Origin of the sequence: Sphingomonas populi (genome assembly GCF_004208535.1) — a bacterium.
Taxonomy (GTDB): Bacteria; Pseudomonadota; Alphaproteobacteria; order Sphingomonadales; family Sphingomonadaceae; genus Sphingomonas; species Sphingomonas populi.
Window position 1 is genome coordinate 1 of the sequence record NZ_SGIS01000024.1, and the last position, 56,346, is coordinate 56,346.

The 56,346-nt window shown below is 64.9% G+C and carries 53 protein-coding genes and 2 tRNA genes; 22 read left to right on the forward strand and 33 right to left on the reverse strand.

Annotated features, from left to right (window positions below; translation table 11 throughout):
• Window positions 1-169: 169 nt before the first annotated feature.
• Complete coding sequence (locus tag EWE75_RS15230; protein WP_130158977.1) at window positions 170-1,078, reverse strand: prephenate/arogenate dehydrogenase family protein; 909 nt, start codon at window positions 1,076-1,078, stop codon at window positions 170-172.
• 74 nt (window positions 1,079-1,152) lie between these two features.
• On the opposite strand from EWE75_RS15230, the gene EWE75_RS15235 reads away from it, so the two are divergent.
• Window positions 1,153-1,590, forward strand: a complete 438-nt coding sequence (locus EWE75_RS15235; RefSeq protein ID WP_130158978.1) for a GNAT family N-acetyltransferase — start codon at window positions 1,153-1,155, stop codon at window positions 1,588-1,590.
• Between the two features lie 200 nt (window positions 1,591-1,790).
• Here the strand turns inward: EWE75_RS15235 and EWE75_RS15245 are convergent, their stop codons facing one another.
• From EWE75_RS15245 to rpsU, 7 genes are all read right to left on the reverse strand, one after another.
• The gene (locus tag EWE75_RS15245; protein ID WP_130158979.1) at window positions 1,791-3,521 is read right to left on the reverse strand and encodes a glycoside hydrolase family 32 protein; all 1,731 of its coding nucleotides are present in this window, start codon (window positions 3,519-3,521) and stop codon (window positions 1,791-1,793) included.
• Between the two features lie 75 nt (window positions 3,522-3,596).
• Entirely contained in the window at window positions 3,597-6,434 is a 2,838-nt protein-coding gene (locus EWE75_RS15250; RefSeq protein WP_130158980.1) for a TonB-dependent receptor, read from the reverse strand.
• 120 nt (window positions 6,435-6,554) lie between these two features.
• A complete protein-coding gene (locus EWE75_RS15255; protein ID WP_231708371.1) occupies window positions 6,555-8,075 on the reverse strand; it encodes a glycoside hydrolase family 32 protein in 1,521 nt (506 codons plus the stop codon).
• Window positions 8,072-9,448, reverse strand: a complete 1,377-nt coding sequence (locus tag EWE75_RS15260; protein ID WP_165388407.1) for a sugar porter family MFS transporter — start codon at window positions 9,446-9,448, stop codon at window positions 8,072-8,074. Before EWE75_RS15260 ends, EWE75_RS15255 begins: the two co-directional genes overlap by 4 nt.
• On the reverse strand, window positions 9,441-10,391 hold the full coding sequence (locus EWE75_RS15265; protein WP_231708372.1) for an ROK family protein: 951 nt from the start codon (window positions 10,389-10,391) through the stop codon (window positions 9,441-9,443). The genes EWE75_RS15260 and EWE75_RS15265 overlap by 8 nt, the downstream gene beginning before the upstream one ends.
• 193 nt (window positions 10,392-10,584) lie before the next feature.
• Complete coding sequence (locus EWE75_RS15270; protein WP_130158982.1) at window positions 10,585-11,673, reverse strand: ROK family transcriptional regulator; 1,089 nt, start codon at window positions 11,671-11,673, stop codon at window positions 10,585-10,587.
• 265 nt (window positions 11,674-11,938) lie between these two features.
• On the reverse strand, window positions 11,939-12,139 hold the full coding sequence (rpsU, locus tag EWE75_RS15275) for a 30S ribosomal protein S21 (RefSeq protein WP_130159038.1): 201 nt from the start codon (window positions 12,137-12,139) through the stop codon (window positions 11,939-11,941).
• 653 nt (window positions 12,140-12,792) lie between these two features.
• On the opposite strand from rpsU, the gene EWE75_RS15280 reads away from it, so the two are divergent.
• Together EWE75_RS15280 and EWE75_RS15285 are read left to right on the forward strand one after the other, a co-directional pair.
• Window positions 12,793-15,462, forward strand: coding sequence for a TonB-dependent receptor (locus EWE75_RS15280; protein WP_130158983.1), 2,670 nt, complete (start codon window positions 12,793-12,795; stop codon window positions 15,460-15,462).
• A gap of 54 nt (window positions 15,463-15,516) precedes the next feature.
• Window positions 15,517-16,536: an arabinan endo-1,5-alpha-L-arabinosidase gene (locus tag EWE75_RS15285; protein WP_130158984.1), complete on the forward strand. Its 1,020-nt coding sequence runs from the start codon at window positions 15,517-15,519 to the stop codon at window positions 16,534-16,536.
• Between the two features lie 343 nt (window positions 16,537-16,879).
• Here the strand turns inward: EWE75_RS15285 and ssb are convergent, their stop codons facing one another.
• From ssb to EWE75_RS15310, 5 genes are all read right to left on the reverse strand, one after another.
• A complete protein-coding gene (ssb, locus tag EWE75_RS15290) occupies window positions 16,880-17,446 on the reverse strand; it encodes a single-stranded DNA-binding protein (RefSeq protein WP_130158985.1) in 567 nt (188 codons plus the stop codon).
• Window positions 17,447-17,455: 9 nt separating this feature from the next.
• On the reverse strand, window positions 17,456-19,312 hold the full coding sequence (gene feoB, locus EWE75_RS15295; protein WP_130158986.1) for a ferrous iron transporter B: 1,857 nt from the start codon (window positions 19,310-19,312) through the stop codon (window positions 17,456-17,458).
• Between the two features lie 15 nt (window positions 19,313-19,327).
• Window positions 19,328-19,594: a FeoA family protein gene (locus EWE75_RS15300; RefSeq protein WP_427915787.1), complete on the reverse strand. Its 267-nt coding sequence runs from the start codon at window positions 19,592-19,594 to the stop codon at window positions 19,328-19,330.
• Between the two features lie 211 nt (window positions 19,595-19,805).
• Window positions 19,806-20,468: a COQ9 family protein gene (locus EWE75_RS15305; protein WP_130158988.1), complete on the reverse strand. Its 663-nt coding sequence runs from the start codon at window positions 20,466-20,468 to the stop codon at window positions 19,806-19,808.
• Complete coding sequence (locus EWE75_RS15310; RefSeq protein ID WP_130158989.1) at window positions 20,465-21,406, reverse strand: DMT family transporter; 942 nt, start codon at window positions 21,404-21,406, stop codon at window positions 20,465-20,467. Before EWE75_RS15310 ends, EWE75_RS15305 begins: the two co-directional genes overlap by 4 nt.
• 58 nt (window positions 21,407-21,464) lie before the next feature.
• Here EWE75_RS15310 and EWE75_RS15315 point away from each other — a divergent pair, with 58 nt between their 5' ends.
• Entirely contained in the window at window positions 21,465-22,559 is a 1,095-nt protein-coding gene (locus EWE75_RS15315) for an alkene reductase (RefSeq protein ID WP_130158990.1), read from the forward strand.
• A 114-nt stretch (window positions 22,560-22,673) separates the two neighbouring features.
• Here EWE75_RS15315 and ribH read toward each other — a convergent pair whose 3' ends face one another.
• From ribH to EWE75_RS15355, 8 genes are all read right to left on the reverse strand, one after another.
• Complete coding sequence (ribH, locus tag EWE75_RS15320) at window positions 22,674-23,093, reverse strand: 6,7-dimethyl-8-ribityllumazine synthase (protein ID WP_130158991.1); 420 nt, start codon at window positions 23,091-23,093, stop codon at window positions 22,674-22,676.
• A complete protein-coding gene (gene ribB, locus EWE75_RS15325) occupies window positions 23,093-24,256 on the reverse strand; it encodes a 3,4-dihydroxy-2-butanone-4-phosphate synthase (protein ID WP_231708373.1) in 1,164 nt (387 codons plus the stop codon). The genes ribH and ribB overlap by 1 nt, the downstream gene beginning before the upstream one ends.
• Window positions 24,243-24,851 (reverse strand): riboflavin synthase, encoded by a 609-nt coding sequence (locus EWE75_RS15330; RefSeq protein WP_130158993.1) that lies wholly within the window; start codon window positions 24,849-24,851, stop codon window positions 24,243-24,245. Before EWE75_RS15330 ends, ribB begins: the two co-directional genes overlap by 14 nt.
• On the reverse strand, window positions 24,851-25,822 hold the full coding sequence (gene ribD, locus EWE75_RS15335) for a bifunctional diaminohydroxyphosphoribosylaminopyrimidine deaminase/5-amino-6-(5-phosphoribosylamino)uracil reductase RibD (RefSeq protein ID WP_282432705.1): 972 nt from the start codon (window positions 25,820-25,822) through the stop codon (window positions 24,851-24,853). The genes EWE75_RS15330 and ribD overlap by 1 nt, the downstream gene beginning before the upstream one ends.
• Window positions 25,822-26,190, reverse strand: a complete 369-nt coding sequence (locus EWE75_RS15340) for a hypothetical protein (protein WP_231708374.1) — start codon at window positions 26,188-26,190, stop codon at window positions 25,822-25,824. Before EWE75_RS15340 ends, ribD begins: the two co-directional genes overlap by 1 nt.
• Window positions 26,191-26,257: 67 nt before the next feature.
• Window positions 26,258-26,932 (reverse strand): TonB family protein, encoded by a 675-nt coding sequence (locus tag EWE75_RS15345; protein ID WP_130158994.1) that lies wholly within the window; start codon window positions 26,930-26,932, stop codon window positions 26,258-26,260.
• 97 nt (window positions 26,933-27,029) lie between these two features.
• Entirely contained in the window at window positions 27,030-28,352 is a 1,323-nt protein-coding gene (gene gltX / locus EWE75_RS15350; RefSeq protein ID WP_130158995.1) for a glutamate--tRNA ligase, read from the reverse strand.
• Between the two features lie 22 nt (window positions 28,353-28,374).
• Window positions 28,375-28,905 carry a YcxB family protein gene (locus tag EWE75_RS15355; RefSeq protein WP_130158996.1) on the reverse strand — a complete coding sequence of 177 codons (531 nt, stop codon included), beginning with the start codon at window positions 28,903-28,905 and terminating at the stop codon, window positions 28,375-28,377.
• 81 nt (window positions 28,906-28,986) lie between these two features.
• Here EWE75_RS15355 and EWE75_RS15360 point away from each other — a divergent pair, with 81 nt between their 5' ends.
• Window positions 28,987-29,922 carry a ribose-phosphate pyrophosphokinase gene (locus EWE75_RS15360; protein WP_069204104.1) on the forward strand — a complete coding sequence of 312 codons (936 nt, stop codon included), beginning with the start codon at window positions 28,987-28,989 and terminating at the stop codon, window positions 29,920-29,922.
• A 109-nt stretch (window positions 29,923-30,031) separates the two neighbouring features.
• On the opposite strand, the gene EWE75_RS15365 is transcribed toward EWE75_RS15360, so the two are convergent.
• Both EWE75_RS15365 and EWE75_RS15370 read right to left on the reverse strand, forming a co-directional pair.
• Window positions 30,032-30,781: a sulfite exporter TauE/SafE family protein gene (locus EWE75_RS15365; RefSeq protein WP_130158997.1), complete on the reverse strand. Its 750-nt coding sequence runs from the start codon at window positions 30,779-30,781 to the stop codon at window positions 30,032-30,034.
• Window positions 30,778-31,278 (reverse strand): sterol desaturase family protein, encoded by a 501-nt coding sequence (locus tag EWE75_RS15370; RefSeq protein ID WP_130158998.1) that lies wholly within the window; start codon window positions 31,276-31,278, stop codon window positions 30,778-30,780. The genes EWE75_RS15365 and EWE75_RS15370 overlap by 4 nt, the downstream gene beginning before the upstream one ends.
• A gap of 21 nt (window positions 31,279-31,299) precedes the next feature.
• Here EWE75_RS15370 and EWE75_RS15375 point away from each other — a divergent pair, with 21 nt between their 5' ends.
• From EWE75_RS15375 to EWE75_RS15400, 6 genes are all read left to right on the forward strand, one after another.
• On the forward strand, window positions 31,300-31,608 hold the full coding sequence (locus EWE75_RS15375; RefSeq protein WP_130158999.1) for a hypothetical protein: 309 nt from the start codon (window positions 31,300-31,302) through the stop codon (window positions 31,606-31,608).
• A 120-nt stretch (window positions 31,609-31,728) separates the two neighbouring features.
• Complete coding sequence (gene sucC, locus EWE75_RS15380; RefSeq protein WP_130159000.1) at window positions 31,729-32,928, forward strand: ADP-forming succinate--CoA ligase subunit beta; 1,200 nt, start codon at window positions 31,729-31,731, stop codon at window positions 32,926-32,928.
• A 121-nt stretch (window positions 32,929-33,049) separates the two neighbouring features.
• Complete coding sequence (locus EWE75_RS15385) at window positions 33,050-33,799, forward strand: electron transfer flavoprotein subunit beta/FixA family protein (protein ID WP_069204109.1); 750 nt, start codon at window positions 33,050-33,052, stop codon at window positions 33,797-33,799.
• Window positions 33,796-34,725, forward strand: a complete 930-nt coding sequence (locus EWE75_RS15390; protein WP_130159001.1) for an electron transfer flavoprotein subunit alpha/FixB family protein — start codon at window positions 33,796-33,798, stop codon at window positions 34,723-34,725. The genes EWE75_RS15385 and EWE75_RS15390 overlap by 4 nt, the downstream gene beginning before the upstream one ends.
• A gap of 133 nt (window positions 34,726-34,858) precedes the next feature.
• The gene (locus EWE75_RS15395; RefSeq protein WP_130159002.1) at window positions 34,859-35,536 is read left to right on the forward strand and encodes a phytanoyl-CoA dioxygenase family protein; all 678 of its coding nucleotides are present in this window, start codon (window positions 34,859-34,861) and stop codon (window positions 35,534-35,536) included.
• Between the two features lie 61 nt (window positions 35,537-35,597).
• On the forward strand, window positions 35,598-35,822 hold the full coding sequence (locus EWE75_RS15400) for a DUF3072 domain-containing protein (protein ID WP_130159003.1): 225 nt from the start codon (window positions 35,598-35,600) through the stop codon (window positions 35,820-35,822).
• Window positions 35,823-35,958: 136 nt separating this feature from the next.
• Here the strand turns inward: EWE75_RS15400 and infC are convergent, their stop codons facing one another.
• The 3 genes from infC to EWE75_RS15415 form a co-directional block, all read right to left on the reverse strand.
• Entirely contained in the window at window positions 35,959-36,495 is a 537-nt protein-coding gene (infC, locus tag EWE75_RS15405; protein ID WP_069204113.1) for a translation initiation factor IF-3, read from the reverse strand.
• Between the two features lie 202 nt (window positions 36,496-36,697).
• Window positions 36,698-36,784, reverse strand: a tRNA-Leu gene (locus EWE75_RS15410).
• Between the two features lie 263 nt (window positions 36,785-37,047).
• Entirely contained in the window at window positions 37,048-37,770 is a 723-nt protein-coding gene (locus EWE75_RS15415) for an MJ0042-type zinc finger domain-containing protein (protein WP_130159004.1), read from the reverse strand.
• Between the two features lie 168 nt (window positions 37,771-37,938).
• Here EWE75_RS15415 and ftsE point away from each other — a divergent pair, with 168 nt between their 5' ends.
• The 5 genes from ftsE (at window position 37,939) to EWE75_RS25090 (ending at window position 41,645) form a co-directional block, all read left to right on the forward strand.
• The gene (ftsE, locus tag EWE75_RS15420) at window positions 37,939-38,646 is read left to right on the forward strand and encodes a cell division ATP-binding protein FtsE (protein ID WP_130159005.1); all 708 of its coding nucleotides are present in this window, start codon (window positions 37,939-37,941) and stop codon (window positions 38,644-38,646) included.
• Window positions 38,643-39,536, forward strand: coding sequence for a cell division protein FtsX (locus tag EWE75_RS15425; protein WP_130159006.1), 894 nt, complete (start codon window positions 38,643-38,645; stop codon window positions 39,534-39,536). Before ftsE ends, EWE75_RS15425 begins: the two co-directional genes overlap by 4 nt.
• A 106-nt stretch (window positions 39,537-39,642) precedes the next feature.
• Window positions 39,643-40,179, forward strand: a complete 537-nt coding sequence (locus EWE75_RS15430; protein WP_130159041.1) for a YdcF family protein — start codon at window positions 39,643-39,645, stop codon at window positions 40,177-40,179.
• Window positions 40,176-40,865, forward strand: a complete 690-nt coding sequence (locus EWE75_RS15435; RefSeq protein ID WP_130159007.1) for a lysophospholipid acyltransferase family protein — start codon at window positions 40,176-40,178, stop codon at window positions 40,863-40,865. The genes EWE75_RS15430 and EWE75_RS15435 overlap by 4 nt, the downstream gene beginning before the upstream one ends.
• Before the next feature lie 492 nt (window positions 40,866-41,357).
• Window positions 41,358-41,645 (forward strand): hypothetical protein, encoded by a 288-nt coding sequence (locus tag EWE75_RS25090; RefSeq protein WP_165388408.1) that lies wholly within the window; start codon window positions 41,358-41,360, stop codon window positions 41,643-41,645.
• A 101-nt stretch (window positions 41,646-41,746) separates the two neighbouring features.
• Here the strand turns inward: EWE75_RS25090 and EWE75_RS15445 are convergent, their stop codons facing one another.
• The 3 genes from EWE75_RS15445 to EWE75_RS15455 all read right to left on the reverse strand — a co-directional run bounded on the left by EWE75_RS15445 (window position 41,747) and on the right by EWE75_RS15455 (window position 44,063).
• A complete protein-coding gene (locus tag EWE75_RS15445; RefSeq protein ID WP_206364781.1) occupies window positions 41,747-42,112 on the reverse strand; it encodes an endonuclease domain-containing protein in 366 nt (121 codons plus the stop codon).
• A gap of 222 nt (window positions 42,113-42,334) precedes the next feature.
• Window positions 42,335-43,015, reverse strand: coding sequence for an RlmE family RNA methyltransferase (locus tag EWE75_RS15450; RefSeq protein ID WP_130159008.1), 681 nt, complete (start codon window positions 43,013-43,015; stop codon window positions 42,335-42,337).
• 10 nt (window positions 43,016-43,025) lie between these two features.
• The gene (locus tag EWE75_RS15455) at window positions 43,026-44,063 is read right to left on the reverse strand and encodes a Ppx/GppA phosphatase family protein (protein ID WP_206364782.1); all 1,038 of its coding nucleotides are present in this window, start codon (window positions 44,061-44,063) and stop codon (window positions 43,026-43,028) included.
• Window positions 44,064-44,223: 160 nt separating this feature from the next.
• On the opposite strand from EWE75_RS15455, the gene EWE75_RS15460 reads away from it, so the two are divergent.
• The 4 genes from EWE75_RS15460 to EWE75_RS15480 all read left to right on the forward strand — a co-directional run bounded on the left by EWE75_RS15460 (window position 44,224) and on the right by EWE75_RS15480 (window position 46,110).
• A tRNA-Gln gene (locus tag EWE75_RS15460) sits at window positions 44,224-44,297 on the forward strand.
• 306 nt (window positions 44,298-44,603) lie between these two features.
• The gene (locus EWE75_RS15465; RefSeq protein WP_130159009.1) at window positions 44,604-45,053 is read left to right on the forward strand and encodes a hypothetical protein; all 450 of its coding nucleotides are present in this window, start codon (window positions 44,604-44,606) and stop codon (window positions 45,051-45,053) included.
• 360 nt (window positions 45,054-45,413) lie between these two features.
• A complete protein-coding gene (locus EWE75_RS15475) occupies window positions 45,414-45,845 on the forward strand; it encodes a hypothetical protein (protein ID WP_165388409.1) in 432 nt (143 codons plus the stop codon).
• Window positions 45,846-45,924: 79 nt separating this feature from the next.
• Window positions 45,925-46,110, forward strand: coding sequence for a hypothetical protein (locus EWE75_RS15480; RefSeq protein WP_130159011.1), 186 nt, complete (start codon window positions 45,925-45,927; stop codon window positions 46,108-46,110).
• Here the strand turns inward: EWE75_RS15480 and EWE75_RS15485 are convergent.
• Window positions 46,086-47,153 carry a hypothetical protein gene (locus EWE75_RS15485; RefSeq protein WP_130159012.1) on the reverse strand — a complete coding sequence of 356 codons (1,068 nt, stop codon included), beginning with the start codon at window positions 47,151-47,153 and terminating at the stop codon, window positions 46,086-46,088. The genes EWE75_RS15480 and EWE75_RS15485 overlap by 25 nt on opposite strands.
• Window positions 47,154-47,324: 171 nt before the next feature.
• Here EWE75_RS15485 and EWE75_RS15490 point away from each other — a divergent pair, with 171 nt between their 5' ends.
• On the forward strand, window positions 47,325-48,113 hold the full coding sequence (locus tag EWE75_RS15490; protein ID WP_130159013.1) for an HNH endonuclease: 789 nt from the start codon (window positions 47,325-47,327) through the stop codon (window positions 48,111-48,113).
• 97 nt (window positions 48,114-48,210) lie between these two features.
• Window positions 48,211-48,480 (forward strand): hypothetical protein, encoded by a 270-nt coding sequence (locus tag EWE75_RS15495; protein WP_130159014.1) that lies wholly within the window; start codon window positions 48,211-48,213, stop codon window positions 48,478-48,480.
• A 251-nt stretch (window positions 48,481-48,731) separates the two neighbouring features.
• Here EWE75_RS15495 and typA read toward each other — a convergent pair whose 3' ends face one another.
• From typA to ligA, 3 genes are all read right to left on the reverse strand, one after another.
• Window positions 48,732-50,573 (reverse strand): translational GTPase TypA, encoded by a 1,842-nt coding sequence (gene typA / locus EWE75_RS15500; protein WP_130159015.1) that lies wholly within the window; start codon window positions 50,571-50,573, stop codon window positions 48,732-48,734.
• A gap of 146 nt (window positions 50,574-50,719) precedes the next feature.
• Window positions 50,720-53,995, reverse strand: a complete 3,276-nt coding sequence (locus EWE75_RS15505; protein WP_130159016.1) for a TonB-dependent receptor — start codon at window positions 53,993-53,995, stop codon at window positions 50,720-50,722.
• A 185-nt stretch (window positions 53,996-54,180) separates the two neighbouring features.
• On the reverse strand, window positions 54,181-56,316 hold the full coding sequence (ligA, locus tag EWE75_RS15510; RefSeq protein ID WP_130159017.1) for an NAD-dependent DNA ligase LigA: 2,136 nt from the start codon (window positions 56,314-56,316) through the stop codon (window positions 54,181-54,183).
• Window positions 56,317-56,346: the final 30 nt, after the last annotated feature.

Consider the following 56,346-nt stretch of genomic DNA (forward strand, 5'->3'; position numbering starts at 1 on the left):
CAACTCTCGAAAACCACGCACCTGCATCTCCCGGTCTTTCCAGAAGACGCTTCAGAATCCTTTTTCCTGCCCGGCGCTACTCCCTCCAGCTCAAATGCGATTCCCCTGCCCCGGAGGGGAGAGGGAGGGAGGAGCGAAGCGACGGAAGGGTGAGGGTGACGGTTAAACCCTACTCCCGCGTCCGCCCGAAGTCCGGCGCGGGATCGTCCTGGCCCTGGTCGATGATGCTGCGGCGGACCGCGCGGGTGCGGGTGAACAGGTCGAACAGCTCGTCGCCTTTGCCCCAGCGGATCGCGCGTTGCAGCGCGCTCAGATCCTCCGAGAAGCGCTGGAGCATGTCGAGCACCGCCTCGCGGTTCGACAGGAACACGTCGCGCCACATCGTCGGATCGGAGGCGGCGATTCGGGTGAAATCGCGGAAGCCGCCAGCGGAATATTTGATGACCTCGGACTGAGTGACTTCCTCCATGTCCGACGCGGTGCCGACGATGGTGTAGGCGATCAGGTGGGGCAAATGGCTGGTGATCGCGAGCACACGGTCGTGATGGTCGGGCGCCATCGTCTCGACGTCCGAACCGAGCCGCCGCCAGAATTCGCACACCCGCTCGACCGCGAACGGCGCGGCGCCCTCGGGCGGGGTGACGATGCACCAGCGATGTTTGAACAAGGTCGCGAAGCCCGCTTCGGGGCCGCTGTTCTCGGTGCCGGCGACCGGGTGCGCGGGGATGACGATAGCGCCCGGCAGCGCCTCGGCGAGCGCGCGCACTACCTCGGCCTTGCACGAGCCGACATCGCTGACGATCGCGTCGGCTGGCAGATCGTCGGCGATCGCCGCGCCGGCCGCGCCCATCGCGCCGACGGGGACGCACAGGATGACGAGATCGGCGTCGGTCACGCTCGCGCCCGGCGTATCGGTGACGTCGTCGAACAGCTCGAGCCGGTCGGCGGTCTCGCGCACGCCCGCGTCGGCGTCATAGCCGGTCAGCCGCACGCTCGGCATCGTGGCGCGCACCGCGCGCGCGACCGAGGAGCCGATCAGGCCGATGCCGATGATGGTGACGCGGGAAAAGGGCAGCATGGCCGCGCAGATGGCGGATGCGGGGGTTCAAGGCAAGCTGGCGCTCCGCTCCGCGCTTGGTAATAGCGAGTCCTATGAACGCCATCACCTTGTCCGATGACACCGCGCTGTTGCAGATCGAGCGCATCCACGGCTGGCTTGCGTCGAGCTATTGGTCGCCCGGCATCGCCCGCGCGGTGGTGGAGAAAGCGATCGCGGGTTCACATTGCCTCGGCGCGTACCGGGATGGCGAGCAGGTCGGTTTCGCGCGGATGATTACCGATCATGCCACCTTCGCGTGGCTCGCCGACGTGTGGGTCGAGGAGTCGGCGCGCGGGCAGGGCCTCGGACGGCGGATGGTCGCGTGGTTCCTCGACCATCCCGAGTTCGCCGGGCTGCGCCGGATAGGGCTGGTCACGAAGGACGCGCACGGCGTCTATGCGGCACTGGGCTTCCACCCGCTCGCGCGCGCTGATCGCTATATGGAACGGCTTGCGCCGGGGTTGGCGGAGATGTTGCGTAACGCGCGGTGATGGAATGCGCGACGAATGGTTTGCATATCGCGGTTCGTCCCGAGCGTGTCGAAGGACGCGTCACAAGCGACTCGCCCAGGAACATACCGACTTCCACGTCCTGGATCTGCGGCTTTACCCCCGACCAGACCGTGGGTTTGCCCGGGCAGCAGAACGCACAAGATTTCCAAGCGCATCGACCAGTGCAACGATTTTCGTCGTCAACCCGCCGCGTGAGCGTCCGGCCACCTGACGGTGCGTTCCCTGATCGTGACAGCGGATACTTTCGCGCTACCACCGACAGCGGTTAGCTTTAGATCCTTTGCAGTCATGGGCGCTGTAATTAGCTCGGACATGGATGCTGCCCCATCGTTCAAAAATAGCTCCACCGAGCCGGAGTCGATGAACAGACTGATGGTGGCGGCACCCGCAGAAAAATCGCAGGACACGCTGCGATCCTGCTTCCACGCGCTAACGTCGGGCGCGTTTGGCCCGCTGGCGTCACGCTTCAGAGAAACAATATTATCCCGCAACTTGAAAGCGATCTGCGTCGAAAAGTCATCGCTTTTCCGAACCGACAAGCACACTTCGGCGGGCCAGGCTTCCCCGATGCGAGACAGCGTAAAATCGATGCGGCAAGAGGTCGCACCAGCCCCCGCCGGCCACACGTAGTCCGAACCTTCCCCGATCGTTTGATCCTGCCCGATGAGAGTCTGATCGAAGACGATGTTCTGCGCCGCCAGCGGCGTGCTCAACAGCCTCGGCACGGTATCGACACGCTGCAATCGTAACCGGCGAACGAGGCTGAGCTGCCCGCGATAGTCGTGGGTCACGGGTATCTCGTTCGCGTAATCCCAGTTGCTCATCCACGCTATCGAATAGGCCGAAGCGAGCGGATCGGCCGCCACCGGGTCCGTCCAGACAACGGCTGCATAGAAATCGGCGCCACCGTCAAGCCACTGACCGTTGGGCGAGGTGGGCGTGAACGTGATCCCGTCGAAATCCCCCAACCAATACCATGTTCCGACAGTGAACCCGCGCTTGGTGCCGTTGCCGCCCACCAGCAATATCCATTTGTCTTCCGATGTCTTGCCGTCCGCATCGTACAGATGCAGCTCGAACAGGTGCGAACATTCCATGATGCGGCCAACGACATCGGACACAAAGCCGCTGGCATATGTCCACCGCTTCAAGTTCGGCGAGGTGTAAATTCCGATTTTGCCTGCTTCCGAAAGCGTCATCACCCACCGGCGCGTCGGCGCATGCCAGAATATTGTGGGATCACGGAAATCCTTGTAGCCCGGATAATTCGGCAAGACGATGCCGTGGAATGTGAAGCTGGCGCCCTCGTCCAGCGAGTACCACAATGCGCAGGATTGGTTCTGCCCGCCGGCATCCGGGGCCGGCATGGTGACGAGCGTGACCAGCGCGCCCCTGCCGAACCCGGCGGTGTCATCGCTATCGATAACGGTACTGCCGCTCCAGACGTCTCCGAAGGGAGTCGTGTTACGTGGGATCGCGATGCCTTGATCCTGCCAGGTGATCATATCCTTTGAGGTCCAGCGCCGCCAGTTGGTGCCGCCTGCGGGATAGGTGGGATTGTCGAGCGCCCACAGGGTCCAGGTATCGCCGATCTTCAGGGGGCGCTGGGGATCGTTGATCCAGCCACCGGCCGGCGCCGTGATGTGGTAGCGCGGACGCCCGTTCGACACGGCGGGCGTGCCGCTGACAGGAGCGCCGGGTGGGGCCGGAACGCGAGGCGCCGTGCCGCTTCCCGCCAACGATCGCCCACACGACGTCACCATAGGAAGCGCAGCGATCATGCCCAACGTCGTGCGTCGCGTATATGATGTTCCGCTCGTCAATGCCTTGGCTCCTATCCGCATCCGCTCGGCGCGGGGCCGATCGTGTCCGGCCCCCGACCGAGCGGGCTTTCCGCAACGTCCCGCCATTCTCGCGGTCACGGACGAACGATGATCGAAATGTCCGGTGCGGCACCGGCTGCCCGTGCCGCACCGGCAGGACGTTCACATCTTGAAGCGCACGCCAACGCTCATGTACCGGCCCTCGACCCGCAGATCGCGACCGAAATATTGCGTCTCGTTATAATAACGATAGTTATTGAACGGCTGCGCCAGGATGTTGCTGACGTTGGCGACGATGGAGATGCCCTTGATCGGCTCATAGCTCGCGGAGAAATCCAGCCGCGACACGGGCCGGACCAGTTCACCGGCATATTGCACTTCATTGAGGGTGCGGTTGTAGCTGGTCGTATAGCCGGAGCGCCAGTTGTACGAGAGGCGCGTGGAGACCTTACCTTTCTCGTAGAAGCCGGTCAGATTGTAGGCCCATTTGGAAAGGCCGGTGATCTGGACCTGACGACCGCCTTCGCCGAGCACCTGCGGCAGTTCGTTGGTGCCGTCCAGATAGGTGCCGTTCGCCTGCACGCCGAAGCCTGAAAGCAGCCCCGGCAGGAAGTCGAAGAAGGTCTGCGCCGAAACCTCCAGACCCTTGATCCGCCCCTTGCCCGCGTTCTCCGGGCGATCGAGCTGCAAGCGACCGTAGATCGGATCGTTCAAGACCTGGGTATAGTTGCTGATGAAGCCATCGAGATCCCGGTAAAAGGCCGCGACCGATGCAGAGCCGTTCTTGGAGAAATACCATTCCAAAGTGGCATCGTAGTTCTTGGAGGTGAGCGGACGCAGGTTCGGGTTACCGCCGGAGCCGCTCGCGTCGAACTGCGGCGGGGAGCCATCCGGCCCCGGGCTGTTCGCCGTGATGTTGAGCGAGGGGTTGAGCTGACCGAAGCTCGGGCGCGTCCGCGTTTGCGTGTAGCCCAGACGCACTTGCCACTGACGGGAAAACCGGATGCGCGCGATGGCGGAGGGCAGGACGTCGACATAGTTTTGCCTGGTCGTCGTCGGCACGATGGCGGTGGTGCCGTTGGCCGGCACGCGGCTGAACCCGCGATACGCGCCATCGGTGTTCACGATGCGCGCGCCGGCGGTGCCGTCGACCTGGATACCACCAAGATCGAACGCGAACTTGCCTTGACCGTAGAACGCATAGGTCGTCTCGCTGGCGGTGAAGCCGCCGAGAGGGTCCACGGGGATCGCCGCCGTGGCGTATTTGGTTACCGCGTCACGGATGCCGCCGTCGTTCGGGAACAGGATCGTCGCCCGTTGAACCGCTTGATAGGCGAGCTGACGGAGTGCCTCGCTGTTGGCGATGATCGCGTTACGATCCGGTGCCAGCCAGTTCTGGAAGCGTTGCGGGTCGTCGCGGAAACCATCCGTGATCATCCCGAGTGCTCCGGTCGGAAGGCTGGCGAGCGGGATGTCGAGGCCCGCGACGTACGCATAGCGGTTATTGTTCTGGGATGACGCGTTGCGATCGCTCGCGCGGACGCCGAACTGAAGGTGCGGCAGGAAGCCCCAATCGGTTTCGAGATCGAGATCGATGCGCCCCTGAATACCGTCGCCCTTCGTGACGAACTCCTTCTGGTTGTAGCCACGCCAGCGCGCGTTGTTCGGGTTGGTGATGTCATACCCACCCAGATCGAACACCGCCGATCCGCGCGCATTCCAATCGACATTGATGGTTGGCGCCGTGGCGAGCTGTGAATCGACGGTGATCTCCGTCGCCTTGTAGCGGCTGTTGGTGTACGCGAAGTCACCCGACAGCGTCGCGCGGCCGGTCGTCCACTTGAAGCCCAGCGCACCCTGATAGGTGTCGGTGCGATCGTCCTGCGCCACGCGCGAGAATTCGGGCACGTAGCCGCCGGTCTTGGTAAAGCTCGCCGCCTTGTCCGGCTCGCCAGGCACCAGCACGACGTTGCTGAGCGTGGGTGCGACGCCGTTCGCGTCACGCCGTTCGAAGTTCACGTTGAAGGAGTCGCGCAGCACGTTGCCGCGATAGGCCTGCCACAGACCCTCGGCGTAGATTTCCAGGTTGGCGGACGGTCGCCATTGGATCGTCCCGTTGACGGCGGGACGGTGCCGGATGCCTTTCTCGTAGAAGTTGCCGGCGTTCGCCGGAAAGTTGAAATTGCCGACGCCGGGCGTGGTCACATGGATGTCATCGGCTGGATCATCGATGCCAAAACCTTTCGGCGTGATCACGGCGGAATCGGCGTAGCGATCCGCATTGCGATAGGTGGAGCGGACATAGCTGAGGTTCACCAAAGCGCCGATTTCGCCGATCGGGGTGTCCCAGCGCTTCGTCAGCAGGAGGTTGCCCGAGGGATCGAACGCCTTCGACTGGTCGTTGTACGATCCGCGGATTTCGCCCGCGATCTCCGTGTCCTTCACATCGAACGGACGGCGCGACCGCAGGTTGACGAGCCCCGCCAGACCGGGTTCGATCAGATCCGGCGTGCCGGACTTGTAGACTTCGATACCAGCCGCGACGCCGGCCGGGAAATCCTGAAGATGCAGGACGCGATCTTCGGCCGAGAAGAACTCGCGCCCGTTGAAGGTGGTCGCGACGTCCGGCAGACCCCGAACCAGGATGACCCCGGCCTCGTCGTTGTAGCGCGTGACGGTGACGCCGACGATCCGCGAGATCGCTTCGGCGGCGTTGTTGTCCGGCAGCTTGCCGATGTCATCGGAGACGATCGCATCGACGATCGAATCCGAATTGCGCTTCACCTCCTGCGCGGAACCGAGCGCCGCGCGATAGCCAGTGACGACGATATCGTTGGCGGCGTCGTCCTGTATGGTCTCGGGCGCGCCGTTCGCCGGCGCTGGTGCGGCTGCGGCCGGATTGGTCGCCGGCGGCACATCAGTTTGTGCCCAAGCGGAACTCGCTGCGATCAGTGGAATGATGGCAGTCGATGTCAACAGGGCGCGGAAAGTCCTCGTCATAAAGATCCCCTCTTTTATCACGTTGGTTTTTGGCAGATTCTGGTGATCGGGGCTTTGAAGCCCCGGGCGGTCAGCTTGGAATCGACATGGCGGCCGCCTTTGGCGTGAGAAACGTCATGGTCATTTGGACGCGGTGTTCACCGCGCCCCCGTTCATCGTCCATGCGGTGAGCTTCATTTGTGCGACGCCGCTTCGCGAGGACGCGCTCCACCGCAGCGGGCCACCGCCACGGAAGAAGCGGTCGGTGATGGTGCGCTCACCGTCGTTGATGAAGACTTCCAGGATGGATTCGTCGGCCAGCACGCGCAGTTTGACCCGGCGCGATTTCAGATCGACCGGAGCGACGTGGCGGTTGGCGAAGCCATCGTTGAAGTGCGGCCCCGAACGAGTCCGATCGACAAAGACCTCATCCACGCTCGGGTTGACGCCGATGATCGTCTGATAGCCTTCGCCATCGGTGAGGGTGATCGCCACCTGCTCGGACGCGCCGGTATCAAGCTCGAATTCCAGATCCGCCGATCCGCCCTGAATGGGTAGCGCGGTCGGGGTTTCACCCAGCGCCGCAGCGAAGGTCTGCCGGGCGCCGTGCAGCGATGCGACTTCGCGCACGGGCATCTGCGCGAGGCGGTAGCCCTCGGGCGTCTTCTTGAGCGTGACTTGCCGTGGCACGGTCATCAGTCCGCGCGACGGCCAGGTGGGGATGGTCTCGGCGTAGCGCCAGTCGTTCGCCCAGCCGATCCAGATGCGGCGTGGGTCGTCCTTGGGCAGATCGTTCCAGGAGACGGCGGCGTAGAAGTCCGCCCCATAGTCCATCCACTGCGTATCACCCGACCAGCCGGGCACGGGGGTGAAGCGCGTACCGTCGAAATCGCCGACGAAATATTGCCCGCCCGATCCGCCACCGATGGCGTTGTCGCCAAGGTTGATGCCGAGCACCCAATGCGTCTCACCCGGCGCGCCACCCGCCACGGGCAGTTCGAAAAGATCCGGGCATTCCCAGTTCTTGCCCCGGCCGCCCGCCGGCCCGAAGCTGCTGGCGAACGTCCATTGCTTGAGATTGGGAGAGGTGAAGATGACGGCACGGTTCTCCAGCGCCATCACCGCGACCATGACCCAGCGCTTCGTGGCCGCATGCCAGAACACCTTCGGATCGCGGAACTCCGGCGATCCCACGCTCAGCACCTCGCCGTGTACGGTCCAGGTCCGCCCACGATCATTGCTGTAGGCGACGTATTGCGATTGCAGCTTCGCCTTGGGATTGTGGCCGGTGTAGATCGCGATCAGCGGCGGCTTGCCGTCGCGGCCGAAGCCGCTGGTGTTGTTCCAGTCGACCACGGCGCTGCCGGAAAACGCCATGACATCGCGGGTTTCGGGAATGGCGATCGGCAGTTCCTGCCAATGCACCAGATCGCGGCTTACCGCATGTCCCCAGTTCATATGGCCCCAGCGGTCTCCGTGGGGGTTGTACTGGAAAAACAGATGATACTCGCCATCGTAATAAACCAGCCCGTTGGGATCGTTCATCCAGTTCTTCGCGGGCGCGAAATGATAGGTCGGGCGCGGGTCGGCGCGCTGGGCCGACGCCGAAACCGAAGCCGTGAGCGCCACGCTCGCCGCCAGCAACATCGCGATCGTCTTCATGCCACGGTTCCACGCAAATTCATGTCTTCCAGGGCGACGCCGTTGGTTTCCGGCATCATCTTCCACGCCCAGACGAACTGGAGCAGCATCATCCCTCCGAAGAAGGCGAACACCCAGCCGCCGACGGCGCCGGCGACGACCGGGAACAGCCAGGTGATGATCGCGGCCATGACCCAGTGCGTGGTCGAACCCAGCCCCTGCCCCTTGCCACGCACCGAGCTTGGGAAGACCTCGGAAATGAACACCCAGATCACCGCGCCCTGGCTGACCGCGAACGCAGCGATGAAGGCGAGCAGCCCGGCGAGGATCAGCGTGCCGTCGGGCGCGGCACGTTCGAGCTGCCAGCCAACCAGAAGCAGCGCGGCGGCACAGATGATCGAGCCGACCAGCAGCAACGGCTTGCGGCCGAACCGATCGATGAGGAAAAGCGCCAGCGCCGTGAACAGCAGGTTGGTGCCGCCCACCGCGACCGACTGGAGCAGTGCGCTGTCCGCGCCGGCGCCGGCCAGCTCGAAAATGCGCGGTGCGTAATAGAGCAGGGCATTGATGCCGGAGAGCTGATTGAACATCGCGATTGCGATTGCGCAGGCGACCGGCAGACGATGCGATGCCTGGAAGAGACGCGGAACGCCCTTGTCGGCTTCGCGACGGTCCGCAGCCTCGATACGGAGCAGCTCGGCATGCGGATCGCTGAAGCCGAGGCGAGTCATTACGGCGATTGCCGGGTCGCGGCGTCCGCGTATCGCAAGCCAGCGCGGGCTTTCGGGGAGAACGAGGATCACCACCAGAAACAGGATGGAGGGCACCGCAACGATGCCGAACATCCAGCGCCACGCCGTCTCGGGCGGCAGTGTCTGCGCGATGACATAGTTGGAAAGGAAGGCGATGAGGATGCCGAGGACGATGTTGAGCTGGTTCATCGCCACCAACCGGCCACGGAACCGCGCCGGTGACACTTCCGCGATATAGATCGGCGTCACCACGGAAGCGGCGCCGATCGCCACGCCGCCGAGGAAGCGGAAGGCGATCAGGATATACCAAGTGTGCGCCAGCCCGGTGCCAAGCGACGAGAGCACGTAGGCGATCGCGACGGACAGCATGATCGCCTTGCGCCCGTAGCGATCGGCCGGCACGCCCGCGACGAGCGAACCCAGCACGGTGCCGATCAGCGCGGAGGCGACGGTGAAGCCCAGCGACGCCTCGGTCAGCGCGAACTGGTTTTGCAGCGCGCTGGTAGCGCCGGAAATCACAGCGGTATCGAAGCCGAAGAGCAGGCCGCCAAGCGCGGCGCCCGCCGCGCTCATCACGATCGCGGGCGTCGCCCGGGCATCATCGACGACGCCGACATCGTCGGAGCTTACCACGTTATGCATTGACGGTTTCCGCTCTGCTGGAGTTGGTGTCGGTGATGGCCCAGTGCATCGGCCACTGACGCGTCGCGGTGCGATACGCGAGTGCGAGGGCGCCGGTCAGGCCGGCGGACGATCCGGCTGTCGGTGCAGCGACATAATCGTCCATGTCGATCGCGCGCATGCTTGCGTCGTAGCCGGCCAGCTTCTCGGTCAGCGCGCGGCGCACCCGGCCATACATCTGCGGCTGCATTACGCCACCGCCGATGATGATGCGGTCAGGACGGACGGTATAAGTGAGCGTCGCGCACAGACCGGCGAGGTAATCGGCTTCGATAGCCCATGCCGGGTGATCGCTGGACAGCGTCTCCGCCGGCACGCCCCAGCGGGCCTGCATGGCGGGGCCGCAGGCAAGACCTTCCAGACAGTCGCCATGATAGGGGCAGATCCCGGCGAACCGATCGTCCCCCGGCGCGCGCGGCAGTTTGATGTGGCCCGCTTCCGGGTGGTTCGCGCCGCCGTGCGGGGCGCCGTTGATCAGCAAGCCAACGCCGATGCCGGTCCCGACCGTCACGTAGCAGAAGGTATCCAGCCCCTGCCCGCTGCCGAACAGCCGTTCACCAACCGCCGCGCAATTCACGTCCGTGTCGAGTGCGATCGGCCCGCTGATGGTGCGGCGGAAATGCGTGAGCAGATCGACGTTTTGCCAACCGGCCTTCGGCGTGGATGTGATGCAGCCGTAATCGGCTGCGACCGTGTTCAACGACAGCGGCCCGAAGCTGCCGATCGAGAAAGCCGAGAGCGCTCCGTGCTTCTCGGCGGCATCCGAGAAAAAGGCGCTAGCGGCGCCGAGCGTCTCCGCCGGCGTCGTGGTGGGAATACGGGTCTGCATGAGCAGGGCGCCGTCGCGATCGGCGATGGCGCAGAGAAACTTGGTTCCGCCAGCTTCGATGCCGCCGAGCAGCAATGGCTCAGTCATCGAAGCTCACCCGAGGCGGGATGCCGGCTAACGATCGCTTCAAAACGGACAGACACCACTTCCCCCTCCCGCTGGTGCCGCCAGATTCGCGGTCACCAGACTAAATCTACTGATGGGATTTAATCTGTCAAGTCCGGTCAGAAATCTGGTTGGACGGCGGCGTGTTCGGAAGGCTCGCGGGTCACTCCTTCTTGAACAGGCTGGCGAGATCCGGCGTGAAGCTGGCGTGGAGCGGAAGCAGGCCGGCGCCCACCGCCGCGGCGAGGTTGCCAAGCGTGCCATTGCGGATTTCGGGCGCGAAGAAGTCGGGCGGTGCATCGGTGGAAAAGTGGCGACGCAGGCCGTCGGCAATCTCTTCCAGGCCGGAGGGCGGAAGCGCGCCGTCGATGATGACCGCTTGAAGGTCGAGCAGGCTGTTGGCGCTGGTAACCGCCGATGCGAGCGCTTCGATGCATCGCCGCGTCCAAGCCGAACGCGCCTTGGCGCGGGCGTCCTGATCGAGCGCATACAGCGAAGCGTGGTGGATCAGATAATCGCTCTTGCCCGCCGCACACACCGGAATCGACGCAAGCGCCCCGGCGTTGCCATGCCGACCTTGATGGACGCGCCCGCCCAACACGAGGCCACCACCGATGAACGTACCGATGTTGATCGCCAGAAAATCCTCAAGATCAACGCCCGCACCGCACAGCAACTGGGCAAGTGCGGCCGCGTTGCCGTCATTTTCGAAAAAGGCCGGCCAAGCGAGCCCAGCCTGCAACCGGTCGGCCACGTCGGCGCGACGCCATTCATCCGCTTGATCGATCGAAATTCCGAGCTCGTCGCGCCATTCCCCGAGGAACCAGGGCATCGCCACACCAATGCCCATGAAGGCTTCGGCATTGAGCGCGTTGGTGGACCCGAGATGTTCGTCGATAAACGCGGTGACGTGCCGCAGCACCGTATCGATTGACGGGAAGCTGCCGGCATGACGGCAGACCGCTTTCCGCTCACCGTCGAAGTCCAGCAGGACGAGCGTGGTGTCGCTACGCCCTACCTCGATGCCGACGGTGTACCCCCGCTTACCATTAATTCGGTAAATTGTCGCCGGCTGTCCCATGCCGCCGGTCCGCTTGCCTGCTTGGTATAACAGGCCGCCCTCATCCAGTTCATCGACGATGCGCACGACCGCCTGGGGAGACAGCGCCGTTACACGCGCGAGTTCCGCCTTCGAGGCGCCGTTCATCCGTCGCACGGCCGACAGGATCAGCCGCTCATTGTAGCGTCGCATTCCACCGCTATTCGTACCCTTGTGAAATGTCTTCACGCCTCAGCCTTTCAATCGATACGCAAGCGCTATGCGGTCGTGCTCGGCCGTCGTCCACCAACGAGGCCGTCAAGGCGAGGCTCGTCCTTTGCGTAGTTCGTCCTCTGCTTAGCGTGTTCTGAAGGGGCGTTCCCGGGCACCATTCAGACTACAGCTCGACCGCGTGCTCACGGCCAAGCTGGGATGAGTGCGGTGTCCGATCCTCGAACGGCTGCTGTTACGTCGGCGCTCAGCGATCGCGTTCGGCACGCTTGCGGTCGGCTTTGCGCGCGCGGCTGATCGCGGCGGCGCGCTCACGGGCGCGGCGCTCGGAGGGCTTTTCATAGTGCCGGCGCAGCTTCATCTCGCGGTAGACACCTTCGCGCTGCAGCTTCTTTTTCAACGCGCGCAAGGCTTGGTCAACATTGTTGTCGCGGACGATGATCTGCATACGAACGGCTTTCGGGTCTTGGAGCGGGAATCGAATGTCGTGCGCTTTATGACGTGTCCGCCGGCAAGCCAAGGCGTGAATGTACCGCCCGAATTTGCGCATCACGGTGCAAATCGGACCGGCGGTATTCGGGAAAGATAGATGGAAAGCGGAACGACCGCTTTGGCGCGTCGATTCCGGCGGTTCGTTCAACACGTTTTTGACCGCACCTGCGTGATCAACCGAACTCGCTGCAATCAAGGAATGTCTCTATAACTCGGACAAATGCACGACCTATCTCGATCAACTTGGTGTGAAATATCCAGACCTCGACACGGGGCGAGCAACGCCGGCTCGTAGTTTTGAGGGTCTCTCCGATTCTTATCCAGGCGGAGTATGAAGATCCGGCGTTCGTCGCTGCCGTCGTCATCCTCCACCCTGTCGCCAGCAAACAAGGCCGACGAACATCAGTAGCCTGGATAGGTGTTCCTGTTGGGCGCCGATTACCGGTCGGCCAGTGCCCGCTCGCACGCCGGCACAGTGCCGGTGTTCGGTGCGAGCGACCGGCGCGGATTGCCACTGCATCAAAACCATTGCGCGGCCGATTTCTCGCATGTAATAGTCGGAGTAATAAGAGCGTTGGCGGTATTGCTGCGCTGCTTCGGGGAGGGTTTATGTACATGCATCGCACCGCTACGGTGTCCACACTCGCGCTCATCGCTGCGGCTGCCGCGCCTGCTTACGCTCAGGATGCGAGCAGCGTCCCGGCTGCGGTTCCCGGTGCGACACAGGAGGCCACGCCGCAATCACAAGCACTTCCGGGTGATCCTCAGGTGGCCACCGCCGAACAGGATATCGTCGTCACCGGCGTGCGTGCGAGCCTCGCTTCGGCGCAGGGTATTAAGCGCAATGCAACCGCGATCGTCGATTCCATCGTCGCCCAAGACATCGGGAAGTTACCGGACAATACCGTTTCGGATGCTCTCCAGCGCGTCACTGGTGTTCAGGTTACGCGCGGCTCGGGCGAAGCCGGCACGGTGCTGATCCGAGGCCTCCCCAACATCGCCACGCTGATCAACGGCAGGGAATCCTTTACCGGCACCCAGCGCGGCATTTCGCTACAGGATCTTCCGGCGGAACTGGTCGCCGGCGTCGATGTCTATAAGACGACGACCCCCGACATCATCGAAGGTGGTTTGAGCGGCACGGTCGATGTGCGGCTGCGCCGTCCGTTCGATTTCAGCGGCCTGCAGGTCGCCGGCGGCGGCCGTGCGGTGTATAGCGATCAGTCCGGCAAATGGGGCTATCTTGGCAGCGGGCTGGTTAGCGATCGCTGGACGACCGGCATCGGCGAGGTCGGTGCGATGGTCGGGGTGTCGTACAACAAGCGCCAGTATCGCGACGATACCGCATTCGACTTCGTCTCCAACCCGATCACGCCCGCTACGGCCACGACCCCTGCGTCACCGGCCATTCCTGATACCGTGGGTGGCACCTATGCCAGTGGCGAGCGCACGCGGCTCGCGGTTAACGGGTCGCTGCAGTGGAAGCCGACCGACAACCTCGAGTTGTACGCCGACGGCATCTACACGCGCTATCGCAACACGCACGACGTCAGTTTCTTCATCGGTCTGCCCAAGGCGACTGCGGTCGGTGGTACGGTGGTGACCAGCACCTATCCTGGCAACCCCGAACTCGCCAGCGGGACGCACTCGACCAACGCCTTCACGCTTACGAGCAAGCAAGCGTATCAGGACCAGACCGAGACCTATCAGGCCGATTTCGGGACGAAATGGACCACTGGTCCTGCGGTGCTGTCAACCGAACTCACTTACAATTACAGCAAGCTGCCCAACCGCAGCGTGATCGTCGACACGTCGTTCAATGCGCCGACGCTCGACGTCAATTTCGACAACAACGGCACGCCGCTGATCAAGGTCGGCGGGGTCGATCTGACCAATCCAGCCAACTTCTCATTGGCGACGCTGTTCGACAATCATAGCGTGGCGACGAGCAAGCAGTGGGCGTGGCGCGGTGATTTGCTGTATACCTTCGACGACAGCGTCCTGACCAACTTCAAGATCGGCGCCCGCTTCACGGATCGCCAAGCGGATTCGCAGGCAACTGCGTCGCAGGGGCTCGGCATCAAGAATCCGCCGCTGGTCAGCGCTGTGCCCGGCTTCGGCACGCTCTCACCCAACGGGCTCGTTCAGGGGGCGTCTGGCATCGGGCAGTTCGTCGATGCCGACACCGGCTTCCTGCTCAACAACACCAATACGGTGCGAACGCTGTTCTCGCAGCCCACCGGCGACCGTGCGTATGATCCGAGCCTGGCCTTCTTCGATCATGAGAAGACCTATGCTTTCTATGGCCAGCTCGGCTACGGCTTCGATATCGGGTCGATGCACGTCAGCGGTGTCGGAGGCCTGCGCGTCGTCAACACGGCCGAGCAACTGACCGGCTTCGGCGTGTCGGCCAAGGCGAACTATCTCGACATTCTGCCGAGCTTCAACGCCAAGGTTGGGCTCACCAACAATCTGCAACTGCGTCTGGCTTTCGCAAAGACGCTGACACGGCCTGAGTTCGCCCAGCTAAACCCGCTGGTCAGCTACACCACGACGGGCAATACCGGCAATCAGTCGGTCTTCTACGTCGGCGCTGGCGGCAATCCGGCCCTCCAGCCGATCAAGAGCACAGCCTATGACGTGTCGCTGGAATATTATCCGGCCCGCTCCACCTCGATTACTGCAGCAGGCTTTTACAAGGACCTGAGCGGTTATATCCAGACGTACTCGCGGACCGAAACCTATCTCGGCCGACCGGCGCTGGTCAGCCGTCCGCGCAACACCGGACCGGGCAAGCTCTATGGCGCGGAAGTCGCCTATCAGCAGTTCTTCGACTTCCTGCCGGGGGCGCTCAGCGGGTTCGGTACCCAGCTCAATGGAACGTATATCTTCGGCACGACCCAGGACCCGATCTTTGGGGGGCAGCAGCGCCTGGTCAATGTCTCGAAATATTCGTTCAATGCTGTTGCGATCTACGAAAAGTACGGCATCTCGGGGCGGCTCGCGTATAATTGGCGCTCTAATTTCGTCGATAGTTACACTTCGGGCGGCTCGCAGGCGAGCAGCATCTTGGTGGCGCCGACCGGTCAGCTCGATTTCTCGGGTAGCTATGCGCTGACCAAGAACTTCACGATCACGTTCGACGCGACCAACATCACCGACCGCGTCTATCATGACCGATTCGCGGGCCTGAACCAGAGCGGCATCTATTCGAGCACGCCGCGCGATACGCGGACCTATGATCGTACCTTTGAGGTCGGCGGTCGCTTCCGCTTTTGATCTTTCAGGCGGCGTCGAGCGCTCGGCGCCGCCACTTTTATGAGTAAAGCCCGTATGCCGATCCGCAGTCTCCTCGTCGCCGCTGTCGCGGTGTGTGCGCTGACACGCGGAGCGATTGCGACCGCCGAGGCCGGCCCGGCGACCACTGGACCGATCAACTCGGTCATCACCGGTGATATCGTGCCGACGCACGACCCGGTGCTGGTCAAAGAAAAAGGTGTCTACTACGTCTTCGGGACCGGCTTGAGCGTCAAGACATCGCCCGATCTCATCCACTGGACCGCGAAGCCGCCGTTGTTCTCCAAGGTTCCAGCCTGGGGTGTGGGGGCCGTGCCCGGCACCAAGGATATGTGGGCGCCCGACATGTCGTTCTTCAACGGGCGGTGGCACCTCTATTATGCGCTCTCGACCTTCGGGTCGAATCAGTCGGCGATTGGGCTCGCTACGAGTCCGACACTTGATCCGACCAGCCCCGACTATGGCTGGAAGGACGAGGGGCTGGTGGTGATGTCGCATCACAGCGACGACTTCAACGCGATCGACCCCAACCATTTCATCGATAGCGATGGTCGCCACTGGCTAACGCTCGGCAGCTTCTGGAGCGGGATCAAGCTGTTCGCGCTCGATCCGAAATCGGGCAAGCTCCTCGACCCTGCCGAGAAGCCCGTCTCGCTCGCGCGCCGCCTCGCGCCGGCGGGCGGGCCGGCGCCAGTCGAGGCACCGTTCCTCATCCAGCATGGCGGCTATCACTACCTATTCGTGTCGTACGACTATTGCTGCAAAGGCGCGAACAGCACCTATTATACCATTGTCGGCCGATCTAAGGACGTGCGCGGGCCGTATCTCGGCAAGGACGGAAGCAAGCTGATGGACGGTGAGGGGACGATCATCCTGCGCGCCGATCTCTCGGAACAGGATCGCTTTCGCGGCCCCGGTCACCCCGGCTTTTTGCACGATACCGACGGCAAGGATTACATCGTGTACCACGCTTACGATAAAACCAACCACGGTGCGCCAACGCTGAGGATCTCGCCGGTCGCATGGACCGATGGCTGGCCAGTCGCGGTATACTGAGGGGAGGACCATGCTTCCTGCCCCGCACGCGCTCCTTGATCGTTGCAACAACGCCTGAAGCCGTCCCGGTCAACCCGTCAGGCGACGGCGCGCGGGTGTTCCTGGTCGTGCAGAGACGACATGCAAGCGGAAGGAATCAAAGCCTGCGCAGAAAGGAAGAAGGGCCGCCCAGAGCGAGCGACCCTCCACTTCATCAACCCTCGGATGCGTTACGGAAATTACCGTTACGACCGGGCTCGATATCATAGATAAAAGTTACAGCCTCGTCGTGGTGCTCAGTCTTCAAAATGGCGATTTCGCGGACGATATCCCAAACCACTGAGAGTTACACTTTTACCGGCTGTTAGAAGGGAACGTCGTCGTCGAGATCGTCGGCGAAGCCGCCGCCGCGGTTGCCGCCCGCCGCCGGCGCCGCAGCGCCGCCCGAGCGACCGCCGCCGAAGCTGCTGCCACCGCCGCCGCCGCTATAGCCGCCGCGTGCGCCGCCGCCGAAATCTTCATTGCCGCCGAAATCGTCACGAACGGCTCCGCCACTGCCACCGCCAGCACCGCCGCCCTGCGGGCCATCGAGCATGGTCAGCACCGAGTTGAAGCCTTGCAGCACGATTTCGGTCGAATAGCGGTCCTGCCCCTGCGCGTCCTGCCATTTGCGGGTCTGGAGCTGGCCCTCGATATAGACCTTGCTGCCCTTGCGCAGAAAGCGCTCGGCGACGTTGGCGAGACCTTCGCTGAAGATCGCGACCGAATGCCATTCGGTCTTTTCCTTGCGCTCGCCGGTGTTGCGGTCCTTCCACGATTCGGACGTGGCGATGCGGAGGTTGACCACCTTGCCGCCGTTCTGAAAGCTTTTGCTTTCGGGATCGCGGCCGAGATTGCCGACGAGAATGACCTTGTTGACGCTGCCCGCCATATTGATTTCCTACAAACCGAAAAATTTTGCGACCCAATAGGTCGCTCCGGCGGCACCGTAGGCGAGTGCGAACAAATAGCCAACCATGAAGGCCGGCCATTTCCACCCGTTCGTCTCGCGGCGCGTCACCGCGATGGTGGAAATGCATTGCGGCGCGAACACGAACCACATCAGAAAGGCGAGCGCAGTCGGCAGGCTCCAGCGTTTGGCGAGCGTCGTGGCGATCTGCGCCTCGCCGCCGTCGCTGCCCGATTCGTCGATCGCATAGACCGTGCCGAGCGCCGCCACCGCGACCTCGCGCGCGGCCATCGCCGGGATCAGCGCGAGCACGATGTCGCGGTTGAAGCCGATCGGGCGGAACACTGGCTCAATGCCGTTGGCGATGCGCCCGGCGATCGAATAATTGACCGGCGATACCGGGCTGCCCTCGGGCGGCTTGGGGAAGCTGAGCATCGCCCACAAAACGATCGTGGTGAAGGCGATCGTCGTGCCGGCGCGCTTGAGGAAGATCGCCGCGCGGCTCCACAAGCCGATCGCGAGATGGTTGAGCTGCGGAAGCTGATACTTGGGCATCTCCATCATGAAGCCCGACGATGCGCCCTGCGTGACGGTCTTGCGCAGCACCACCGCGACGACGAACGCGCCGACCACGCCCATGATGTACAGGCCGAGCATCACCAGCCCCTGCAACCCGACGAAGGGCAGCACGCGGACATTGGGGATCATCGCGCCGATGATGAGCGTATAGACGGGGAGCCGCGCCGAGCAGGTCATCAGCGGTGCGATCAGGATGGTGGTGAGCCGGTCCTTCTCGTCGTCGATCGTGCGCGTCGACATGATGCCGGGCACCGCGCAGGCGAACGACGACAGCAGCGGGATGAACGCGCGGCCCGAAAGGCCGGCATGCGCCATCAGCCGGTCCATCAGGAAGGCAGCGCGGACCATATAGCCGCTCGCTTCGAGCAGCAGGATGAAGAAGAACATCACCAGGATCTGCGGCAGGAACTTCACCACCGCGCCGACGCCGGCGATCACGCCGTCGGTGATGAGCGAGCGCAGCACCGAATCGGGCATCAGGTGCTTGACGACGCCCGAGACCCAATCGAACCCGGCGGCGATCGCGTCGGCGGGGGCCGCGCCGGCCCAGAACACCGTCTGGAACATCACGAACAGGATCGCGAGCAGCATCAGCACGCCCGAGACCGGGTGCAGCGCGACCGAATCGAGCGCATGGCCCCAGCGGCGCACCGGCGCTTCGGACACGGTGGCGAGCGCGGCGATCTTCCGCGCGCGGCGTTGGAGGGTGACGATATCCTCTGCTTCCGCCGGCGCCGGCTTCGCGCACGGCGCGCCGGTCAGCACGCCATCGACCTGCGCGCGCAGCTCATCGAGGCCACGCCGACGCACCGCGACGGTCGGCACCACAGGCACGCCGAGTTCGCGCGACAGCCGCTCGGGATCCAGCTTCAACCCGTCGCGTTCGGCGAGATCGATCATGTTGAGCGCGACCACCACCGGCAGGCCAAGCGCGATCAATTGCAGCGTGAAGCGCAGATGGTTGTCGAGGTTGGAGGCATCGACCACCACCACCAAGGCATCGGGCAGCCGCTCGCCGGCCTGCGTGCCGGCGAGGAAGTCGCGCGTCACCCGCTCGTCCGGGCTGGAGGGTTCGAGGCTGTAGGCGCCAGGCAGATCGACCAGTTCGACCGGGCGGCCATCGGGCAGCACGAGTCGCCCGGAGTGGCGCTCGACGGTGACGCCGGGATAATTGCCGACCTTCTGGCGCGCGCCGGTCAACGCGTTGAACAGGGCGCTCTTGCCGGCATTGGGATTGCCGACCAGCGCCACCAGCGGCGCGGCGTTCATGTCAGCCGCCCACGATCAGGCGGCGTGCTGCGAAACGCGGATCGCGCCGGCGACGGTGCGGCGCAGCGCCACCGTCATGCGCCCGATCCGGCACGCGATCGGCCCCTTGCCGATCAGCGAGCGGTGCAGCACCTCGACACCGACGCCCTCGTCGAAGCCGAGTTCGCGCAAGCGCCGCGCCTCCGGCACGCTCAGCCGCGCCCAGTCGATCGCCGCGACGGTCGCGGGCTGACGGTTGGGCAGCGATTCAAGGCTGAGGTGCGAGTCCACGCGCGAGAACATGTTCATTGCGACTGATTATCAATAGAGTGCGGCGAACGCCAGCGTTATCGTGATCGCATATTCGCAGACTCTACCTCCGTTCGTGCCGAGCCCTTCGGCTGGCTGGCAAGCCAGCCGCTCAGGATAAACTTCGGCCCCTGCGGGCCGAAGTCGAGGCACCTGCGCCCGGGGGTGCCCCTCGACTTCGCTCGGGGCGAACGGCAGAGGGGTGCTACACCGCCGGATAGCGCAGCCGGCCAATGAAGCGCGACAGGCTCGGCCGGTAGGCGGCGCGGGCGAGCACGCCGGCCTTGGTCTTCTCGAAGCGCATGATGCCTTCGATCCGCCGCGCGAGGAACGCGCGGGTGTCGGCCCAGCCTTCGCTCTCGTCGTCGAGGAACACGCTCATCGTCGCGGCATAGATCGCGGCGAGGATCGTGCGCTTGGTGTAGTGATTGTAATCGGTGGCGGTGTCGCCGGCCGCGCGCCAGATTGTATCCGCCGCCGACCAGCCGAGCTTCGCGCCAGTGGCGAGGTTCTGCGGCATCGCCAGGATCGCGAAGGCGCGGCGCAGCGCCTCGCGGTTGGGCGCGACTATCGCCAGCCGCGCCTCGACCAGCGCGGTGATGCGCGTGCGGATCTTCATCGTCGCGATCGTTTCGGGCGGCAGCCGTTCGGCCATGTCGGCGTCGATGCTGCGGAACCACGCCGCGATCATCTCGGTCTGGCCGGGCAGCGCGAGCAACGCGACGTCCCGGTCGACGCCGGCGCTGTCGGCGGCGGCGTCGCGCGCGGCGGTGCCCCAGCCGTCGAACGCGGCGTTGGCGGCGATCAGCGGCGCGAGGCCAATCGCGATCTCGTCGAGCGTGGCGTCTTCGGGGATGGTCTGCATCATAGGTCTCCGCCACTATTCTGGTGCTTGGGCACGTCAGACGCAACCGGCGCGCCCCGTTCGCGCACCATCACCAGCGCGACCGCGACGAGCAGCGCGCCGATGATATCCGCCGGGCCGAGCGCCTCGCCATACCACAGCCAGCCGACCGTCGCCCCAACGATCGGCTGGACCAGCAATGCGAGGCCGATCACCAGCGGCGAAAAACGGCCGAGCGACAGCATCATCAGGCTCTGCCCGAGGATCTGGCTGGCGAAGGCGAGGCCGACCAGCGGCCCCCAATGGTGCGGCATCACGCGCTCGTGCAGAGCCAGCGCGAACAGCAGCGTTGGCAGCACGCTCATCACCGTCGATAGCGCGAGCGCGGGCATCGGCGGCGTCGTCGCGCGCACGCGCGCCATCAGCGCGAGGAACACGGTGTAGAACAGCCCTGCGAGGATGCAGAGCAGATCGCCGGCCAGGTGGCGTGGGTCGAGCCGGTAGGATTGCCCCATCAGCAGCAGCGCGCCGATAAAGGCGAGCAGCAGCGCCCCCGCCTGCATCCGCGTCGGCAGCATGCGCGCGGCGATGAAGCCGTAGATCGGGAAGAGGATCGTCGTTGAATTGCCGAACAGCGACGCATTGGCGAGCGTGGTGCGCAGGATGCCGAGGTGCCAGCTCGCGAGGTCTGCCGCGAAGCAGACCGCGCCGAACCCGGTCATCGCCCACAGCCGCCACGACCATGCCGCCGGCCGCCAGCCCGAGCGGAGCGACAGCGCGACCAGCACCGGCGTCGCCAGTGCGAGCCGCCAGAAGGCCGCCGCGACCGGCCCGGTATCGGCGAGGCGCACGAACCACGGCCCGAATGCGATCGCCACGTTGCCACCCATCAGCGCCGCGAACGCCAGCGCACCGCTGGTTTGCGGTGCAGCAGAAATTCTTGGGAAGGCCGGGCGATGCATGCCGCCCCTTAGCGCCCTATCTCAGTCGCGTCAGGCAACAAAAGGACTGTGCCGCTTCATGACTTCCCTCTTCGACCCCATCGCCCTCGGCGATATCCAGGCTCCCAACCGTGTGCTGATGGCGCCGCTGACGCGCGGCCGCGCGACGCGCGAGCATGTCCCGACCGAGATCATGATCGAATATTACCGCCAGCGCGCGAGCGCGGGGCTCATCATCACCGAGGCGACCGGCATCTCGCAGCAGGGCCTGGGCTGGCCGTACGCGCCCGGTTTGTGGAGCGACGAGCAGGTCGCGGCCTGGCAGCCCGTCACCGCCGCCGTCCACGAGGCGGGTGGCCGCATCGTCGCGCAGCTCTGGCACATGGGCCGGCAGGTGCATTCGTCGGTGACCGGCGAGCAGCCGGTGTCGTCTTCCGCGACCGCGACGGCGGGCGACGCGCATACCTATGAAGGCAAGAAGCCGTTCGAAACGGCGCGGCCGCTACGCACCGACGAGATTCCCGGCATCCTCGACGATTACGAGCGCGCCACCCGCAATGCGCTCGCCGCCGGGTTCGACGGGGTGCAGATCCACGCCGCCAATGGCTATCTGATCGATCAGTTCCTGCGCGACAACGCCAATGTCCGCGACGACATGTACGGCGGCTCGATCGAGAACCGCACGCGGCTGCTGCGCGAAGTGACCGAGCGCGTCATCGCGGTGGCGGGCGCGGGGCGGACATCGGTGCGGCTGTCGCCCAACGGCGACTCGCAGGGCGTCGACGACAGCAATCCCGAGGCTTTGTTCACCTATGCCGCCAAGCTGCTGTCCGATCTCGGCATCGGCTTTCTCGAACTGCGCGAACCCGGCCCCGACGGCACCTTCGGCAAGACCGACGTTCCCAAGCTGTCGCCGGCGATCCGCAAGGTGTTCGCGCGTCCGCTGGTCGTCAATTCGGACTATGACACCGCCGAGGCGGCGCAGGCGGTGATCGATTCGGGCGTGGCCGATGCGGTGGCGTTCGGTCGTACCTTCCTCGCCAATCCCGATCTGCCCGAACGGCTGAAAATCGGCGCGCCGCTCAACACCTCCGACATGGCGACGTGGTACAGCCAGGGCGAGGCCGGCTATACCGACTATCCGGCGCTTGAGCAGGAAACCGTCGCGGCCTGAGCGCGAACGCCCAAACACGCCGTCACTCCAGCGTACGCTGGAGTCTCTGCGGGGGCGGGCGTTCCGCTTCCCCACCGGGAAACCCCAGCTTGCGCTGGGGGGACGGGGGTTAGGTCAGGCGAAGCGCTCGCGCAGCGCGAGCATGGCGAGCGCGGCCTTGGCCGCCTCGCCGCCCTTGTCCTTTTCGGTCGGCTTGGCGCGGGTGAGCGCCTGCGCCTCGTCTTCGGTGGTGAGGATGCCGTTGCCGATCGCGAGGCCGTCCATCGACAGCGCCATCAGCCCGCGTGCGCTCTCGCCCGCGACGATCTCGAAATGATAGGTCTCGCCGCGGATCACCACGCCGATCGCGACATAGGCGTCGTAACGGCCGCTTTCCGCCGCAAGGCCGATCGCGCCCGGCAGTTCGAGCGCGCCGGGGACGGTAATCGTCTCATGGCTGTGCCCGGCCTGCTCGATCGCGGCGCGCGCGCCTTCGAGCAGCATGTCGTTGAGATGCGTGTAGAAGCGCGCTTCGACGATCAGAACCCGCGCCATCAGGCGTCTCCCTCGACGACGCGTTCGATTTCGCGTTCGCCGACGATCGACAGGCCATAGCCTTCGAGCGCGACGAGCGTGTGGCGGGTGTTGGTGAGCAACACCATGTCATGCACACCCAGTTCGGCGAGCACCTGCGCGCCGATGCCATAGTCGCGCAATTCCTCGGATTCGCTTTCGAACGCGCCGGTCTTGTGGACTTCCATCTGGCGGGACGCGAAATTCCGCATCGGCCGGTTGATGATGACGACGACGCCGCTGCCTTGCTCGGAGATCATCTTCATCGCGCCGGCGAGCAGCCCTTCGCGGCTCGAACGCTCGCCGAAGGTATCGGCGAACAGCGACAGCGTGTGCATGCGAACCAGCGTCGGCTTGGTCGGATCGATACTGCCCTTGACGAGCGCCATCGTCTCCGTACCGACCGCCTTGTTGAAGAAGCTGATCGCGGTCCAGTCTCCACCCCAGCGGCTGCTGAAGCGCATTTCGGTGCGGCGTTCGAGAAGATGGTCGTGGCGGCGGCGATAGGCGATGAGATCGCGGATCGTGCCGATCTTGAGGTTGTGGCGCTGCGCAAAGGCGACGAGATCGTCGAGCCGCGCCATCGTGCCGTCGTCGTTCATCACCTCGCAGATCACGCCCGACGGATTGAGCCCGGCGAGCCGCGAAACATCGACCGCAGCCTCGGTGTGGCCGGCGCGGATCAACACGCCGCCGTTCTTGGCGACGAGCGGAAAGACGTGGCCGGGGCTGACGATATCCTCGCGGCCGCGGCTGCCATCGATCGCGACCGCGACGGTGCGCGCGCGGTCGGCAGCGGAGATGCCGGTGGTGACGCCCTCTTTCGCCTCGATCGAGATGGTGAAGGCGGTCTCGTGGCGGGTGCCGTTGTTGCGGCTCATCAGGTCCAGCCCGAGCTGGTCGACTCGCTCCTTGGCGAGTGCGAGGCAGATCAGCCCGCGCCCGTGAGTCGCCATGAAGTTGATCGCGTCAGGAGTCGCCATCTGCGCGGGGATGATGAGATCACCCTCATTCTCGCGGTCCTCGTCGTCGACGAGGATGTACATGCGGCCGTTGCGCGCCTCATCGATGATCTCCTCAGGCGAGGAGAGGAAGCCGTGACGAAGCCGGTGAAGGTCGCCCGAGCGGGGTTCAGCGTTTTGCACGATAGTCTTCCATCCGTTGGAGGTAGCGGGCGAGCACATCGATCTCGATGTTCATCGTGTCGCCCGGATTTGCCGCGCCGATCGCGGTGACGTCCGCAGTATGCGGGATGATGTTGACGCCGACGCGGACACCTTCTGGTGTGTCCTCGACGCTGTTGACGGTCAGCGAGATGCCGTCGAGCGTGATCGACCCCTTCTCGGCCATGTATGGCGCGATCTCCGGCCCGGCGAGGATGGTGATCCGTTTCGAGCCGCCTTCGTCATGGAGATCGACGATCGTGCCGGTGCCATCGACATGGCCGGTGACGATATGCCCGCCGAGTTCGTCACCGAGCTTCAGCGCGCGTTCGAGGTTGAGGCGGCGCCCTTCGGTCCATTGGCCCTGCGCGGTGCGCGACAGCGTTTCGCCCGACACATCGACCGCGAACCAGCCCGGCGCCTTGTCGACCACCGTGAGGCATACGCCCGAGCAGGAGATCGACGCGCCCAGATCGATGCCGGCGGTATCGTAGGACGTGGTGACGCGGACGCGCGTGTCGCCGCGCGGTTCGACGGCCGCGATTGTGCCGACATCGGTGATGATTCCGGTGAACATTAGTCTCTCCCCGTGCGCTCGTAGACCTCGAGCCGGTCGCTGCCAAGTTGCCGCGCGTCAACCCTCGTCCAGCGGGCATGTGCCTGCGCGAGATCGCCGAGGCCGATATCCGGCAGCGTGCGGCCGCCGCCGATCACGATCGGCGCGCGGTACAGCAACAGCCGATCGACCAGATCTTCGGTGAGGAAGGCGGCTGCGGTCGCCGCGCCGCCTTCCACCAGCAGCGTATCGACTCCGGCGAGAGTCGCGATCGCGGCAGGGGTGGCGAGCGTCGTCCAGCCGGGTTCGGGTGTGGCGGACAGCAGGATGCGGGCCGGCGCGCGCCGTTCGAGACCGGCGAGGCGCACGTCGAGTCGCGGCTGGTCGGCCTCGAACGTGCCGCGCCCGACCAGGATCGCATCATGCCGGGCGCGTTCGAGATGGGCGTGCGCGCGCGCCTCCGCGCCGGTGATCCATTGGCTGCGACCGTCGCCCATCGCCGCCGCGCCATCGAGCGACAGCGCGAGCTTGAGCGTGACGTGGGGGCGGCCGAAACGCTGGCGGGCAAGGAAACCTGCCATGCTGCGCCGCGCCTCAGCCGCGCCGACCCCATTGGTGACGGCGATCCCCGCCGCCGCCAACCGCGCGATGCCGTCGCCGTCGGTGCGCGGATCGGGATCGCGGAGCGCGACCACCACGCGCGCGACGCCGCCTGCGACGAGCAGATCGGCGCAGGCGGGTCCGCGCGGCGAGACGTGCGCGCAGGGTTCCAGCGTGACGTAGCAGGTCGCGCCACGCGCGGCGTCGCCGGCCTGAGCGAGCGCCATCGCCTCGGCATGCGGACGCCCGCCCGGTTGAGTCCAGCCGCGCCCGAGGACACGGCCGTCCTGCACGATGACGCAGCCGACATTGGGGTTGGGCGTCGATCGCCCCCGCGCGCGTTCGGCGAGCGACACTGCCGCCGCCATCCAGCGCGCGTCTTCCGTCACGATCAGTAAAGGCCGACCGCGTTCATCTGATCGCCGAGCCGCTTGAAGATCGCGCGTTTCTCGGCCTCGAGGCGCTTTTCGGCCTCTTCGCGCTTGGTCTGTTCGGGGCCGTCGATCTTCTGCTGCGCGACGATCTGCGCATCGGTGCGATCGGCGTTCCACTGTTTGAAATAGACGATATCGCGGTGATATTCGCGCGGCTTGCCCTTCATCTCGATCGCGAAGCCGTAGATCATCAGGAAGGTCAGCCCGATCGCGGCGGTGAGGAACACGATCTGATGGCGCTGGCGGCGGCGCAGATACGTGCGCAGATCGCTGAGCGCGCCGCGCGGCGAGACGGCGGCGGCGAGATCCTCGGACATCCAGGGCATGCGGAACTTCATGCCCGCAAAGATAGGGCGGGGGCGGCGCGGACACCAGCCCCCGCCCCATCCGCGCTCATTCCGCTTCGTTCAGCACGAAGCTGACCGCGATCGTCCGCCATGCCTCGACCGGAATGCCGTCACGCGTGCCGGGCTTGAAACGCCATTTCTCCAGCGCGCGCTTGCGCGTGACCGCGAAGAACGAATCGCTGGTCGCGCTGACCTGCTCGATATCCTTCACGCGGCCATCGACCCCGACCAGCACGCGCACCACCACGCGCCCGCCGCGACCGGCGCGCTGCTCGTCGGGCGGGAAGACCGGCTGGAACAGGTTGGCGTAGCGCTGGTCGATCATCGGGTCGACGATGGTGGGCGGCGCGGGCTTGACGGTCTCGACCGTACCGGCGCCGAAGGTGCCACCGCCGTCGAGGACCGGCGTGAAGGGCTGCGGAAGCGGTGCCGGATCGATGATCTTGCTGACGGTGACCGGCGTGCTGGTGTCGAGCGGCTGCGGCGAGGCATGCTCGATGGTTTTTGGCTTGGGCTGTGGCTGGGGCGGCGGGGGTGGTGGTGGCGGCTTGACCGGATAGATCGGGATCGCCGTGATCGTCAGGACGTGTTCGACCGTCGTCTTGAACGTCGGGTTGGCGAACAGCACCAGCCCGCCGAGGATTGCGCCGTTGATGGCGAGCGCGAGGGCGGCGCTGCCCGGATTGACCTGTCGGCGCCGTTCGTAACGATCCGCATACATGCCTTGGTCTCCTTCTCCTGGAGTCGTGCCGCCCGGTTCGGCGGCATGAGGCATGATGTTACATCATTACACGGAACGCAAGGGAGATGTTATATCCTCAAGAAAGCCGCTCCACTGCACGATCGCGCCCGATCAGCGGCAGCAGCGCCTTCATGTCGGGGCCATGATCGAGCCCGGTCAGCGCGCGGCGCAGCGGCAGGAACAGAGCCTTGCCGCTGCGCCCGCTCGCCGCTTTCAGCGCGGCGGTGAGCGCGCCCCAGGGTTCGGCGCTCCAGTCGAGCGTCGCGGCAATCCCGGCGGCCTGGGCGAGGAAATCGGTGTCCGCGGGGTCGCGCTCGGCGGTGATCGGCCCTTCGATCACGCGCCACCATTCTTCCGCCTCGTCGATGCGGGTGAGGTTGGGGCGCACCGCTTCCCATTCGGCCTGGCCCATGCCCGATGGCAGGCGATCGGTGACCTGCGTGACATCGAGCTGGTGGACGATGCGGGTGTTGACCGCCGCCAGTTCGGCCTCGTCGAAGCGCGCCGGCGCGCGGCCGAAGCGACTGAAATCGAACCCGGCGACCAAAGCGTCGGTATCGACCAGCGGCTCGACCGGATCGCTGGTGCCGATTCGCGCGAGCAAGGCGCGCACCGCCTCGGGTTCGATCCCGCTCTCGCGGAAATGCGCGACGCCGAGCGAGCCGAGTCGTTTCGACAATTTGCCCTCGCTGCCGGTCAGCAGCGCCTCGTGTGCGAACGCGGGCGGAGCCACGCCCATTGCGTCGAACATCTGCAATTGCAGCGCGGTGTTGGAGACGTGATCCTCACCGCGCACGACATGGGTGATCGCCATCTCGGCATCGTCGATCGCGGAGGGCAGCATGTAGAGCCACGATCCGTCGGCGCGGCGGATGACGGGGTCGCTCATCGTCTTCGCGTCGAAGCGCTGGGGGCCGCGAATCAGATCGTCCCAGACGATCGGCGCGTCGTGATCGAGCTTGAAGCGCCAGTGCGGGCGCACGCCCTCTGCCTCCAGTGCGGCGCGATCGGCATCGGTGAGCGCGAGCGCGGCGCGGTCGTAGAGCGGCGGCAGCCCGCGCCCGGCGGCGATCTTGCGCTTGAGATCGAGTTCGGCCTGAGTTTCATAGGCGGGATAGACCCGCCCGGCGGCGCGGAGTTGTGCGAAACGGGCTTCATACAGCGCGAACCGGGCCGACTGGCGTTCCTCGCCGTCGGTGGTCAGCCCGAGCCAGCCGAGATCGGCACGGATCGACTCGACGAAACGCTCCTCGCTGCGCTCGGCATCGGTATCGTCGATGCGCAACCAGAACTCGCCGCCGTGTTTCTGCGCCCACAGCCAATTGTGGAGCGCGGTGCGGATGTTGCCGACATGGAGCAGGCCGGTCGGCGAGGGGGCGAAGCGGGTACGGACGGTCATGCCCCACCGCCTAGGGCAAGCGTCAGTAGATCGGCAAGCCGGCGCGCTCCAGCGTCGCGCGCAGATCGTCCGCCGCCTCGGGCGTGAAGACGCGTTGCGGCAGGAACTGGAACAGCGTGTCGTTCATGTAGATCAGCATGGCGGGCTTGGTCTCGTGCCAGCCGTGCAGATCGTTCCACGGGAATCGCCCGTTGCCCTGCACCGACGACCATTCAAGACCCGCATCGGACCAGCGATATTCGAAACTCTGCTGGATCGAACGCTGCTGGCGGAACAGCCGGCCGGCGCGGCGCGGCAGCATCAGATAGGAGATCAGGTAGATCAGCGCGAACAGGACCGCGCCATAGGCCAACCCGCCGAGCGCATATACCGCCGTCCAGGCGGGGCTGCTGTGGTCGATCAGGCCGAGTCCGGCGCCGATCGCGGCGAACACCAGCGCGATGATCACGATCGGCCGGAGCGTCCGCCGCCGCCGCATCGCCAACAGGAAATTCGCCCGGATCGCATCGACGTAATCGGTCTCGCTTGGCGTGAATGTTACGCTGCCCGTCATAATTGCTCCGCAAGCCCTTCCCGGATGGGTAGCGCGCTTCTAAGGGAGCGGCAAATATCGTGCATCAGGGGGCCGCCGCTTATGAAACTGCTCACGGGCAATTCGAACCTGCCGCTGGCGCGCGACATCGCCGCCTATCTCGAAATGCCGCTGACGCAGGCGAGCGTGCGACGCTTCGCCGACGAGGAGGTGTTCGTCGAGATTCAGGAGAACGTGCGCGGCGAGGACGTGTTCGTGATCCAGTCGACCGGCTACCCCGCCAACGACAATCTGATGGAATTGCTGATCTGCATCGACGCGCTCAAGCGCGCTTCGGCGCGGCGGATCACTGCCGTCGTCCCCTATTTCGGTTATGCACGGCAAGACCGCAAACCCGGCCCGCGCACGCCGATCTCGGCCAAGCTGGTCGCCAACCTCATCACCGTCGCGGGTGCCAACCGCGTATTGTCGGTCGATCTCCATGCCGGGCAGATCCAGGGCTTTTTCGACATCCCGACCGACAATCTGTTCGGTGCGCCGGTGATGTCGGCGGATATCGAGACTCGATTCGGCGGGCGCAATTTGATGGTGGTCTCGCCCGACGTCGGTGGCGTGGTGCGTGCGCGCGCGCTCGCCAAGCGACTCGACAACGCCCCGCTCGCGATCGTCGACAAGCGTCGCGAGCGCGCGGGCGAATCGGAGGTGATGAACATCATTGGCGATGTCGAGGGGCGGTTCTGCATCCTGATCGACGATATCGTCGATTCGGCCGGCACGCTCTGCAACGCCGCCGCCGCGCTGAAAGAGGCGGGTGCGTCGGGCGTGGTCGCCTATGTCACGCACGGCGTACTCTCGGGCGGCGCGGTCGCGCGCGTCGAGGCGTCGGCGCTGGAGGAACTGGTGATTACCGACTCGATCGGCGCGCACGAGATCATCAAGGCCGCCAAGCGAATCCGCCATTTGACGATCGCGCCGCTGGTCGGCGAGGCGATCAAGCGGATCGCTGACGAGAGTTCGGTGTCGAGCCTGTTCGACTGAACCCTCCGTTCGTCCCGAGCGAAGTCGAGGGACATGCCCAACGGTCGCGCACGGTGTCTCGACTTCGCTCGACACGAACGGTCTTGAAAATCGTAATTCGGGGCAGGCGTTACACCACCGCGTCCCACACCAGTTTCACGCCCACCACGACCATCAGCACGTAGATCGCGCCGTAAAAGCGTTGCGGTGACACGCGCCGTACCAGCCACACGCCGGCGAAGGTCGAGAGAATCGCGACCGGCATCAGCAGCGCCGCCGTGGTGAGGTTGCGCGGCGTGAACTGGCCGAGCGCCCAATAGGCCGGCACTTTCAACCAATTGGTTGCCGCGAAGAAGATCGCGGTGGTGCCGACCAGCACGTCGCGCGGCAGCCGGCGTGGCAGCACCCAGAGCTGGAAGGGCGGCTGGCCCGCGTGCGCGATCTGGCTGGTGAAGCCCGAGACGACGCCGGCGAGCGTCCCCACCCAGCCGGGCGACTTGGCCGCCGGTACGTCGCCGCCGCGCCGCTCCAGCCACAGCCGGTACAGCCCGAACACGATCGAGATCGCGCCGACCAGCCCGAGCACAGCATCTGGGTCGACATGCGCGGCGAACAGATAGGCGAGCGCGATGCCGATCACCGCGCCGGGCAGCATCCACGCGAGCACGAAACCGTCCCAGTCGCGCCGGAACGCCCACACGCTCACCACGTCCTGGACGATCAGGATCGGCAGCAGGATCGCCGCCGCACGGACCGGCGACACCGCCATCGCGAGGATCGGCAGCGACAGCGCGCCCATGCCGGCGAATCCGCCTTTGGAGAGGCCGAGCAGGATCACCGCCGGCACCGCCAGCGCATAGAACAGCAAAGATTCGCTCATCGCGCGGCGGGCGCCCGCACGCCGGCCCGCGCGCGGCGCTTGAGCTCGGCCTTGAGCGCTTCCGGCTTGGGCGCGTAGAGGAAGCCGAAGCTCACCGTGCCGTGCTTGGTCTCGACGACATGGTGGAGCCGGTGCGCCTGTACGATCCGCTTCATATAGGTGGAGCGCGGCACGTAGCGGTGCGGCACGCGAGCATGAACGATCACGTCGTGGAAGCCGAAATAGATCGCGCCATAAGCGGCGATCCCAGCGCCGATCCAGGTGAAGCCCGGCCACCAGCCAAGCTGCACCCCGCCGAGCAACAACACGAACGACGGCACCGCGAAGATCGCGGCGTAGAGATCGTTCAACTCGAACCGGCCGTGGCGCGCGCGGTGATGGCTGGCGTGGAGGAACCAGCCCGGCCCGTGCATCACCCAGCGGTGCGCGGCATAGGCGAACAGCTCCATGCCGGCGACGGTTGCGAGGAAGAGGAGAAGGGCATTGGTCCACGGCATGCGCAACGCTATAGCGCCGGGATGGCCGAGACGCGACGCCTGATCCCGCTTTTGCTCGTGGCTGCGCTCGCCGGCTGCTCGTCGCCCGAGCAAAAGCTGCGGGCCGGGTTGGTTGGCGCGGGCGTGCCGCAGTCGATCGCGAACTGCATGGCACCGCGGATGACAGACCGGCTCTCGTTCGCGCAGTTGCGGCGGCTCGGCGAGATCAAGGCGCGCCGCGCGCGCGGCGTCGGCGAACTGATCCGCGAACTGCGCGCGCTTAACGATCCCGAAATCGTCGATGTTACCGCAACCGCAGCGGCGCTGTGTGCGAGCGGGCTTGCTCGATAACGTCTCGCAATAGCGTTAGGGGTCAACAGTCGCTTGCCCATACCGCGCTGCGGGGGTGGATTCGCGCGGGCCGCTGTGCTTTAGGCGGAGCAACTGTCCGCAAGTCGAAAGGCGCGCTCCATGAATATTCACGAATATCAGGCCAAGGAACTGCTCGCGAAATATGGCGTGCCGGTGCCGGCAGGCTACGCCGCGATGACCGTCGAGGAGGCCGTCGAGGTTTCCAAGAAGCTGCCCGGGCCGCTTTACGTCGTGAAATCGCAGATCCACGCCGGTGGCCGCGGCAAGGGCAAGTTCAAGGAACTGCCGCCTGAGGCCAAGGGCGGCGTCCGCCTCGCCTGGAGCGAAGAGGAAGTCCGCGCGGCGGCGACCGACATGCTCGGCAACACGCTGGTGACGATCCAGACCGGCGAGCACGGCAAGCAGGTCAACCGCCTGTATGTCACCGATGGCGCCGACATCGAGAAGGAATTCTACCTCGCGCTGCTCGTCAACCGCGCCAGCGGCCGCGTATCGATGGTCGTCTCGACCGAAGGTGGCATGGACATCGAAACCGTCGCGCATGACACGCCCGAGAAGATCCACGCGATCGACATCGACGTCGCGACCGGCTTCATGCCGCATCACGGCCGCGCCGTTGCCGCAGCGCTCGGCCTGACCGGTGATCTCGCCAAGCAGGCGGCATCGACCGCGTCGAAGCTGTACGATGCCTTCCTCGGCACCGATGCCGAGCAGATCGAGATCAACCCGCTCGCCGTCACCAAGCAGGGCCAGTTGCTCGTGCTCGACGCCAAGGTCGCGTTCGATGGCAACGCGATGTTCCGCCACAAGGATCTGATGGAACTGCGCGACGAGAGCGAGGAAGATCCCGCCGAGCTCGAAGCTTCGAAGTACGACCTCGCCTATATCAAGCTCGACGGCGACATCGGCTGCATGGTCAACGGTGCTGGCCTCGCGATGGCGACGATGGACATCATCAAGCTGAACGGCATGTTCCCCGCGAACTTCCTCGACGTCGGCGGCGGCGCCAACAAGGCGAAGGTGACGGCGGCGTTCAAGATCATCCTCGCCGATCCGAATGTGAAGGGCATTCTCGTCAACATCTTCGGTGGCATCATGAAATGCGACATCATCGCCGAGGGCATCGTCGCTGCCGCCAAGGAAGTGAACCTGTCGGTGCCGCTGGTCGTCCGCCTCGAGGGCACCAACGTCCAGCAGGGCAAGGACATCCTCGCCAATTCGGGCCTCGCGATCGTTCCGGCGAACGATCTCGGCGATGCCGCGAAGAAGATCGTCGCCGAGGTTCAGAAGGCCGCGTAAGCGGTTTGCAAAGCTAACAGCGGCCGGTTTGCAACTTTACATTTGCCAACCGGCCGCCGCATCGCCCACGGCAGCCTCCGAAGCGCCGTGTCGCGCGAAGAAACGTTGAGAGGACTGCCGCATGAAGGTGCTGGTGCCGGTCAAGCGGGTGCTTGATTACAATGTGAAGCCACGGGTGAAGGCGGACGGGACGGGGATCGACCTCGCCAACGTCAAGATGAGCATGAACCCGTTCGACGAGATCGCCGTCGAAGAGGCGATCCGCCTCAAGGAAAAGGGCGTGGTCACCGAGATCGTCGTGGTCTCGATCGGCGAACCCAAATCGCAGGATACGCTCCGCACCGCGCTGGCGATGGGCGCCGACCGCGCGATCCTCGTTACCTCCGATACCAAGGTCGAGCCGCTCGGCGTGGCCAAGCTGCTCAAGGCGATCGCCGACGAGGAACAGCCCGGTCTGGTCATCCTCGGCAAGCAGGCGATCGACGACGACAACAACCAGACGGGGCAGATGCTCGCTGCCTTGACCGGCTGGGGGCAGGGTACGTTCGCTTCCAAGGTCGAGGTCGAGGGCGATTTCGTCACGGTCACGCGCGAAGTCGATGGCGGTGCCGAGACCGAGAAGCTCAAGCTTCCCGCGATCGTGACGACCGACCTGCGCCTGAACGAACCGCGCTACGCCTCGCTGCCCAACATCATGAAGGCGAAGTCCAAGCCGCTCGCGACGAAGACCGCTGCCGATTTCGGTGTCGATGTGTCGCCGCGCTTGACCACGCTCAAGGTGGTCGAGCCGGCCAAGCGTTCGGCGGGGATCAAGGTCGCCGATGTCGATGAACTGGTCGGTAAGCTGAAGGCGATGGGAGTCGCGAAATGAGCGTTCTGGTTTGGGTCGAGCATGACGGCGCCACCGTCAAGGATGCCACGCTGTCGACGGTGACCGCCGCCGGCAAGCTCGGCGACGTGACGTTGCTGGTTGCAGGCGAAGGCGTAAGCGGCGCAGCCGAGGCTGCCGCGAAGATCGCCGGCGTGACGAAGGTGCTGGTCGCCGACGACGCCGCGCTCGCGCACGCGCTGGCCGAGAATGTCGCACCGCTGATCGTGACGCTGATGGCCGACCATGACGCGTTCCTGGTGCCCTCCACCACCAACGGCAAGAACATCGCGCCGCGCGTCGCTGCTTTGCTCGACGTGATGCAGATTTCCGACATTCTCAGCGTCGAGAGCGCGGACACGTTCACGCGCCCGATTTACGCGGGCAATGCGATCGCGACGGTGCAGTCGAAGGACGCCAAGAAGGTGATCTCGGTGCGCGGCACCGCGTTCGAAAAGGCGGCGACCGAAGGCGGTTCGGCGACGATCGAGCCGGTCTCGGGCGCGGCGGATGCGGGTGTGTCCACCTATGTCGGCAGCGAGATCGCCAAGTCGGAGCGTCCTGAACTGACCTCGGCGAAGATCATCGTCTCGGGCGGGCGCGCGCTTCAGAACGGCGAGAACTTCCACGCGCTGATCGAGCCGCTCGCCGATAAGCTCGGCGCGGGCGTCGGCGCGAGCCGCGCGGCGGTCGATGCGGGCTATGTCCCCAACGACTATCAGGTCGGCCAGACCGGCAAGATCGTCGCGCCCGAGGTGTATGTCGCGATCGGGATTTCCGGGGCGATCCAGCATCTCGCCGGCATGAAGGATTCGAAGACGATCATCGCGATCAACAAGGACGAAGACGCGCCGATCTTCCAGGTCGCCGACATCGGGCTGGTTGGCGATCTGTTCAAGATCGTGCCGGAGTTGACGGAGAAGCTGTAGGATCGGAGCGAAGCTCCGATCCGGTGCGCGCGAGCGAAGCAAGCGCGCAACGCTTCGACCGGCCGGCGCGGCCAAAGCCGCGACCGACGACGCGGGATTTACTCCCGCGTCGCTGCCCGGCAAGCAAACGCGTATGCTGGCCGCTGACACCCTGACCCTCGAACCCCACGGCGCGGAACGTCTCGACCGCGCCGCCCTCGCGATCCTCTCCGACCTGCTGGCGCTGGCCGCCACCCTCCCGACAGAACGCGCCGGCACCCGCCTGCACGGCATTCCGGCACTCACAGCCCTGCTCGCGCGCGACGCCGCGCTTGGCACCATCGCCAGCACCCGCCTCGGGCCGCACAGCCGCGCGGTCCGCGCCATCCTCTTCGACAAGACCGCCGACACGAATTGGGCGCTCGGCTGGCACCAGGACCGGGTCATCGCCGTGCGTGAGCGAATCGAGACGCCGGGCTACGGGCCGTGGTCGGTCAAGCAGAATATGGTCCACGTTGCTCCGCCAGCCGCGTTGCTGGCCGGGATGCTGACGATGCGGGTGCATCTCGATGCGGTGCCGGCAACCAACGCACCGTTGCTCATCTCACCCGGCTCGCACCGGCTGGGCCGGATCGCGGAAGACCGCATCGACGCGGTCGTCCGCGATCACGGCAGCGTCGCGTGTCTCGCCGATGCGGGCGACGTCTGGCTCTACGCCACGCCAGTCGTTCATGCGTCGGCGCTCGCTATGCAGCCAAAGCGACGTCGGGTTTTGCAGATTGATTTTGCCGCGTGCTACTTGCCGAACAGGCTGGAATGGCTCGGCGTGTAGGCGCGGGAACCGTGCGCCCCGCCTCGCGTTCAGAACATACACAGAACATGCGAGGCAGATCATGACCGACCATCCGCACAACCCCAAGCTCGACGCGCATCCGGGTTCGAATACCGAGAAAGACCCGGCCGACTGGGTATCCGGCGACGAGCCGATGACCGGCGCGCAGGCGAGCTATCTCACCACGCTCAGCGAGGAGGCCAAGCAAGCGCCCCCGCCCGAGGATCTGACCAAGGCCGATGCGTCGAAGCGGATCGATGAACTGAAGGGCGCGCTCGGGCGATAGTCCGGCGCTTACCTGCCGGGCGCGGGGCATAGGTGCCTCGACAGGCTCCGCACAAACGGAGTGGTGCTGTGACCACGCCCGCCCCCGAACGCAAACGCCCGGCGCGACTCGAGTCGCGGCCGGGCGATTCGCGACTTTACTTGGGCGAAAGCACCATCAGCATCTGGCGGCCTTCCATGCGCGGATAGGCTTCGACCTTGGCGGTCTCGGCGGCATCGGCCTGGACGCGCTGGAGGAGCTGCATGCCGAGTTGGCCGTGCGAAAGCTCGCGGCCACGGAAGCGCAGCGTCACCTTGACCTTGTCGCCCTCACCGATGAACTCGATGATCTTCTTCATCTTCGTATCATAATCATGATCGTCGATGTTTGGACGCATTTTGATCTCCTTGATCTCCTGCGTCTTCTGCGACTTGCGTGCGAGGTTGGCTTTCTTCTGCGCCTCGTATTTGAACTTGCCGACGTCGAGGAACTTGGCGACGGGCGGATCGGCGTTGGGCGACACTTCGACGAGGTCGAGCCCGACCGCCTGCGCCTGTTCGAACGCCTCGCGCGTGTACATCACACCCAGATTCTCGCCGTCCTGATCGATCACGCGGACCTTGGGCGACTGGATGAATTCATTGAAGCGCGGGCCGTTCATCGGCATCGGCGCGCCCTGCGGGCGCCGGATCATGGGAGGACGTATGGGTATTGCTCCTGAGGTTTCAGACCCGTCTATATAGGGGATTTCGCGCGCGTGCGAAAGGTGCGGCAGGGCCGAACCGCATCATTTCCGTCATATTGAGTGGATTTAACCGCGCATTGCGCTGATCCGACCGGCGGGGAGACCCTGCTCCGGCAGCGGGTGCCCGTGAGCACCCGCTGATCCGGGAGAGTGGTGCGGTCGAGAAGACTCGAACTTCCACGGCCTTTCGGCCACAACGACCTCAACGTTGCGCGTCTACCAGTTCCGCCACGACCGCACGTGATACACCGGGAGACCCCGGTGGCTGGCAGGCGAGCGCCACTAGCAAAGCGAATCCGGGCTGGCAACAGCAATCATCTTTTTAAAGCGGAACCTGCAAAATCTGGCCCGCCGCCCGTTCGTCCCGAGCGAAGTCGAGGGGCAAGCCAGGAGCGCAGGTACCTCGACTTCGGCCTTTCAGGCCGAAGTTTATCCTGAGCGGCTGGCTTGCCAGCCAGTCGAAGGGCTCGGCACGAACGGTTGTGATTGAACGCCCGCCGCTTAGTTTCGCGTTTCGCCCGAGAAGCTCAGCACCAGCTTCTTGGCGTTGACCGGCACGTCGAGCTTGGCGCTGTTGAAGGCGACCTGGCCGTGCGGTGCGAGCATCATCGCGTCGGGGCGGATCGTCCAGCTATAGACGAGCCGGCCGTGTTCGTCGCGCAGATCGGCGCGGATGTCGGGCACTTGCTGGCGCGAGTCGGTGGGGTTGAGCACGTTGCCGCTGATCGCGAAAATCTCGCTGCCATTGTCGAGATCGTGATGGTCGATCGGCTTGCTGACGATCCTGAGCGGGGTGTCGCGCGGGGCGAGCGTCAGGCCGAGTTGTGCCGCCAGCCCCGGCGCGCCCGAATAGAGCACGATGCCCGCCGCGATCAGCATCACCAGCCCGGCCGCGATCGCCGCCAGCGTCCAGCGCCGCGCGGGGTTGCGGCGGGGCTTGAACGGCGGGCGGTGTGCGAACGGATCGATCCGGCCGGTGTAGCTTGCATCCTCGAACACGCGCGGCGCTTCCGGCGCGGCTTCGGGTTCGGGCGCGGCGGGCGCGACTGCGACGGGTTCGGGGGCGGTTGCGATCGGCTCGGGCGCTTCTTCCTCGACGATCTCGACGCCCGGCTGGAACCAGCTATGCCGGCAACTCGCGCACCGCACCGTGCGTCCATCCACGCCGATCGCGGTATCGGGGACGAGGTAACGGGTTCGACAATCGGGACATTCAAGGATCATGATACGCAGTCCGAGGCAGCGGCCACCTGCAGCCCCGCCCCGAATCTAAGCATCCGGCGCGCGCGGTGGCAAGTCTTTCGAGTCGCCCGGCTTGAAGCATCGCGCCGGATCGTGCGATGGGCTTGCGCTGGGGCATGGCAAGGAAGCGAGCGGCAAACGCCGGGATCAATGGCGAACATCGTCCAGTTCGAGAATGTCGGCCTGCGCTACGGCACGGGCGCGGAGACCTTGTCCGACGTGAGCTTCACGTTGTCGAGCGGCGCCTTCTATTTCCTCACCGGCACGAGCGGCGCCGGCAAGACCTCGCTGCTCAAATTGCTGTATCTCGCGCAGCGCCCGACGCGCGGCGGCATCCGGCTGTTCGGCGAGGATGCGGTGACGCTGCCGCGCGCGCGCCTGCCCGGCTTCCGCCGGCGGATCGGCGTGGTGTTCCAGGATTTCCGGCTGGTGCCGCACCTTTCCGCCTATGACAATATCGCGCTGCCCTTGCGCGTCTCCGGGGTGGCGGAGAGCGACATCGACGCGCCGGTGCGCGAGATGTTGGCGTGGGTCGGGCTCGACCAGCGCATCGACGCCAAGCCGCCGACGCTGTCGGGCGGCGAGCAACAGCGCGTCGCGATCGCGCGCGCGGTGATCGGCCGGCCCGAGATCCTCGTCGCGGACGAGCCGACCGGCAACGTCGATCCCGACATGGCCGAGCGGCTGCTGCATCTGTTCGATTCGCTCAATCGGCTCGGCACCACCGTCGTCGTCGCGACGCACGATTTCCATCTGCTCGGGCGCATTCCCGACGCGCATATGATGCGGCTCGACAAGGGCCGCTTGCTCGATCCGACGGGTTCCTTGCGCTTCCCCCCGCCGGGCGAGGCGGCATGAACATCGGCTTCATCACCGCCGCCGCCGACCGCCGGCTGCTCGACGAGCGGCGCGGCACGCGCGCGATGATGTGGATCATGGCGATCATGCTGTTCCTCACCGCGCTCGCTGCAGCACTCGGCCTCGCCACGCTGGCGGCGACGACGCTGCTCGACCGGCAACTGGTCGGGCGGCTGACCGTGCAGATCGTCGAGCCGTCGGCACCGGCGCGCACCGCGCAGACGGCGGCCGCGCTTGCCGCGCTGCGCAGGGCGCCGGGGGTGCGCAACGCGGTCGAGGTCGATCGCGACCGGCTCGCCACGCTGCTGCGGCCGTGGCTGGGGGCGGACGGCGCCGATCCCGACCTGCCGATCCCGGCGATGATCGACGTCGATCTCGCCTCGGGCAGCGCCGCTGCGGTGGCGGCGGTTTCGGCGGCGGTGACGCGCGCCGCGCCGTCTGCGCGAGTCGACCGGCACGAGAGCTGGATGTCGCCGGTGAGCAGCTTCATGCGGCTCGTCACCTGGCTGACCGCAGGGCTGGTCGCGCTGATCGCGGGGGCGACGGCGGCGGTGGTGATCCTCGCCGCGCGCGCCAGCCTGGAGACTCACCGCGAGACGATCGAGGTGATGCACATGCTCGGATCGACCGACATGCAGATCGCGCGGCTGTTCCAGCGCCGCATCGCGCTCGACACGCTGCTCGGCGGCGCGCTCGGCACGGTGCTGGCGGTGGTGGTGACGGCGGCGATGGGCGCGCGACTGGCCGCCTTGGGGTCGGACCTGCTCGACGGCCTCTCGCTCGGCCAGCGCGACTGGGCGGTGCTGGCGATGCTGCCGTTCGCCTTCGCGCTGCTTGCCACGGTCGCGGCGCGCTACGCGGTGCTGGGCGCGCTGAGGAAGATTTTGTGATGCGCGCCACTCTCTCTTCTCTCGTCACCCCAGCGAAAGCTGGGGTCTCTCGCACGGGCGCTCGCTATCACCAGGAGACCCCAGCTTGCGCTGGGGTGACGGCACGATGATCCGCAAGCTCGTTGCCGCGCTGGCGCTGCTGTGGGGCGGCGGCTTCGGCGTGTTCCTGCTGGCGATGCCGGGACCGCTCGACGATCGCCGCACCGATGCGATCGTCGTGCCGACCGGGGGCGCGGGGCGGATCGATCGTGGGCTCGCGTTGCTCCAGCGCCACGCCGCCAAGCGGTTGCTGGTGACCGGAGTCGCGCCCGAGGTGCGGCCGATCGAACTCGCGGTCGAATATCGCGTACCTGCATCGCTGATGGCGTGCTGCGTCGATCTCGGCCACGAGGCGGTGGATACGCGCTCCAACGCCGACGAGACGTCGCAGTGGCTGCACGAACATGGCTATCACACCGTGCGGCTCGTCACCTCGAACTGGCATCTGCCGCGCGCGCGGCTCGAACTGGTCCACGCCACCGGCGACGACATCGTCGTCTATGGCGACGGCGTGGCGAGCAAGCCGCGCTTCGTCACGCTGCTCGCCGAATACAACAAGCTGATCGTGCGTTGGGTGGCACTGACGCTGGGAGTGGGCGCGTGATCGGTTTGCGGAATCTGGCTTTCGCGGTGGTGTTCTACGGCGGATCGGTGCCGTTCGTCCTGATGTCGCCGGTCGCGGCTCTGTTCGGGCAGGGCGCGTTGCTGGGCTTCGCGCGCGGCTGGATCGGCTTCCACCGCTGGGCGGCGCGCGCGCTGCTCGGCATCGAGACCCGGGTCGAGGGCGATCCGCACCTCGCCACGCCGGCGCTGTACGCCGCCAAGCACCAGTCGATGTACGAGACACTCGAACTCAGCCGAATCCTCAACCGCCCGGCGATCGTGATGAAGCAGGAACTCGCCGACATCCCGGTGTGGGGCTGGGCGGCGCGGCGTTACGGCGTGATCGTGGTCGACCGCGAGGCGTCGGCGGGGGCGCTCCGGCGGATGCTGCGCGAGGCGAAAGTGGCGCTCGAGGCGGGGCGCTCGATCGTGATCTTCCCCGAGGGCACGCGCGTCGCGCCGGGCGAGCAGCCGCCGCTCAAGGCGGGGTTCGCCGGGCTGTACCAGATGCTCAAGCTGCCGGTGGTGCCGGTCGCGCTCGACAGCGGGCAGGTGTGGCCGAGGCGGGGGCCGAAGCGGCCCGGCGTGGTGACGATCCGCTTCGGCGAAGCGATCCCGCCGGGCCTGCCGCGCAAGGAGGCCGAGGCGCTGGTGCATGCGGCGATCAATGTGCTGGAGAAAGCCTGACCGAGTGGTTGAAGATGGCTGAGGTTGTCTATCGGATGCGCGGTACGGGGCGTGTCACTTTTGGGCGTGCGGGCAAGCGGACGCGCCCGTCGCAGGCTTCGAAACGGGGCGGGCTTGGGTGGCGCTGACAGTGTCAAAGAGCGTGCGCGGGACTATGGCCGAAGCGGTGCGTGTAGGACAGACCCAAGGCAGCGCTTATCGAACAGTGGAAAGACGTGCAAAGTGGAATGGCCGCTTTAGGGCGCGAACGGAGAATAACGGACCGCCATTTTTTATCTTCGCAGACGACACTAAGCATGGCAGTGCTACATGTAAATCAGATAACGGGGGATGGTTGTGGCTTTAATTAAATGCGGGGAGTGCGCGCGTGAAGTCTCCGACAAAGCATCGGCTTGCCCCGGATGCGGCGCACCAGTTAGCATTTCGGAGACGACTGCCACGGCGCCGGACTCGGTTTCTTTTGAAGACGGACGCTTCAAGGGAACTCGCGCGATGGTCCTTGATCTCGCGGTTAAGGCGGTCCAGGCCGCGCGGTACAAGGTGGATCAGGTAAACGACAGTGCTGGGGTGGTGGGCTTTACTACGGGAATGACAATGGGTTCGTGGAGTGGAGTCTCTGGATCTATCGTTCTTTCGGAAGTCGAGCCATTTACGTTCGATGTTGTGGGCACCGGGAAGCAGAATGTGCGCGGCGGACAAGTTATCGCACTTGACCTTTTCGGCGAGTCGAAAGCTAAGGTTCAAAAAGTCGTTCGTGAGATGCAGCGCCTCGCGGGTTAGACGCTAACGTGCTACTTTATTGAGAGTGTCCGCTTGGGATAGCGCATGCGGGTTAGACTAATTTGCGCATCACGAATGCTCAGGTTGATAGTGGGCGGTCGTTAAAAGCCCCTCCCTGGAAGGGAGGGGTTGGGGTGGGTCGGCCCGATAGTGCTTGCCACAGCCGCCATGATCGCTTCGGCCACGCCATCGGCATTATCGCGAACATCACTGTTCCAATATCGCAAAACCCGCCAGCCAAGGCTTTCGAGAAACAGCGTGCGCGTATCGTCATAGGCGACGGCATCAAGATGCTGGCTGCCGTCGAGTTCGACCGCCAATTTGATCGCGCGGCAGGCGAAGTCGATAATATAGCTGCCGATCGGAAGTTGCCGCGTGAAGCGAGGGCGCAGGTGGCGAAGACGTGACCACAAGGCGCGCTCCTCTGCGGTCGCGGCGTTGCGCAACAGGCGGGCGTTTGCCGTCATGCGGGGTGCTACTCTGGGCACCGCGTAAGGGTGCCGTTCCTCTCTACTGAGGGCAACCCACCCCCGACCCCTCCCTTTCAGGGAGGGGAGCAGATGGTCGCAATGGGTTCCTGCTGCCATACCCCTCCCGCCGCCAGAGGGGCGCGAAGCGATCTCCGTCACCCTCACCCTTCCGCCGACTGCGTCGGCTCCCTCCCTCTCCCGTTGGGAGAGGGACATCGGCTATTCCCCCTCCGCCGTCACCCGCCCCTTGAAGCCTTGCGCCACCACGTACCATTCGGACGATCCCTTGCGGCTCGCCGGGGGCTTGGCGTGTTTTACGCTGGTGAAATTGCGCTTCAGCTCCGCGACCAGCGCCGAATCGGCGCCGCCCGCGAACACCTTGCCGATGAAGCCGCCGCCCGGTTCGAGCACGTCGACCGCGAAGGCGACCGCCGCCTCCACCAGCGCCATCGTGCGCAGCGCGTCGGTCTGCGGGTGGCCGACGGTGTTGGCGGCCATGTCCGACAGGACGAGATCGGGCGCGCCGCCGAGTTCGGCGATCAGCCGGTCGGGCGCGGCATCGTCCATGAAATCCATTTGCAGCAGGATGACGCCGTCGATCGGATCGACCGGCAGCAGATCGATGCCGACCACGCTCGCCTTGGGCGTCTGCCGCCGCACCACCTGCGCCCAGCCGCCCGGCGCGACGCCGAGATCGACGACGCGGCGCACGCCTTTCAGGAAGCCGAACCGCTCGTCGAGTTCGCTCAGCTTGTATGCGGCGCGGCTGCGAAAGCCTTCCGCCTTGGCGCGCTTCACATACGGATCGTTGAGCTGGCGTTCGAGCCAGCGCGTCGATTGCGCGGTGCGCTTGCGCGCGGTTTTGACGCGGGTGCGCAGGCCGCCGCCGTCGCGGCTCATTGGAAGTGGCTCAAAACACAGGTCCGTTCATGAGGCGGCGGAGGATGCCTTCGCGGATGCCGCGATCGGCCACGCCGAGTCGCTCCGCAGGCCAGAGGTCGAGGATGGTTTCGAGGATGGCGCAGCCCGCCACCACCAGATCGGCGCGTTCGTTGCCGATGCACGGCAGTTGCGCGCGCTCGGCGAGGCTCATCCGTGAGAGGTCGCTGCTGATCTTGCGCATCGAGGCGGCGGGCACGATCAGCCCATCGACGGCAGCGCGATCATAATGCGAGAGTTCGAGATGGACGCTGGCGAGCGTCGTCACCGTGCCGCTGGTGCCGAGCAGACGCGGTCGCTCGACCCGGGGCAGGCGGCGCGCGAAGCCGGCGAAGCTCTCCGCCACCGCCGCGCGCATCCGCGCATAAGCGGCGAGGCGGCCGTCCGCGCCATCGCCGTGGCCGAGGCTCTCGGTCAGCGAGACGACGCCCCACGGCGCGCTGTGCCAGTCGAGCACGACCGGATTGGGGCCGCGCGTATCGACCAGCACGAGCTCGGTCGAGCCGCCGCCGATATCGAACACCAGCGCCGGCCCGTCGCCCGGTTCGATCAGCGCATGGCAGCCGAGCACGGCGAGCCGCGCCTCCTCCTCGGCGGTGATGATGTCGAGGTGAATGCCGGTCTCGGCATAGGCGCGCGCGATGAAATCGGCGCCGTTGGCCGCGCGTCGGCACGCCTCGGTCGCGACCGCGCGCGACAGCGTGACGTTGCGGCGGCGCAATTTGTCCGAACAGATTTTCAGCGCGGCGACGGTGCGCTCGATCGCCGCGTCGCTGAGCCGCCCCGACGAGGCGAGTCCTTCGCCGAGCCGCACGATTCGCGAAAACGCGTCGATCACCGCGAAGCCCGCACCCTGCGGCCGCACGATCAGCAGCCGGCAATTGTTGGTGCCGAGATCAAGCGCGGCATAATGGCGCGCTCCGGCCCATTGCCCACGCACCTCCTTGGGAGCCGGATGGGCGGGAGGTTCCTCCCGCCGACGCGGCATTCTGGGCGAATGATCCGCCATGCCGTCAACTCACTCTCTACATCATCTGCCGTTGCGACATGCCGGAATGGCCCGCGCCCGGTGCTTGGCCGCCACGCTACCGCAGGCGCGCCGATGCGGCAAGCCGCCGACGCCATCGGTTGACAGCCCCGCGCGCGCCACCTAAGGGACCAGCCCGCGTTGCCCCGTCGTCTAAAGGTAAGACTACGGACTCTGACTCCGTTAATTGAGGTTCGAATCCTCACGGGGCATCCAGCGGTTTTCCAATAACGGACTGTAATAGCGCGATACTTTCGTGGAGCGTCAAATGCGCTCCAACGGACGCGCCCTCTGCATATTGCGGAAGGCTCGGTCACGCGCGAGCCGCGGCGATGCTGGCGCCCCCCCTTTTAGGCCGCTCCCGGTCGAAAAGGGCGATTCGGTATCCTTTGGCAAGTGTCGCCAAGGCCGCCTTTTTCATAGCATGCCGACGAGCCACTGCCGCAGCGACTTTCGCGGCACATCGGCTCGCTGGGGACGATCCGCGCCATTATAACCTCGCGGCGGACATAAGGGGGCGGGATGCAGGTCAAATCCTACGGTGCGGTGATGGGGTTGCTGATGCTCTCGTCGGCGTGCTTCGCGCAGGATTTCCAACACACGTCGCTCAAAGGGGTAAGATACTTCGAGCCGATGGAGATGTATCTGCAGCGTGTCGTCGACAGGAACGGTAAGCGCAATGCCATCTGTGTGGTCGGTGAGAGCACGGGCGAACCTGTGCCTAATGCCATGGTGTATTGGCCGATCGAGCGAAAGCTGATTTTATGGGAGGCCAGCGTGGACGATCCTGACCCGATCAGTCGATCGAGGCGCTATCTCGATATTCGCCGCGACGTCGTCTTGGGTGACGACGTCCATGGCAGCACCTATCTCGTCACCCGCAAATGGGTGGATCAGGTCATTGCCGCCTGCAAGCGCTACGGCACCTCGTTCACAATCATCAAGTCGGACGGACGTCACGACCGGCGTTAGCTTTACGAGCCGACGCTGGCGCGAACGGCGTATCTCGTGCCACCTCAATATCCAGACGACCATGGGCCATCGCTATACTTTTAATGGATAGCTTGAACGTACAAGGTCTTTGTCGCCGGGAGAAGCAGGAATTACGTCGGCGCTTGCTCAACAAGCAGACAGCAAAGTGTCGACGGCTTCTAAATGCACGGACATTTTCACGCGGGTCGACGTCGCAGACGGGCGCGCATGGATGCTGCCGAACGGCACGGAGGTCTTTGCCGGCGATCTCCCCGAGGACGGGCAGAAGCTTGTCTGGGCCACGCACCACGCACTGGTCTCCGACCTCCATCAACAGACGCTCGGTGAGACCGATATCGCGTGGACGTCGAAGCCGAGGCAGACGCCTATGCCGAAAGGAATGACAAACCGTTGAGCCACCTATGGGGCCATGGTAGTTTGCGCCCTATGCTTACGATGGTATTCCTTCTCACCGCTATGGCCTTGCCACAGGACAGGGTCTCCGCTGATCCTGTCCCTGGCATGTTGCCCAACGGCGTGGGGGCCGATGAAGTGGCCATCTCGGCGATTACCGATGCCTCCGTTCAAAGGTGCGTCCATTTTTTTGAGCAAGAACTGGCTCCCCAGGCGGGAATGCGCATCGACCGGCGTGCAATGACATCCAGCCCGAATCTCGGGCAAATCTGGCGCGCAGATGCGGTGAGCATCAGCAAGCCTGTGCGGGCTTCAAGATTTGTTTGTACGAACGCTGGTAAATCGATCGAGCCGCTTGATGCGGCAGGCGCGGAGTAAGCTAGAGCATCGACCCAATCGGGTGATTCACGATTGGCTGGTTTCGTGCGAGGCGGGCGAGATATCCCAGATCGTATGTGTGATCGTAAACTCTGAAGATGCCGCCCTGGTCGGCTTCGACGCGCGCGAGACCGTGACGATCCCGCCGCTCGCCGACGAGCATCTGCCGCACTGGAGCGCGATGCAGGCCGAACGCGCCGCGCTCGCGAACGTGCTCAGCCGCCGCGAGCCCGCCGCGCGCTACGCCGGGCCAGCCCGCGCCTGAGCGACCGGGCGCGCCGCGCGACCCCGCCGGCGCGCCCGCTTGCCGCCCCGCCGCGTCCCACGCTCGGACGCGGCGGCGCGGTCGCTCGCGGCGGTCTCGCGCGCCTCGGTCGCCAGCGCGCGCAGCAGCGTATCGACCGGGGGCAAAGCGGCATCGCCCGCCGCCGGGCACACCTCGGCCACCGCCACCTCGGGCGCGCACTCCCCGGTCATCGCCCACAGCGCCTCGTCGCCTGCGAACAGCGTGACATCCTCGACCGGCATCACTGGCTCCTGCGTCAGCCAGGTCGGCTCGTCGGCCTCGTCGCAGCGCACGAACGGCGCGGTCGGATCGTCGAGCTGCGCCGCCGCCGCGTGCATGCCGCCCTGCTCGATCACAGCATCCGCCGCCCGCTGGCGCGCCGCGCAATCGGCCAGCGCCGCCGCGATCGCCGCCTCCGCCTGCGCGTCGAGCGCCACCCCGGCGAAGTCCTCCAGCGCTCGCGCCGCCGCATCGCCACGCTCGGCCCCGCCCGCATCGCGCCCGTCGCCCGAGATAACCGTCCGCACCGTCGTCGTAGACGCCCGCGCGACCGCACCCCCGTCCGCGCTCCCCGCCTCGGCGCGCGTGCTGAAATACTCGACCTTGGTGCGCCGCCCCTGCGCATCCTGCCCGTAATGGCGCAGGCAGAACATCAGCAGCGCGTCATTGGTTTTCCGCCGATATCCGGCGAGCTTGCCGCCCACGAACACCGGCACCAGATACCCCTCGATCGCGCGCTCGAACGCGACATCCTTCAAGCGCTGCACCCCGAAATCGAGCGCCGCATCCCACGCCCGCCGGAACTCCTCAGCCCCCGGCGCCCGCCTGAGCGTATAGCAATTCGCCTGCGCCATATTGACCATCCGCGCCGCCCGGCTGACCGCTCCGGTATCGGCCAGCGCCTCGATGAACGCCTTCTGCCGCGCGGGCGTCCAGCCATCATGCCGGTATTTGCGCGGCACGGGTGCGAAGTCGGGGAGGGCGGGGCGGTCTTCGCGCGGGATGGGGGCGCGGTTTTGCATGGGTGGTGGCTCCCGTGGCTGGTGATGCGGGAGTGGTAGGTATGTCAGGTTGGGGGCTGTAGGACAGGGGTTTGTTTTTTGTTTGTTCTTGCGAAGCGTGGGCTGTCAACGATACGATGAATTCGTACTTAGGAGGCTCAATCAAATTGGGCGCAGCGGGGACGGGGCGGGATGGCTATCAAACGTTGGACCGAAGCTGAAACCAAGCGCGCTCTCTATCTCTATTTTCAGCTTCCGTTTGGGCAACTTCATTCTGGTAACACGGAGATAATCGCGCTTGCGCGTATGTTCGGTCGCACGCCTTCCTCAATAGCCATGAAACTCGCCAATTTTGCTAGTTTAGATCCGAAAATAACGAATTCTGGACGTAAGGGATTGGTGGGAGCTACCGCTTTGGATAGGCAGGTTTGGGCCGATTTCAACGGTGATTGGACTCGTCTTATAGCCGATGCTGAGAACTTCGTTCCTTCAGAATTAGGTGAGGATAATACGCTCAAAGAAGAAAGGCGCGATTTCATCTATGAGCCTTTCTCTGGGGAAGCGACGACAGTCGCAGCGATTATCGAGCAGAGAGTGGGGCAGAATTTTTTCCGCCGCGCTGTGTTGGCAAACTATGACAATAAATGTTGTGTGACAGGTATCGCAGACCCAAGGCTGCTAAATGCAAGCCATATCGTACCGTGGAGTGTTGATAAGAAAAATAGACATAACCCTGAAAACGGATTGTGTCTTTCTGCTACATTCGATCGAGCCTTTGATCGAGGATTGATGGCTGTTGATAAAAGCGGGAGAGCACGATTTTCCGATGGTCTGCTGAAAAGCGAAAGCGCTGAAACGCGCTCTTTCTTTCGACCATACGAGGGCACGGTGCTTCTCGAAGCAAGCCGGTTCAATCCGAATTCCGAGTTTTTACAGTGGCACCATGAAAATTGCTTTCTGGGGTATCACGGCAATGTATAATAGTCTCGAAAGTTCATTGACGTATTTTGAATATTGCTATCGTGACGCCTCTAATTTCAAGGTACACGGAGCCATTGCGATTAGCGGAAAGATTTCCGTGAAAGATCGCGAAGCTATTTTGATACGGCTTGAAAGTGAGGAGTTCTTCATCGCGGAGCAAGTTGGCTTGCCAACTTTATACAAAGATCTTTACAGATTTAGTAATGGTCCTACATCGGAAGATCATTGCTGGCACGAATTCATAGCGTTCAGCGACATGCATTCCAGTAAAAACGACTTGGAAGTTTGGGGTGCGGCAAGCAAGCTCGTCGAAAACTTTAACTCGGTAAAAGACTGGGATTGTCGACTTTCACCGCACGGCCGTTAATAAATGTACGAGCTGCGATGCGTAATTGAGCTTATAAGGCTTGATGAGCTATTTTCAGCCTTTGAACTGATACCGGAAGTTCTCTTCGTGGCGCTGGGCTTGGCAACACTTAATTGGCGGTGCGGTTTAGAGGTGGCTATAATTGTACCCGCCGCGGCAAAGTCGCGTCGTCGGCCGCCGCTGTAGCGGCGCCGGCCGGGCCGGCTGCCGGAAGCGCGCCGTAGCTTGCGCTACGGCGCGCGCAGCCGTCCTCAGGCGGCCTGCTTAGCCCGGCTCGCGCGCTTGCGCTCGTTCGGGTCCAGATAGCGCTTGCGCAGCCGGATCGACTTCGGCGTCACCTCGACCATCTCGTCGTCGTCGATATAGGCGATCGCCTGTTCCAGCGTCATCTTCTTCGGCGGGGTCAGGCGGATCGCGTCGTCCTTGCCGCCGCTGGCGCGGAAGTTGGTGAGCTGCTTGGCCTTCATCGGGTTGACCTCGAGGTCATCCGGCTTGGCGTTCTCGCCGACCACCATGCCCTCGTACAGCGCCTCGCCGTGGCCGACGAACAGGATGCCGCGCTCTTCGAGCGGCCCCAGTGCGTAGCTGTTGGCTTCGCCGGCGCCGTTCGAGATCAGCACGCCGTTCTTGCGGCCTTCGATCTTGCCCTTGTGCGGGCCGTATTTCTCGAACAGCCGGTTCATGATGCCGGTGCCGCGCGTGTCCGACAGGAACTCGCCGTGATAGCCGATCATCCCGCGCGACGGCGCGGAGAAGGTGATGCGGGTCTTGCCGCCGCCCGAGGGGCGCATGTCGGTCATCTCGGCTTTGCGCAGGTTCATCTTCTCGACGACCGTGCCCGAATATTCCTCGTCGACGTCGATGATGACGGTTTCGTACGGCTCGGTCTTCTTGCCGGTCTCGTCCTCGCCGAACAGCACGCGCGGGCGGCTGATGCCGAGTTCGAAGCCCTCGCGGCGCATCGTCTCGATCAGCACGCCGAGCTGAAGCTCGCCGCGCCCGGCGACTTCGAAGCTGTCCTTGTCCTCGCTCTCGGTCACCTTGATCGCGACGTTCGATTCGGCTTCGCGCGCGAGTCGGTCGCGGATCATGCGGCTCGTCACCTTGCTGCCCTCACGGCCCGCCATCGGCGAATCGTTGACGGCGAAGCGCATCGACAGCGTCGGCGGATCGATCGGCTGCGCGTGGAGCGGCTCGCTCACGCTCGGGTCGCAGATCGTGTTGGAGACGGTCGCGGTGGTGAGGCCGGCGATCGAGATGATGTCGCCCGCGTTCGCCTCGTCGGTCGGCACGCGCTCGAGGCCCCGGAAGGTCATGATCTTGGAGGCGCGACCGGTCTCGACGATCTTGCCGTCGTTATCGAGCGCGTGGATCGGCATGTTGGTCTTGACCGAGCCCGAGAACACCAGGCCGGTGAGGATGCGGCCGAGGAAGTTGTCGCGGTCGAGCAGCGTCACCAGGAACTTGAACGGGCCGTCGGGATCGGCCGCAGGCGGCGGCACATGATCGACGATCTTCTGGAACAGCGGCTTCAGCGTGCCCTCGCGCAGCGTGTAGTCGCCTTCATTGGCATAGCCGTTGCGGCCCGATGCGTAGAGCACCGGGAAGTCGAGCTGCTCGTCGGTCGCGTCGAGCGTCACGAACAGGTCGAACACCTCGTCGAGCACTTCCTGGATGCGCTCGTCCGGGCGATCGACCTTGTTGACGACGACGATCGGCTTGAGGCCCAGCGCGAGCGCCTTGCCGGTGACGAACTTGGTCTGCGGCATCGCGCCTTCCGACGCGTCGACCAGCAGGATCACACCGTCGACCATCGACAGGATGCGCTCCACCTCACCGCCGAAATCGGCGTGGCCGGGGGTGTCGACGATGTTGATGCGCGTATGCGTGCCGCTGCCGTCATCCCACTCGACCGAGGTGCATTTCGCGAGAATCGTGATCCCGCGCTCCTTCTCGAGATCGTTCGAATCCATCGCGCGCTCTTCGATGCGCTGGTTGTCCCGGAACGTGCCCGACTGACGGAAAAGCTGGTCGACGAGAGTGGTCTTGCCGTGATCGACGTGCGCGATGATGGCCACATTGCGGAGGCTCATGAAATACTGCCCGATGCTTTTGAGTGAAAAGGATTCCCGGCGCCGATAGCCTAAATGGCGCCTGACGGAAAGGGGGCGTCAAAAACCCCAAAACAAAGCCGCCGCCCCCTTTCGGGAGCGGCGGCGATGGCACGATGCGGCGGAGCTCAGAAGCTGACGCGCGCGCCGATGCGGATGAAGTAGAGCGACGGTTTGATTTCGGCCACGCTCGTGTTCGGCGTAATCGGCAGAGTGTAATTGTACTTCGCGCAGGTGTTGGTGTCGACAGTGGCGCACGTCACCGAGATGACGTCCTCGACATACGGGAAAGCAGCTTGGCGGAAACCACCCCATTTCTTGTTGAGTAGATTGGGGAAGTTCTGGATGTCACCGAACAGGGTTAGTTTCGACTTTCCGACGAAGAGGGGTAATTCCTGTGCTACATGAAGATCCATTTGAGTATAGGCGCGCGAGCGGACGACGTTGCGCGGCAATATTTTGCCGCGATAACGCTCCAGACCGTTATCGACGATGATCTTGTCGAGCGCGGCGGCAACTTCGGGCGTCATGTTGATCAGCGGGTCGTTCGGGCCGGTCGGCACGTACAGGAGGAAGCGATCGTCACGACCGGTCACACCGAACACGGAGCTTCGGTTTCCCGTGCCGAGATCCTGCATGGTGATGCTGTACGGCCGCCCGGCGTTGGTTGAGCCAAACAACTGGAACGTCGTCGTGTTGTCGCCGAAGAAGGCGTGGTGGAAACCGACGCCATACTTGAACGACCACTTGGACTGGTCGTTGCTGACGCCATAGGCCGCGCCGCTGCCGTCGAGAAACGCGCCGTTGCCGTAGTTCGAACCCGCCGTCGATGAGGTCGCCGGGGTCTGATCCTTCACGTCCTGCAGCGTGTACGACACGTCGAGATCGAGACCGAAATCGAAGGTCTTGGCTGCACGAACCACGCCAATATAGCTGCGGCCCTTGCTCGTGTTGGCCAGAATGATGTCAGTGTTGGTATCTGAGCCGATCAGCGGGCCGTAGCGGGTGCGGCCATCCGGCAGCGTGCCGATCGGGATCGAGCGGAGATCGGTGAAATACACCTGATCCTTGACCTTGCTCCAGTAGAAGTCGGCGCCGAAGTCCCAGCCGCCGCCCAGCAGGTTGTTCGGCGTCCAGTCCGCCGATAGCGTGCCCTTATAGACCGACGGTATGCGGAAATCGCGGCTGAGCGCGTTGATGTTGGCGAGCGAATTGGGGCCGTTCGGGATCAACGCCTGAAGCTGCGCCGGGATCGTAGCGCCGCCCGGATTGTGCAGGATCGCGCTGGCGATCGCCGGATCGATCGATGCGCCGTTCAGCGTGTAGGTGTTGGTGCCGGTGCGGTTGATCGTCAGGCTGGTGATGCCGACCCCGCCGATGCCGGCGCCCGCGCTAGAGTAGCTGTTCGACAGATACACATCCGGCGAACCGCCGCCGAAGATGCCGAAGCCGCCTCGGATCGAGATGTCTGAAACTGGCTTGTAGTTGAAGCTCACGCGCGGCTGGAGCAGGCCGAGGCCCGAATAGTTCAAGGTGTTTGGGAAGCCGTAGCGTGCGGTGAAGCCGGGGTTTAGCGGCACCGGCGAGTGCGAGCCGTACAGGTCGTACCGCACGCCAGCCGTGATCGTCAGTTGGTCGTTGACGCGCCAATCGTCTTGCAGGCCGAACTGGTACTGCTGGTAGCCGAAGCTGGCGGCGGCGTCGTTAGGGTTGCCGGTTGCTGCGTTCTGATAGGTGACCGAGCTAGCCGTGCGGGACGCCAGATCTGCGGTCGAGTCATAATACCAGTTGCCGCGCGTGTTCTGCAGGAACAGGTTGAAGATCTTCACCTGATCGTACTGGGTATACAGCTTGATGTCGTGGTTGCCGGCATTGTAGCGGATCAGGAACGAACCCGAATACGTATCGGTGTTGAAGACGTTCGACTGGCGCGAGCTGTCCGGGCCGAAGGTGACCACCGGGTTGCCGCCAACACCCGGGGCGCCACTGCCGCAGGCGATGAACGAATCACCATTATTGCCGTTAGTAATGCTGGTCGCTGCGGTGCAGACGCGGTTTTGGCCGAAGGCATTGCCGCCGAGCGAGAGCTGACCGCGATCATAGCTCTTGTAGAGGAAGCGTGCCTCGGTGGAGAGGTGATCGGTCCAGTCCGAGTTCAACTGGACAATGCCGGCGCGCAGCAATTCGGTCGCCTTATAGGCGTCCGACGACAGGCCAAGTTGGGGCGTGGACCTCGACGTGTTCGAATTTTGAAGAAAGTTCGTTTCGTCATAAGCGTTGATGTAGCTGAGTGAGAGCTTCTGACGATCCGAAATATTCCAGGTGATCTTACCGACGATCTTCTCGTCCTTATCGGACGACGAGGTCAGCACGCCGCCCACGTTATAGTCCGGGAACGCGGTCTTAGCGGCACTGGTGACGCTGTCGATCAGCGACTGGGTCAGGTTCGGCACCTGCCCAGGTGCAGGCGACAGCGGGTTGCCTTCCGTGTTCCGCTCACCTGAGACCATGAAGAACAATTTGTCCTTGATGATCGGGCCCGACAGCGTGACGCCGTACGTCTTGCTGTCGAAGTTGAGCTTGGTGGCGCCGAGGCGACGCGCATCGCCGGTCAGGCCGTCGCTGTTGTAGCTGAAGAATCCGCTGCCGTGGAACTTGTTGGTGCCGCTCTTCAGAATGGCGTCCATCGCGCCGCCCTGAAAACCGCCCTGTCGCACGTCATACGGCGCGACCGAGGTCGAGAACTGGCCGATCGCGTCGAGCGGCACCGGGCCACGACGGGTCGGGTTGGCGTCCGAGTTGAGACCGAAATTGTCGCTGACGGTGACGCCGTCGACCGAGAATTTGTTGTAGCGCGGGTTGACGCCAGCGAACGAAATCGCCTTGCCGCCGCCCGAACCCGACGTGTCCTCGAAGCGCGCGAACGGATCGCGGCGCGCCAGATCGCGGATGTCGCGGTTGACCGAAGCCACGCGCGCGATGTCGGTTGCGGTCAGGATCGTCTGCGGGCCGTCCGAGCGGACGCCGGCGCCCTGCACCCGGTTGGCGGTGACGACGATGTCGGAGCCGCCAGTCTGCTCGGCGAGGTCGACCGGGAGGTCGTAGGGCTGGCCGACGACGGTGAAGATGTCGGTGATGGTCGAATTGCCCTGCGCGCTGGTCACGGTCAGCGTGTACGGACCACCTGCCTGCAGGCCGTTGAAGTTGAACGAACCCGAACTGTCGGTGGTCGCTGTCGAACGCGCGCCAGTGGTGCTGCTTTCGATGACGACCGCAGCGCCAGCGACCGGAGCACCTTGAGCGACTACGCTGCCGCGCACGGTAGCCGTCGTTTCCTGGGCGCTGGCCGCAGCCGGCATCACCAAGGCGGCGATCGCTGCGCCCATAAGCAGTTGATTACGCATGTTTGAACCCCCAAGTATTTTTTATCGCGATGTCGCGAGTCCGCGCGGTGTCCGCGCCGTCCCCGGCCCACTGCGACCTGATTATTTAAGTAAAATGACAAAGGGGTCATGCGCCAGCCCCCCGGCGCAGCTAGTTTTGCCGCGTTGCAAAAAAGCATCACCGGGTCCGAAACGAACCCGCGTCTTCAGATCGCTCCCGCAACCAGCGCCGCCCAGCCGGCCTCGTCGATCACTTCGACACCAAGATCGCTCGCTTTCTTGAGCTTCGATCCCGCGCCCGGCCCGGCCACGACCAGATCCGTCTTGGCGGAAACCGACCCCGCCACGCGCGCGCCGAGCGACTCGGCCTGCGCCTTGGCTTCGTCGCGGCTCATCGTCTCGAGCGTGCCGGTGAAGACGATCGTCTTGCCGGTGACCGGCGACTCGCGGGTATCCTGGGCGAACGCCGGCGGCGTTACCTCGCCGAGCAGATCGCTCCACACCGTCCGGTTGTGCGGTTCGTGGAAGAAGTCGGCGAGCGCGTTGCCGACGGCGGCGCCGACATTCTCGATGCCGATATGCTCGGCGACCGCTTTGTCGACGCGGTTGCGAAATTTGCGCGGCTCCTCCGCCAGCGCCGGGGTCATGCCGTCGCGCAGTGCGATCACCGCGTCGGCGAGCGCCTGAACCTCGGGCAGCGTACGGTAGCGCCGCAACAGGTCGCGCGCGGTGACGATGCCGATGTGGCGAATGCCAAGCCCGAACAGCAGCCGTACCGGATCGGGCGTGCGCTTCGCCTCGATCGCGTCGAGCAGGTTCTCGACCGATTTGTCCTTCCACCCCTCGCGCCCGATCAGGTCGTCGCGGTGTTGGGCGAGCCGGAAGATATCGGCGGGTTCGGTGATCCAGCCCAGCGCGATGAACTCCTCAAGCGTCTTCTCGCCAAGCCCCTCGATATCGAGCGCCCCGCGCGAGACGAAGTGCTTGAGCCGTTCGAGCCGCTGCGCCGGGCAGATCAGTCCGCCAGTGCAGCGGATGTCGATCTCCTCATCCTCGCGCACCGCCTCGGACTGGCAGATCGGGCAATGCGTCGGGAACGGCCAGCTCCCGCGCGATTCGTCGCGCGAGAGGTTCTCGACGATCTGCGGGATCACATCGCCGGCGCGCTGCAACACCACGCGGTCGCCCGGCCACACGTTCAGCCGCGCGATCTCGTCGGCATTGTGCAAAGTCGCGTTGGTGACGACGACACCGCCGACGGTAACCGGGGTGAGCCGCGCGACGGGGGTGAGCTTGCCGGTGCGGCCGACCTGGATGTCGATCCGCTCCAGCGTGGTCTGCGCCTGCTGCGCGGGGAATTTGTGCGCCAGCCCCCAGCGCGGCGCGCGACCGACGAAACCCAGTCGCTGCTGCCAGTCGAGCCGGTCGACCTTGTAGACCACCCCGTCGATATCGAACGACAGGTCGGCGCGCTCGGTCTCGATCGCCTTGTAGGTGGCGAGTGCGTCCTCCAGCGGGCCGCCGGGGCGGAACGCGGCGGCAACGGGAAAGCCCCAGTCGCGGATCGCCGCGATCACCGCGCTTTGCGTCTCGCCCGGCAGGTCCGACGTCTCGCCCCAACCCCAGGCGAAGAACCGCAACGGACGCTGCGCGGTGATCGCGGCGTCCTTCTGGCGGAGCGATCCGGCGGCGGCATTGCGCGGGTTGGCGAATTGCCGCGCGTCCTTGCCGGCCGCTTCCGCCTCGGCGAGCAGCCGCGCGTTCAACGCGGCGAAATCGCCCTTCGCCATATACACTTCGCCGCGCACCTCGAACACGTCGGGCGCGCCGTCGGGCAGGGCATCGGGAATGTCGGCGATGGTGCGGACATTGGCGGTGACGTCCTCGCCGATGTGCCCGTCGCCGCGCGTCAGCGCACGGACCAGCCGGCGCTGCTCGTAGCGGATCGAGCAGGACAGGCCATCGATCTTGGGTTCGGCGGTGAGCGCGATTCGCTCGTCGTCGGCGAGCTTGAGATAGCGCCGCACGCGACCGAGGAAGTCCGCCACCTCCTCATCGCTGAAGGCATTGTCGAGGCTGAACATCGGCCGCGCATGCGCGACCTTGGCGAGATGCCCGGACGGTGCCGCACCGACCTGAACAGAGGGCGAATCGGCGCGGACGAGCTGCGGGAAAGCCGCTTCGATCGCGGCGTTGCGGCGCACCAGTGCGTCATAGTCGGCGTCCGAAATCTCGGGCGCGTCCTCGGTATGATAGCGGCGATTGTGATGCGCGATCTCGGCGGCAAGCGCGGCGAGGTCTGCGGCGGCGGCGTCTTCGGTCTCGGGCAGCGGTGTCGACATCGCGACGGGCTAGACGAGAGCGGGGCCGGG

Bases quoted from the DNA above. Each gene is read 5' to 3' on its own strand.
- EWE75_RS15305 (WP_130158988.1), bottom strand. From the start codon at position 20,468: ATGATGCAGACCATCCCCGAAGACGCCACGCTCGACGAGATCGCGATT.
- EWE75_RS15360 (WP_069204104.1), top strand. From the start codon at position 28,987: ATGAAACTGCTCACGGGCAATTCGAACCTGCCGCTGGCGCGCGACATC.
- EWE75_RS15450 (WP_130159008.1), bottom strand. From the start codon at position 43,015: ATGAGCCGCGACGGCGGCGGCCTGCGCACCCGCGTCAAAACCGCGCGC.
- ligA (WP_130159017.1), bottom strand. From the start codon at position 56,316: ATGTCGACACCGCTGCCCGAGACCGAAGACGCCGCCGCCGCAGACCTC.
- EWE75_RS15245 (WP_130158979.1), bottom strand. From the start codon at position 3,521: ATGGCGGGACGTTGCGGAAAGCCCGCTCGGTCGGGGGCCGGACACGAT.
- EWE75_RS15280 (WP_130158983.1), top strand. From the start codon at position 12,793: ATGTACATGCATCGCACCGCTACGGTGTCCACACTCGCGCTCATCGCT.
- ssb (WP_130158985.1), bottom strand. From the start codon at position 17,446: ATGGCGGGCAGCGTCAACAAGGTCATTCTCGTCGGCAATCTCGGCCGC.
- EWE75_RS15505 (WP_130159016.1), bottom strand. From the start codon at position 53,995: ATGCGTAATCAACTGCTTATGGGCGCAGCGATCGCCGCCTTGGTGATG.
- EWE75_RS15230 (WP_130158977.1), bottom strand. From the start codon at position 1,078: ATGCTGCCCTTTTCCCGCGTCACCATCATCGGCATCGGCCTGATCGGC.
- EWE75_RS15365 (WP_130158997.1), bottom strand. From the start codon at position 30,781: ATGAGCGAATCTTTGCTGTTCTATGCGCTGGCGGTGCCGGCGGTGATC.
- EWE75_RS15310 (WP_130158989.1), bottom strand. From the start codon at position 21,406: ATGCATCGCCCGGCCTTCCCAAGAATTTCTGCTGCACCGCAAACCAGC.
- EWE75_RS15255 (WP_231708371.1), bottom strand. From the start codon at position 8,075: ATGAAGACGATCGCGATGTTGCTGGCGGCGAGCGTGGCGCTCACGGCT.
- EWE75_RS15400 (WP_130159003.1), top strand. From the start codon at position 35,598: ATGACCGACCATCCGCACAACCCCAAGCTCGACGCGCATCCGGGTTCG.
- EWE75_RS15300 (WP_427915787.1), bottom strand. From the start codon at position 19,594: ATGTTCTCGCGCGTGGACTCGCACCTCAGCCTTGAATCGCTGCCCAAC.
- ftsE (WP_130159005.1), top strand. From the start codon at position 37,939: ATGGCGAACATCGTCCAGTTCGAGAATGTCGGCCTGCGCTACGGCACG.
- EWE75_RS15490 (WP_130159013.1), top strand. From the start codon at position 47,325: ATGGCTATCAAACGTTGGACCGAAGCTGAAACCAAGCGCGCTCTCTAT.
- EWE75_RS15340 (WP_231708374.1), bottom strand. From the start codon at position 26,190: ATGCCCTGGATGTCCGAGGATCTCGCCGCCGCCGTCTCGCCGCGCGGC.
- EWE75_RS25090 (WP_165388408.1), top strand. From the start codon at position 41,358: ATGGTCCTTGATCTCGCGGTTAAGGCGGTCCAGGCCGCGCGGTACAAG.
- EWE75_RS15370 (WP_130158998.1), bottom strand. From the start codon at position 31,278: ATGCCGTGGACCAATGCCCTTCTCCTCTTCCTCGCAACCGTCGCCGGC.
- ribH (WP_130158991.1), bottom strand. From the start codon at position 23,093: ATGGCGCGGGTTCTGATCGTCGAAGCGCGCTTCTACACGCATCTCAAC.
- EWE75_RS15415 (WP_130159004.1), bottom strand. From the start codon at position 37,770: ATGATCCTTGAATGTCCCGATTGTCGAACCCGTTACCTCGTCCCCGAT.
- EWE75_RS15455 (WP_206364782.1), bottom strand. From the start codon at position 44,063: ATGGCGGATCATTCGCCCAGAATGCCGCGTCGGCGGGAGGAACCTCCC.
- sucC (WP_130159000.1), top strand. From the start codon at position 31,729: ATGAATATTCACGAATATCAGGCCAAGGAACTGCTCGCGAAATATGGC.
- typA (WP_130159015.1), bottom strand. From the start codon at position 50,573: ATGAGCCTCCGCAATGTGGCCATCATCGCGCACGTCGATCACGGCAAG.
- EWE75_RS15345 (WP_130158994.1), bottom strand. From the start codon at position 26,932: ATGTATGCGGATCGTTACGAACGGCGCCGACAGGTCAATCCGGGCAGC.
- EWE75_RS15430 (WP_130159041.1), top strand. From the start codon at position 39,643: ATGATCCGCAAGCTCGTTGCCGCGCTGGCGCTGCTGTGGGGCGGCGGC.
- EWE75_RS15235 (WP_130158978.1), top strand. From the start codon at position 1,153: ATGAACGCCATCACCTTGTCCGATGACACCGCGCTGTTGCAGATCGAG.
- EWE75_RS15315 (WP_130158990.1), top strand. From the start codon at position 21,465: ATGACTTCCCTCTTCGACCCCATCGCCCTCGGCGATATCCAGGCTCCC.
- EWE75_RS15285 (WP_130158984.1), top strand. From the start codon at position 15,517: ATGCCGATCCGCAGTCTCCTCGTCGCCGCTGTCGCGGTGTGTGCGCTG.
- rpsU (WP_130159038.1), bottom strand. From the start codon at position 12,139: ATGCAGATCATCGTCCGCGACAACAATGTTGACCAAGCCTTGCGCGCG.
- gltX (WP_130158995.1), bottom strand. From the start codon at position 28,352: ATGACCGTCCGTACCCGCTTCGCCCCCTCGCCGACCGGCCTGCTCCAT.
- EWE75_RS15390 (WP_130159001.1), top strand. From the start codon at position 33,796: ATGAGCGTTCTGGTTTGGGTCGAGCATGACGGCGCCACCGTCAAGGAT.
- feoB (WP_130158986.1), bottom strand. From the start codon at position 19,312: ATGAACGCCGCGCCGCTGGTGGCGCTGGTCGGCAATCCCAATGCCGGC.
- EWE75_RS15395 (WP_130159002.1), top strand. From the start codon at position 34,859: ATGCTGGCCGCTGACACCCTGACCCTCGAACCCCACGGCGCGGAACGT.
- EWE75_RS15330 (WP_130158993.1), bottom strand. From the start codon at position 24,851: ATGTTCACCGGAATCATCACCGATGTCGGCACAATCGCGGCCGTCGAA.
- EWE75_RS15485 (WP_130159012.1), bottom strand. From the start codon at position 47,153: ATGCAAAACCGCGCCCCCATCCCGCGCGAAGACCGCCCCGCCCTCCCC.
- EWE75_RS15375 (WP_130158999.1), top strand. From the start codon at position 31,300: ATGGCCGAGACGCGACGCCTGATCCCGCTTTTGCTCGTGGCTGCGCTC.
- EWE75_RS15445 (WP_206364781.1), bottom strand. From the start codon at position 42,112: ATGACGGCAAACGCCCGCCTGTTGCGCAACGCCGCGACCGCAGAGGAG.
- EWE75_RS15250 (WP_130158980.1), bottom strand. From the start codon at position 6,434: ATGACGAGGACTTTCCGCGCCCTGTTGACATCGACTGCCATCATTCCA.
- EWE75_RS15465 (WP_130159009.1), top strand. From the start codon at position 44,604: ATGCAGGTCAAATCCTACGGTGCGGTGATGGGGTTGCTGATGCTCTCG.
- EWE75_RS15425 (WP_130159006.1), top strand. From the start codon at position 38,643: ATGAACATCGGCTTCATCACCGCCGCCGCCGACCGCCGGCTGCTCGAC.
- EWE75_RS15355 (WP_130158996.1), bottom strand. From the start codon at position 28,905: ATGACGGGCAGCGTAACATTCACGCCAAGCGAGACCGATTACGTCGAT.
- infC (WP_069204113.1), bottom strand. From the start codon at position 36,495: ATGATCCGGCGCCCGCAGGGCGCGCCGATGCCGATGAACGGCCCGCGC.
- EWE75_RS15260 (WP_165388407.1), bottom strand. From the start codon at position 9,448: ATGCATAACGTGGTAAGCTCCGACGATGTCGGCGTCGTCGATGATGCC.
- EWE75_RS15385 (WP_069204109.1), top strand. From the start codon at position 33,050: ATGAAGGTGCTGGTGCCGGTCAAGCGGGTGCTTGATTACAATGTGAAG.
- EWE75_RS15270 (WP_130158982.1), bottom strand. From the start codon at position 11,673: ATGCGACGCTACAATGAGCGGCTGATCCTGTCGGCCGTGCGACGGATG.